At 51.0% G+C, this 57,671-nt stretch carries 38 protein-coding genes and 1 pseudogene (1 of these 39 cut by a window edge); 22 read left to right on the top strand and 17 right to left on the bottom strand.

The features are described 5' to 3' along the window. From A1WG_RS19580 to yfaU, 5 genes are all read left to right on the top strand, one after another. Nucleotides 1-537: the end of a nicotinamide mononucleotide deamidase-related protein YfaY gene (locus tag A1WG_RS19580; RefSeq protein WP_000921652.1), read on the top strand. 666 nt of this gene lie to the left of the window's left edge; 537 of the gene's 1,203 nt are visible here — the last part of the coding sequence; its start codon lies off the left edge, out of view; its stop codon occupies nucleotides 535-537. A gap of 217 nt (nucleotides 538-754) precedes the next feature. Beyond that, entirely contained in the window at nucleotides 755-1,537 is a 783-nt protein-coding gene (locus tag A1WG_RS19585; protein WP_000894175.1) for an IclR family transcriptional regulator, read from the top strand. A gap of 14 nt (nucleotides 1,538-1,551) precedes the next feature. Continuing rightward, nucleotides 1,552-2,757 (top strand): L-rhamnonate dehydratase, encoded by a 1,206-nt coding sequence (gene rhmD / locus A1WG_RS19590; protein ID WP_001516760.1) that lies wholly within the window; start codon nucleotides 1,552-1,554, stop codon nucleotides 2,755-2,757. Nucleotides 2,758-2,813: 56 nt separating this feature from the next. Then, complete coding sequence (locus A1WG_RS19595; RefSeq protein WP_001516759.1) at nucleotides 2,814-4,103, top strand: MFS transporter; 1,290 nt, start codon at nucleotides 2,814-2,816, stop codon at nucleotides 4,101-4,103. A 16-nt stretch (nucleotides 4,104-4,119) separates the two neighbouring features. Next, nucleotides 4,120-4,923 carry a 2-keto-3-deoxy-L-rhamnonate aldolase gene (yfaU, locus tag A1WG_RS19600; protein ID WP_001516758.1) on the top strand — a complete coding sequence of 268 codons (804 nt, stop codon included), beginning with the start codon at nucleotides 4,120-4,122 and terminating at the stop codon, nucleotides 4,921-4,923. A 40-nt stretch (nucleotides 4,924-4,963) separates the two neighbouring features. Here the strand turns inward: yfaU and A1WG_RS19605 are convergent. The 5 genes and pseudogenes from A1WG_RS19605 to glpA form a co-directional block, all read right to left on the bottom strand. Further along, nucleotides 4,964-5,210 (bottom strand): annotated as a pseudogene (locus A1WG_RS19605) (hypothetical protein); the annotation flags it as partial. Next, nucleotides 5,211-6,137, bottom strand: a complete 927-nt coding sequence (locus A1WG_RS19610; RefSeq protein WP_001516756.1) for an ISNCY family transposase — start codon at nucleotides 6,135-6,137, stop codon at nucleotides 5,211-5,213. Between the two features lie 193 nt (nucleotides 6,138-6,330). Further along, the gene (gene glpC / locus A1WG_RS19615; RefSeq protein ID WP_001000345.1) at nucleotides 6,331-7,521 is read right to left on the bottom strand and encodes an anaerobic glycerol-3-phosphate dehydrogenase subunit GlpC; all 1,191 of its coding nucleotides are present in this window, start codon (nucleotides 7,519-7,521) and stop codon (nucleotides 6,331-6,333) included. Beyond that, the gene (glpB, locus tag A1WG_RS19620) at nucleotides 7,518-8,777 is read right to left on the bottom strand and encodes a glycerol-3-phosphate dehydrogenase subunit GlpB (protein ID WP_001209914.1); all 1,260 of its coding nucleotides are present in this window, start codon (nucleotides 8,775-8,777) and stop codon (nucleotides 7,518-7,520) included. Before glpB ends, glpC begins: the two co-directional genes overlap by 4 nt. After that, nucleotides 8,767-10,395 carry an anaerobic glycerol-3-phosphate dehydrogenase subunit A gene (gene glpA / locus A1WG_RS19625; protein WP_000857297.1) on the bottom strand — a complete coding sequence of 543 codons (1,629 nt, stop codon included), beginning with the start codon at nucleotides 10,393-10,395 and terminating at the stop codon, nucleotides 8,767-8,769. Before glpA ends, glpB begins: the two co-directional genes overlap by 11 nt. A gap of 272 nt (nucleotides 10,396-10,667) precedes the next feature. On the opposite strand from glpA, the gene glpT reads away from it, so the two are divergent. The 3 genes from glpT to inaA all read left to right on the top strand — a co-directional run bounded on the left by glpT (nucleotide 10,668) and on the right by inaA (nucleotide 13,999). After that, nucleotides 10,668-12,026 carry a glycerol-3-phosphate transporter gene (glpT, locus tag A1WG_RS19630; RefSeq protein ID WP_000948746.1) on the top strand — a complete coding sequence of 453 codons (1,359 nt, stop codon included), beginning with the start codon at nucleotides 10,668-10,670 and terminating at the stop codon, nucleotides 12,024-12,026. A 4-nt stretch (nucleotides 12,027-12,030) separates the two neighbouring features. Beyond that, on the top strand, nucleotides 12,031-13,107 hold the full coding sequence (glpQ, locus tag A1WG_RS19635; protein ID WP_000779068.1) for a glycerophosphodiester phosphodiesterase: 1,077 nt from the start codon (nucleotides 12,031-12,033) through the stop codon (nucleotides 13,105-13,107). A gap of 241 nt (nucleotides 13,108-13,348) precedes the next feature. Next, nucleotides 13,349-13,999 carry a lipopolysaccharide kinase InaA gene (inaA, locus tag A1WG_RS19640; protein WP_001516755.1) on the top strand — a complete coding sequence of 217 codons (651 nt, stop codon included), beginning with the start codon at nucleotides 13,349-13,351 and terminating at the stop codon, nucleotides 13,997-13,999. A gap of 153 nt (nucleotides 14,000-14,152) precedes the next feature. Here inaA and yfaE read toward each other — a convergent pair whose 3' ends face one another. The 3 genes from yfaE to nrdA form a co-directional block, all read right to left on the bottom strand. Continuing rightward, nucleotides 14,153-14,407: a ferredoxin-like diferric-tyrosyl radical cofactor maintenance protein YfaE gene (yfaE, locus tag A1WG_RS19645; protein ID WP_000135039.1), complete on the bottom strand. Its 255-nt coding sequence runs from the start codon at nucleotides 14,405-14,407 to the stop codon at nucleotides 14,153-14,155. Then, nucleotides 14,407-15,537: a class Ia ribonucleoside-diphosphate reductase subunit beta gene (nrdB, locus tag A1WG_RS19650; protein WP_000332038.1), complete on the bottom strand. Its 1,131-nt coding sequence runs from the start codon at nucleotides 15,535-15,537 to the stop codon at nucleotides 14,407-14,409. The genes yfaE and nrdB overlap by 1 nt, the downstream gene beginning before the upstream one ends. A 64-nt stretch (nucleotides 15,538-15,601) precedes the next feature. After that, nucleotides 15,602-17,887, bottom strand: coding sequence for a class 1a ribonucleoside-diphosphate reductase subunit alpha (gene nrdA / locus A1WG_RS19655; protein WP_001516754.1), 2,286 nt, complete (start codon nucleotides 17,885-17,887; stop codon nucleotides 15,602-15,604). A 689-nt stretch (nucleotides 17,888-18,576) separates the two neighbouring features. On the opposite strand from nrdA, the gene yfaL reads away from it, so the two are divergent. Further along, nucleotides 18,577-22,323 (top strand): AIDA-I family autotransporter adhesin YfaL/EhaC, encoded by a 3,747-nt coding sequence (gene yfaL / locus A1WG_RS19665; protein ID WP_001516753.1) that lies wholly within the window; start codon nucleotides 18,577-18,579, stop codon nucleotides 22,321-22,323. Nucleotides 22,324-22,468: 145 nt separating this feature from the next. On the opposite strand, the gene ubiG is transcribed toward yfaL, so the two are convergent. Beyond that, nucleotides 22,469-23,191 carry a bifunctional 2-polyprenyl-6-hydroxyphenol methylase/3-demethylubiquinol 3-O-methyltransferase UbiG gene (gene ubiG / locus A1WG_RS19670; RefSeq protein ID WP_016242523.1) on the bottom strand — a complete coding sequence of 241 codons (723 nt, stop codon included), beginning with the start codon at nucleotides 23,189-23,191 and terminating at the stop codon, nucleotides 22,469-22,471. A 146-nt stretch (nucleotides 23,192-23,337) separates the two neighbouring features. Between ubiG and gyrA the strand changes: the two genes are divergently transcribed. The 6 genes from gyrA to A1WG_RS19700 all read left to right on the top strand — a co-directional run bounded on the left by gyrA (nucleotide 23,338) and on the right by A1WG_RS19700 (nucleotide 35,385). Then, on the top strand, nucleotides 23,338-25,965 hold the full coding sequence (gyrA, locus tag A1WG_RS19675; RefSeq protein WP_001281278.1) for a DNA topoisomerase (ATP-hydrolyzing) subunit A: 2,628 nt from the start codon (nucleotides 23,338-23,340) through the stop codon (nucleotides 25,963-25,965). A gap of 148 nt (nucleotides 25,966-26,113) precedes the next feature. Beyond that, nucleotides 26,114-27,802 (top strand): DUF2138 domain-containing protein, encoded by a 1,689-nt coding sequence (locus tag A1WG_RS19680; RefSeq protein WP_001516751.1) that lies wholly within the window; start codon nucleotides 26,114-26,116, stop codon nucleotides 27,800-27,802. Beyond that, entirely contained in the window at nucleotides 27,799-28,422 is a 624-nt protein-coding gene (locus A1WG_RS19685; protein ID WP_001516750.1) for a DUF1175 domain-containing protein, read from the top strand. Before A1WG_RS19680 ends, A1WG_RS19685 begins: the two co-directional genes overlap by 4 nt. Continuing rightward, nucleotides 28,356-32,954 carry an alpha-2-macroglobulin family protein gene (locus A1WG_RS19690; protein WP_262353078.1) on the top strand — a complete coding sequence of 1,533 codons (4,599 nt, stop codon included), beginning with the start codon at nucleotides 28,356-28,358 and terminating at the stop codon, nucleotides 32,952-32,954. The genes A1WG_RS19685 and A1WG_RS19690 overlap by 67 nt, the downstream gene beginning before the upstream one ends. After that, a complete protein-coding gene (locus tag A1WG_RS19695; RefSeq protein WP_001516748.1) occupies nucleotides 32,955-34,604 on the top strand; it encodes a YfaQ family protein in 1,650 nt (549 codons plus the stop codon). A gap of 4 nt (nucleotides 34,605-34,608) precedes the next feature. Continuing rightward, the gene (locus A1WG_RS19700) at nucleotides 34,609-35,385 is read left to right on the top strand and encodes a YfaP family protein (RefSeq protein WP_001225842.1); all 777 of its coding nucleotides are present in this window, start codon (nucleotides 34,609-34,611) and stop codon (nucleotides 35,383-35,385) included. Between the two features lie 73 nt (nucleotides 35,386-35,458). On the opposite strand, the gene atoB is transcribed toward A1WG_RS19700, so the two are convergent. From atoB to atoS, 6 genes are all read right to left on the bottom strand, one after another. Continuing rightward, nucleotides 35,459-36,643: an acetyl-CoA acetyltransferase gene (gene atoB, locus A1WG_RS19705; protein WP_001516747.1), complete on the bottom strand. Its 1,185-nt coding sequence runs from the start codon at nucleotides 36,641-36,643 to the stop codon at nucleotides 35,459-35,461. Nucleotides 36,644-36,673: 30 nt separating this feature from the next. Further along, on the bottom strand, nucleotides 36,674-37,996 hold the full coding sequence (locus tag A1WG_RS19710) for a TIGR00366 family protein (RefSeq protein WP_000580268.1): 1,323 nt from the start codon (nucleotides 37,994-37,996) through the stop codon (nucleotides 36,674-36,676). Next, complete coding sequence (gene atoA / locus A1WG_RS19715) at nucleotides 37,993-38,643, bottom strand: acetate CoA-transferase subunit beta (protein WP_000339068.1); 651 nt, start codon at nucleotides 38,641-38,643, stop codon at nucleotides 37,993-37,995. Before atoA ends, A1WG_RS19710 begins: the two co-directional genes overlap by 4 nt. Continuing rightward, nucleotides 38,643-39,305: an acetate CoA-transferase subunit alpha gene (atoD, locus tag A1WG_RS19720; protein WP_001516746.1), complete on the bottom strand. Its 663-nt coding sequence runs from the start codon at nucleotides 39,303-39,305 to the stop codon at nucleotides 38,643-38,645. Before atoD ends, atoA begins: the two co-directional genes overlap by 1 nt. Nucleotides 39,306-39,500: 195 nt before the next feature. Continuing rightward, nucleotides 39,501-40,886: an acetoacetate metabolism transcriptional regulator AtoC gene (gene atoC / locus A1WG_RS19725; RefSeq protein WP_000125306.1), complete on the bottom strand. Its 1,386-nt coding sequence runs from the start codon at nucleotides 40,884-40,886 to the stop codon at nucleotides 39,501-39,503. Beyond that, nucleotides 40,883-42,709, bottom strand: coding sequence for a two-component system sensor histidine kinase AtoS (atoS, locus tag A1WG_RS19730; protein WP_001516745.1), 1,827 nt, complete (start codon nucleotides 42,707-42,709; stop codon nucleotides 40,883-40,885). Before atoS ends, atoC begins: the two co-directional genes overlap by 4 nt. A gap of 166 nt (nucleotides 42,710-42,875) precedes the next feature. Between atoS and rcsC the strand changes: the two genes are divergently transcribed. Then, entirely contained in the window at nucleotides 42,876-45,728 is a 2,853-nt protein-coding gene (gene rcsC, locus A1WG_RS19735) for a two-component system sensor histidine kinase RcsC (protein WP_001516744.1), read from the top strand. A gap of 135 nt (nucleotides 45,729-45,863) precedes the next feature. Here rcsC and rcsB read toward each other — a convergent pair whose 3' ends face one another. Together rcsB and rcsD are read right to left on the bottom strand one after the other, a co-directional pair. After that, nucleotides 45,864-46,514: a response regulator transcription factor RcsB gene (gene rcsB, locus A1WG_RS19740; RefSeq protein WP_001516743.1), complete on the bottom strand. Its 651-nt coding sequence runs from the start codon at nucleotides 46,512-46,514 to the stop codon at nucleotides 45,864-45,866. Nucleotides 46,515-46,530: 16 nt separating this feature from the next. Then, nucleotides 46,531-49,203: a phosphotransferase RcsD gene (gene rcsD / locus A1WG_RS19745; protein WP_001516742.1), complete on the bottom strand. Its 2,673-nt coding sequence runs from the start codon at nucleotides 49,201-49,203 to the stop codon at nucleotides 46,531-46,533. 735 nt (nucleotides 49,204-49,938) lie between these two features. Here rcsD and ompC point away from each other — a divergent pair. From ompC to mqo, 6 genes are all read left to right on the top strand, one after another. Then, the gene (gene ompC / locus A1WG_RS19750; RefSeq protein WP_001516741.1) at nucleotides 49,939-51,042 is read left to right on the top strand and encodes a porin OmpC; all 1,104 of its coding nucleotides are present in this window, start codon (nucleotides 49,939-49,941) and stop codon (nucleotides 51,040-51,042) included. 111 nt (nucleotides 51,043-51,153) lie between these two features. Continuing rightward, a complete protein-coding gene (gene apbE / locus A1WG_RS19755; RefSeq protein WP_000425712.1) occupies nucleotides 51,154-52,209 on the top strand; it encodes an FAD:protein FMN transferase ApbE in 1,056 nt (351 codons plus the stop codon). A 73-nt stretch (nucleotides 52,210-52,282) separates the two neighbouring features. Continuing rightward, a complete protein-coding gene (gene ada / locus A1WG_RS19760) occupies nucleotides 52,283-53,347 on the top strand; it encodes a bifunctional DNA-binding transcriptional regulator/O6-methylguanine-DNA methyltransferase Ada (protein WP_001516740.1) in 1,065 nt (354 codons plus the stop codon). Continuing rightward, nucleotides 53,347-53,997, top strand: coding sequence for a DNA oxidative demethylase AlkB (alkB, locus tag A1WG_RS19765; protein WP_016242521.1), 651 nt, complete (start codon nucleotides 53,347-53,349; stop codon nucleotides 53,995-53,997). Before ada ends, alkB begins: the two co-directional genes overlap by 1 nt. Nucleotides 53,998-54,072: 75 nt before the next feature. Then, on the top strand, nucleotides 54,073-55,716 hold the full coding sequence (gene yojI / locus A1WG_RS19770) for a microcin J25 efflux ABC transporter YojI (protein ID WP_001516738.1): 1,644 nt from the start codon (nucleotides 54,073-54,075) through the stop codon (nucleotides 55,714-55,716). 209 nt (nucleotides 55,717-55,925) lie between these two features. Next, nucleotides 55,926-57,572, top strand: a complete 1,647-nt coding sequence (gene mqo / locus A1WG_RS19775; RefSeq protein ID WP_000758095.1) for a malate dehydrogenase (quinone) — start codon at nucleotides 55,926-55,928, stop codon at nucleotides 57,570-57,572. The last annotated feature ends 99 nt before the right edge of the window (nucleotides 57,573-57,671 follow it).

Genomic DNA, 57,671 nt, shown 5'->3' with positions numbered 1-57,671 from the left:
ACCGGACCGGCAAGCGAGCTACAGGCGATGGAAAAACTATGGCAGGACGTTAAACGCGTCGCCGGACAGAGCATGATTTTTGAAGGCACCGAAGGACTACCTGCGCAGATCAGCCGGGAATTGCAACGTCGCCAGTTCAGTCTGACGTTGAGCGAGCAATTCACCGGTGGTTTATTGGCATTGCAACTTTCTCGTGCTGGTGCGCCATTACTGGCGTGTGAAGTCGTGCCTTCACAGGAAGAAACACTGGCGCAAACCGCACACTGGATAACTGAACGACGAGCCAAACATTTCGCCGGGCTGGCACTGGCCATTTCTGGCCTGGAAGATGGGTATCTCAACTTTGCGTTGGCCACGCCGGATGGCACTTTTGCTCTGCGCGTACATTTCAGCACTACGCGCTACAGTCTGGCTATTCGTCAGGAAGTGTGTGCAATGATGGCACTCAATATGCTGCGTCGCTGGCTGAACGGTCAGGACATTGCCAGCGAGCATGGCTGGATTGAGGTTGTTGAATCTATGACCCTAACTGCCTGAGCAGCCACTCCGTGCCGGTTTACTACACCGGCACACTTCTCTCCCGCAAAGGTTGTCCAACCTGTTGTACTCAATAAGAAAAAATCCGTGCGCTAATTCACAAATTTGTGCGTAATTCCTCCAGTCCTCTGGACGAGGAGTGGGATTTGATGCGCTTCACAATTTTACTCCCCCTGAGCAACGAGACTGATTCCAGTATCTAAGACTGGAGTCCAGTATGTTGGAATCAAGCAAAGTTCCCGCCCTGACACGGGCTATTGATATTCTCAATTTGATTGCTCGCATTGGCCCCTGTAGTGCTGCGACGATCATCGACACATTGGGGATCCCTAAAAGCACAGCCTATTTGCTGCTTAACGAACTCAAGCGTCAGCGTTTTCTGAGTCTTGATCACCAGGAAAATTTTTGTCTGTGGACCAGGCTGGTGGAGCTTTCCGGCCATGCGTTAAGCAAGATGGATCTCCGGGAACTGGCACGCCCACGCCTGACGCAACTGATGGATACCACTGGACTGTTGTGTCACCTTGGGATCATCGATAACGGTAGCGCATATTACATATTGAAAGTGGAGTCTTCAGCCACTATCAGCGTGCGTTCCCATGAAGGAAAAAGCCTTTCGCTTTATCGCTCCGGAATAGGTAAATGCCTGCTTGCCTGGCAACCTGAAGCTGTACAGCAAAGTATTATCGAAGGGCTGGTCTGGGAACAGGCGACACCCACCACGATTACCCGTCCACCACAGCTCCACGAAGAACTGGCACGTATTCGCCGTCAGGGCTGGAGCTATGACAACGGTGAAGATTACACCGATGTCCGTTGTGTTGCTGCCCCGGTGTTTAACGCCAATAACGAGCTTACCGCCGCGATCTCAGTGGTCGGTACTCGTTTACAAATCAATGAAGAATATCGTGATTATCTGGCGGGCAAAGCCATCGCCTGCGCCAGGGATATTTCACGTCTGTTGGGATGGAAAAGTCCCTTTGACTTACTGGCCTCATAAAAATGGAGAACATCATGACCCTACCAAAAATCAAACAGGTTCGCGCCTGGTTTACTGGCGGAGCGACAGCAGAAAAAGGCGCTGGCGGCGGTGATTATCACGACCAGGGAGTGGATCACTGGATTGACGATCATATTGCTACCCCGATGAGTAAATACCGCGATTACGAGCAGTCCCGCCAGTCATTTGGTATTAACGTTCTTGGCACGTTAATTGTTGAAGTCGAAGCAGAAAATGGCCAGACCGGCTTCGCCGTTTCAACAGCCGGTGAAATGGGGTGCTTTATCGTTGAAAAACACCTTAACCGTTTCATAGAGGGCAAATGTGTCAGTGATATCAAATTGATTCACGATCAAATGCTCAACGCCACCCAGTATTACTCCGGTTCAGGGGGCCTGGTGATGAACACGATTTCCTGTGTTGATTTGGCTCTGTGGGATCTGTTCGGCAAAGTGGTCGGGCTTCCGGTTTATAAACTTTTAGGCGGCGCTGTCCGTGATGAAATTCAGTTCTACGCCACGGGCGCGCGCCCGGATCTGGCAAAAGAGATGGGCTTTATCGGCGGCAAGATGCCGACGCACTGGGGGCCACATGATGGTGATGTGGGGATCCGCAAAGACGCCGCTATGGTCGCGGGGATGCGTGAAAAATGCGGTGAAGATTTCTGGTTGATGCTCGACTGCTGGATGAGCCAGGACGTGAACTATGCCACCAAACTGGCTCACGCTTGTGCCCCTTATAACCTGAAATGGATCGAAGAGTGCCTGCCGCCGCAACAGTATGAAGGTTATCGCGAATTAAAACGCAACGCGCCAGCAGGAATGATGGTCACCAGTGGCGAGCACCACGGCACACTGCAATCTTTCCGTACACTTTCAGAAACCGGTATCGACATTATGCAACCAGATGTTGGCTGGTGCGGTGGCTTAACCACGCTGGTGGAGATTGCCGCAATTGCCAAATCACGTGGACAACTGGTGGTGCCGCACGGTTCGTCTGTTTACTCCCACCATGCGGTGATCACCTTCACCAATACCCCATTTAGCGAATTCCTGATGACCAGTCCGGATTGTTCATCGATGCGTCCGCAGTTTGATCCGATTTTGCTTAATGAGCCGGTGCCGGTGAATGGTCGTATTCACAAATCAGTACTTGATAAACCGGGTTTCGGCGTCGAACTCAATCGTGACTGCAATCTGAAACGCCCTTACAGCCACTAATCATTCCGGGCGTTGCCGTGACAACAGTAACGCTCACATGTTCTAAGGAGCTTCTTATGAGCACCGCTTTGCTTGACGCCGTGGTGAAGAAAAACCGCGCGCGTTTGATCCCGTTTATGTTGGCGCTGTACGTGCTGGCGTTTCTCGATCGTTCGAATATTGGTTTTGCCAAACAGACCTACCAGATTGATACCGGGCTAAGTAATGAAGCTTATGCGCTGGGAGCGGGAATTTTCTTTGTGGTGTATGCATTTCTCGGTGTTCCGGCGAATTTGTTGATGCGCAAACTGGGAGCCAGGACCTGGATTGGTACGACGACACTGCTGTGGGGATTTCTTTCGGCGGCAATGGCATGGGCCGATACTGAAGTGAAATTTCTGATAGTTCGCACCCTGCTTGGTGCTGCGGAAGCCGGGTTCTTTCCAGGCATGATTTATCTCACTTCGCAATGGTTTCCGCAGCGTAATCGCGCCAGCATTATGGGGCTGTTTTATATGGGAGCACCGTTGGCGTTAACGCTGGGATCACCGCTCTCCGGCGCGCTTCTGGAGATGCATGGATTTATGGGACATCCCGGCTGGTTCTGGATGTTTGTGATTGAAGGATTACTGGCAGTCGGTGCTGGGGTGTTCACATTCTTTTGGCTTGATGACACACCGGAGCAGGCACGTTTTCTGAGTAAAGAAGAAAAAACGTTGCTCATTAATCAACTTACAAGTGAAGAACAACAGAAAGTCACTTCGCGACTGAGTGATGCGCTGCGTAATGGGCGAGTCTGGCAACTGGCGATTATCTACCTGACTATTCAGGTGGCGGTTTACGGATTAATTTTCTTCCTGCCGACGCAGGTTGCCGCATTGCTGGGAACAAAAGTGGGCTTTACGGCCTCCGTGGTCGCCGCCATTCCGTGGATTGCGGCATTGTTGGGGACCTGGCTTATTCCGCGCTATTCCGATAAAACCGGCGAACGGCGCAATGTCGCGGCGCTGACATTGCTGTCCGCGGGCATTGGTATTGGCCTTTCCGGGCTACTTTCGCCAGTACTGGCAATCGTTGCGCTGTGTGTTGCAGCAATAGGGTTTATTGCGGTTCAGCCGGTGTTCTGGACGATGCCGACACAACTGCTTTCCGGTACGGCGCTGGCTGCGGGGATTGGTTTTGTAAACCTGTTTGGCGCGGTGGGCGGATTTATCGCCCCGATCCTGCGTGTAAAAGCAGAAACGTTGTTTGCCAGCGATGCGGCAGGCTTGCTGATGCTGGCAGCGGTGGCGGTCATCGGTTCGCTGATTATTTTCACTCTGCGTGTAAGTCGCGCTGTTGCGCAGACCAACGTGGCGCATCATTAACAGGTTAAGGAACATGATGAACACATTATTAATCAATCCATTCAAAGAACGCTTACGCAAGGGTGAAGTACAAATTGGTCTGTGGTTAAGTTCGACAACTTCCTATATGGCAGAAATTGCCGCCACCTCCGGTTATGACTGGTTGCTGATTGATGGTGAACATGCGCCAAATACCATTCAGAACCTTTATCACCAACTTCAGGCGGTAGCGCCCTATGGCAGCCAACCCGTGATTCGCCCAGTGGAGGGGAGTAAGTCGCTGATTAAACAAGTCCTGGATATTGGCGCGCAAACTCTACTGATCCCGATGGTCGACACTGGCGAACAGGCGCGTCAGATAGTGTCTGCAACTCGCTATCCACCGTACGGTGAGCGTGGTGTCGGGGCCAGCGTGGCACGGGCAGCACGCTGGGGACGCATTGATAATTACATGGCGCAAGTCAACGACTCACTTTGTCTGTTGGTGCAGGTGGAAAGTAAAACAGCACTGGATAATCTGGATGAAATCCTCGACGTTGAGGGGGTTGATGGTGTGTTTATTGGGCCAGCGGATCTCTCAGCGTCGTTGGGTTACCCGGATAATGCCGGGCACCCGGAAGTGCAGCGTATTATTGAAACCAGCATCCGACGGATCCGCGCTGCGGGTAAAGCAGCAGGTTTTCTGGCTGTGGCTCCTGATATGGCGCAGCAATGCCTTGCGTGGGGAGCGAACTTTGTCGCCGTTGGCGTCGACACCATGCTCTACAGTGATGCCCTGGATAAGCGACTGGCGATATTTAAATCAGGCAAAAATGAGCCACGCATAAAAGGTAGTTATTGATATCAAAGGCCCATGGGGATTGCTTGTGGGCCTGTGTTAATTAGTGGTTATTCGCTGCCAGATCGGCTTCGCTTAGCTGGGTGGCTGCGAGCAGCCAGGTCACGATCAATACCCTGTTCCAGCATGCGCAAGGCAATTTTAATGGCTTGTTCATGCATGCCTTCTACTTTGCCTTCCTGCAAACCTTCTAATTTACCTTCTTGCAAGCCTTCAATCTTACCCTCCTGCCAGCCAATTTGATGCCCTTCCTGCCGTAGCCGTTCAGCAATAGCCATCAATCTCTTCTTTTAATGACAGTTCGGTGGAATATCAGCATCAGTGAGTTGGGTTGTCGCCAGCACAATCTCACGTTCAAAGCCCTGCTCCAGCATGCGCAAGGCAATTTTAATGGCTTGTTCATGCATGCCTTCCTGCAAACCTTCTAATTTACCTTCCTGCCAGCCAATTTGGTGTCCTTCCTGCCGTAGCCGTTCAGCAATAGTCATCAATCTCTCCTTTTGTAGTGGTGAACGTTCGGCAATTTCCTCAATAAAGCGGGTGAAACGGGAGGTATCGCCGCATTGCAGCAGATAATTAAACAGCGTTTGCACCTGGCTGTCATTAGTGAAGCCCCTAACCAAAAGCGTGGTGATCCTGTCGACCAGACCGATTAAATCGCGCTCGCGAATATGCTTTTGAATCAGTTCCAGCAGAGCTATACGCCGATGTTGCATGATCTCATCGTCAGGTACGATGGTGATATCCACCAACGGAAAAGCTTCGGTGTACAACTGCCGGGCAAGCTGCGGGTCGTCAAATTCATCCAGCCAGTTAAGTGAATATGGGTAGGGTGAGGTTTCGCCGTGATAAAACAGCATTGGCACTACCAGAGGGACTCTGTCATAGCCTTTGTCCAGATGGCGCTGCATGACGGCAGTGGCATAACGCATCAGTCGAAAGGCCATGTTTTTTTCTGCAGTACTCTGATGCTCAATCACGCAGTAGATATAACCTTCGCCGTCGGTGGTTTCTACCGACCACAAAACATCCGAGTAGTAAGCGCGTAAACTTTTTTCAATAAAACTGGTGGGTTCCAGGCGTAAGGTTTGCAGGTTGCAAAGCTTACGTAGCGGTTCCGGCAGGTGTATTTCCAGAAAATCCCGTGCGGTTTCGGGCGAGAACATAAAGGCTTTAAATACCGCATCATGCGGGGAGGATGTTGTTGATTCTGTCATGGTTGTCCGTCACCAGATGTTTATGATGACGCGACATTACGAGTATCCCGGGCCTTTGACATCTGACAGTTTCAGTCTTTGCGAGACGTTTTCAGAGGAATTTTCACGGCGATGCAACGCGTACATTTGGCACGGAATCGCGCCCGCAAAAATGCCCGATAAGCAACATGCTTACCGGGCATCAGAAGGGAGTTTAAGCCAGCGCCTGGGCCAACAGAGTAATCGGATGTTCGCAGCGAAGGCTCGTGGACATCTCAATCTGCCATTTGCAGGTTTCGCAGTCGGTGACGACCAGATCCGCGCCGCTCTCTTCTATCTGACGGAACAGTGGCGCTCCGATGGCTTGTGAGGTGGGGTAGTTCTCTTTTTTGAATCCATAAGTACCAGCAATACCGCAGCACTGAGAATCCAACACTGTCAGTTCAAGCCCAGGGATTTTACGTAATAGTTCCAGGGTGTAGAGCGTCCAGCCCATTTTTTCCATATGGCATGGGGTGTGATAAACCACTTTCAGCGGCAGCGGTTTAAGTGGCAAGGTTTTGCCTTCATCTAACTTGCGCCACAGCCAGCGGGTTGCCAGTTCGATATGATCGCGTAAGCCTTTGTTGTCGACATTCAACACTTCCGGATATTCATCGCGCAGGGCAAACGTACAGGTGGAGGAGGTGGCAATCACCGGAATGCCTTTCGCTCCGACAGCTTCGCGGATCGATTCCACGTTGATAATCGCCTGTTTACGCGCCTTATCGGTAAAACCGTTGGCAATCAGCGGCACACCGCAGCATTTCTCTTTGCTGAGCAGTTGCACGCCCGTTCCCATCGCGTTGAGTACTTTAATTAAATCTTTACCCAGTTGTGGATGGTTGTAATTGACGAAGCAGCCGTGGAAGAACGCCACCTGATCTTTATACTGCGCCTGCTGTGCCGCCACGCTGCGATACCAGCGGCGGAAGGTGCCGAAGGAGTATTTCGGCAGTGTGCGACGGTGGTCGATTTTTAACGCGGCATCAAGCAGTTGTCGCACCGGTTTTAGTGAGGTAGCGGTGTTAACGATAGGCGCGAACGGCGTAGAAAAGCTGCCCATCAGGTCGGTATGACTTAAAACGAAATTGCGCAGCGACGGGCGCGAGGTGTCGTATTTTGCTCGTGCGCGCTGGATGATATCGCCAATCTTCACATCGGATGGACAGGCGACTTCGCAACGTTTGCAGTTGATGCAATATTTCAGCGCCTCGTCATACAGTGCGCCATCTTTCAGACGCAGACGTTCGCCATCTGGTCCCGCCTGTTTTGGCCCCGGATAGCCCGGATTCACCCGGCTCACCGGACAGGCGGTGGTGCAGACGGTGCACTTAATGCAGTTTTCGAAGCTGGTATCGTTCATTCCTGGCCTCCTGCGCGTTGGGCAATCTGTTGAGCAGCATGTAATGCACTGACAGCACAAACGCCGCCGCCGCATCCCTGGGCGATGGGATCAAATCCGCCCAGCACCGAACCAATGGCAAACAGGTTTTCTATCGTTTGACCTGCCAGCGACGGGCGTAGCGCCTCGTCAGTGGTCACGCCGAATTGTTGCCACGGTTGCGGAGCGAAAAAGTCACTTCGATACCACTCACCCCGCGTGGCGGTTTGCAGCACATCAAGGCCGAGAATCGGTTCGCGAATACCGTCGCGTTCTGCCACCAGCCCCCCGCTAAAGAAGCTGCCACTGGCAAGCACGGCAAAGCGTGGACGTAGCGGAATATCGGCGTGATTACGGGTCCATATTTCACTGACGACGCCATTTTTGCAGGTCACTTTTTTTACTTCATCGCCCGGCATCCACACACCGCCCTGGCGCACGAACTGATGTTGAAGCTGATTTTGCAGACGAATACCCAGCACGGAAGGCGGCAATGTTGGCAGTAACATTAATGAACAGGGCAGTTGCTCATTCAGCCAGCGCCACAGTTTGTTATCGGTCAGGCCGAAACAGGCGGGCATCAGGATCATTTCACAGGTGTTGGCAACAGGGATAAGCGCATCGATCAACAGTGGCCAGTTTTCTTCGTTATCAAGGAAACGTGCAATATTCACTGCACGAAATTCGGTGGCGTTATTGCGTAAGACATCCAGTTCCGGCAATTCAATTTCAGCAGTTTCGACAGCAAGATTTAATTCACGTAACGAGGCTGCCGCCAGGTGTGCCTGAAAATCCATCAGGCCACTTATTCCCACTACGCATATTTTCTTCGCGGGCAGCGGCCAGACTGGGATTTCTGGTGAGCTTAGCCAGGTTGAGCGTAGCGTGCCGAGAGGAGTAACCCGCTGGTGAGCCAGTTCTACGCTGCCCTGCAATTGCGCACCGCTTTCTGCAATTAACGCCTGCGCCCGGCAAGCGAGGTCGAGCACGCGCTGTGGGCCGAGTTGGCTGTAGGGATGGGAGGGGGCCAGGCGACCCAATGTTTCCAGTCCGTCGTGAATATCTGTCACCGGCTGCCCATCTGGCAGATGGCTTAGTAAATCCAGTGAGCCGGACGAGAAATGCAGCGCGCTCTGACCGCGAGTGACAATCGCACAACGCAGACCGTGTTTTTGTAGTTGCAGGCCGCAGAGTAATCCGGCAAGGCCGCCGCCCATAATGACAGTATCAAATCGCATCTTTCTGCTCCTTCTCCAGACCACACAGTCCCTGATAAACCCAGCGGGTAAATTCGCTTTCGCGCAGCGCATCGCCCCAGGCAATGGGCTGCACACCTTTCCAACGTTCGTTAAGGAAGGTGGACAGTTGCTCGATAGATTGCGTGGACGTGGTGACGTTAAAGCGTTGCAGCAGTCCGGCGGCGCGGCAGGCGCAGAGTTCGCCCTGACAGGTCCCCATCCCCACACGGGTGCGACGGCGTAAGTCCAGCAGGCTGTTGACGTTTAAATTTTCTACCGCGTATTGCACTTCGCCTGCAGTGACAGCTTCGCATTCGCACACCAGGCTCCGGTGCAAGCGGCCTTCACTTAACCAGGCTGGCGTGCGATCACCGTGACGATAAACCGCAGAACCGCGAAGTGGTGCAGGGAGGGAAATGATTTTTTGCAGTGTCACTTCAGCCGGTTCTTGTGAACCCGGTAGTGCCAGGTCGGCGGTTGTGCAGGGTCGCGAGTTGCCCAGTTTGCGGCAGACGGCATCTGTGGCCCATTCCGCCATCAGACGGTAGGTCATCAGTTTGCCGCCGGTAATGGTGATAAATCCGTCCAGGCCATCGCGTTCGGCGTGATCGAGCAGCACGATGCCGCGACTGACATTACGCCCGCTCGGATCGTCATCGCTGGCAACCAGTGGGCGCACACCAGAGTAGGCACGCAGAATGCGCGTTTTCGCCATCACCGGAGCCAGTTTTTCCCCTTCACGCAGCAGGATATCGACCTCTTCTGCCGTCACCCGATTATCGTCAATTTCGTCATAATCAATGCGTAAAGAGGTGGTGCCAATCAGTGAAATGGTATCGCCGGGCACCAGAATATCAGCGTCAGAAGGTTTACGGCAGCGATTGATCACGTGCTGATTAATGCGGTGATCCATGATCAGCAGCGATCCTTTGGCCGGGAACATGCGAATACGCAGATCGGCATACTCGGCAATATGTTGCCCCCAGATCCCGGCAGCATTCACCACCACTGGTGCATGGAGCGCCTGGGTTTCGCCTGTAAGATGATTGCGCACGCGAACGCCACACACCGTCGCGCCTTCACGAAGCAGGCCAGTGACTTCATGGGCGGTGAGGATAACCGCACCGTGTTCTTTTGCATCGAGCATGTTCGCAGCGGTCAGGCGGAATGGGTCCACGGTGCCATCCGGGACTTTTACCGCGCCAATCAATGCCGGGTTAACGGAAGGTTCGATAATGCGTGCTTGCTGCGGATCAATGGCTTCCGCGCTGATCCCCGCCTCCTGACAAGCGCGAATAAACGTAGCCTGGAAAGAGAGGTCATCTTCCGGCAGGGTGATAAACAGGCCGTTGGTCGGTTCGACACAGTGACGCGCGATGCGTTTTAAAATCTGGTTCTCACTAATGCATTCGCGGGCGGATTCCGCATCTGTTACTGCATAACGTGCGCCGCTGTGCAGCAGACCGTGGTTACGCCCGGTCGCGCCTGTTGCGATATCGTGTCGCTCAACCAAAATCACGCGCAGCCCGCGCAGGGCACAGTCGCGGGCAATCCCGGCTCCCGTTGCGCCGCCGCCAATGATAATCACGTCACTTGTTTGCGAGTCGCGAGTTTTCATTGTTATCCCTCTGAAGTTCGTTTTTTACCATTTAGCCATAGTAAAAACATGAATTGTTTGATTTCGCGCATATTCGCTCATAATTCGAAAGTGAAACGTGATTTCATGCGTCTTTCGGAACATTTTGACAATCTTATTTAATAATGTGTGCGGTAATTCACATTCATAAAATGAATGATTAATTAACATCGCGGCCACTCAAGAAACGGCAGGTTCTTCTATTGAATCAGTCTGTTAATCATAAATAAGACCACGGGCCACGGAGGCTATAAATGTTGAGTATTTTTAAACCAGCGCCACACAAAGCGCGCCTACCTGCTGCGGAGATCGATCCGACTTATCGTCGATTGCGCTGGCAAATTTTCCTGGGGATATTCTTTGGTTATGCCGCTTACTATCTGGTTCGTAAGAACTTTGCTCTCGCTATGCCCTATCTGGTGGAGCAGGGATTCTCTCGTGGGGATTTAGGTTTTGCCCTTTCCGGTATCTCCATTGCTTACGGATTTTCGAAATTCATCATGGGGTCAGTTTCGGATCGCTCGAATCCGCGCGTTTTCCTGCCAGCAGGTTTGATTCTTGCGGCGGCAGTGATGCTGTTTATGGGCTTTGTGCCGTGGGCGACTTCCAGCATTGCGGTGATGTTTGTTCTTCTGTTCCTCTGCGGTTGGTTCCAGGGAATGGGATGGCCGCCGTGTGGTCGTACTATGGTGCACTGGTGGTCGCAGAAAGAGCGTGGCAGCATTGTGTCAGTATGGAACTGTGCGCATAACGTCGGTGGTGGTATTCCGCCGCTGCTGTTCCTGCTGGGTATGGCCTGGTTTAATGACTGGCACGCGGCGCTCTATATGCCTGCTTTCTGTGCCATTCTGGTGGCGCTTTTCGCTTTTGCCATGATGCGCGATACCCCACAATCCTGTGGTTTGCCGCCGATCGAAGAGTACAAAAATGATTATCCGGACGACTATAACGAAAAAGCGGAACAGGAACTGACTGCGAAGCAGATTTTCATGCAGTACGTACTGCCGAACAAGCTGCTGTGGTACATCGCTATTGCCAACGTATTCGTTTATCTGCTGCGCTACGGCATCCTCGACTGGTCGCCAACCTACCTGAAAGAGGTGAAGCATTTCGCGCTGGATAAATCTTCCTGGGCCTACTTCCTTTATGAGTACGCGGGCATTCCGGGCACTCTGCTGTGTGGCTGGATGTCGGATAAAGTCTTCCGCGGTAACCGTGGGGCAACTGGCGTCTTCTTTATGACTCTGGTGACCATCGCTACTATTGTTTACTGGATGAACCCGGCAGGTAATCCGACTGTTGATATGGTTTGCATGATTGTCATTGGCTTCCTGATCTATGGTCCCGTCATGCTGATAGGTCTGCACGCGCTGGAACTGGCACCGAAAAAAGCAGCAGGTACGGCGGCGGGCTTTACCGGGCTGTTTGGTTATCTTGGCGGTTCTGTGGCGGCAAGCGCAATTGTCGGTTACACCGTTGACTACTTCGGCTGGGATGGCGGCTTCATGGTGATGATTGGCGGCAGCATTCTGGCAGTTATCTTGTTAATTGTCGTGATGATTGGCGAAAAACGTCGCCATCAGGAATTACAGCAAAAACGCAACGGAGGCTAATGGCATGAAACTGACACTTAAAAACCTTAGCATGGCGATCATGATGAGTGGAATGATCATGGGAAGCAGTGCAATGGCGGCAGACAACAGCGAGAAAATTGTAATAGCCCATCGCGGCGCAAGTGGTTATTTGCCGGAGCATACGCTACCCGCAAAAGCGATGGCGTATGCGCAAGGGGCTGATTATCTGGAGCAGGATTTAGTGATGACCAAAGACGACCATCTGGTCGTCCTGCATGACCACTATCTTGACCGCGTTACTGATGTGGCCGAGCGTTTTCCGGAGCGGGCGCGTAAAGATGGCCGTTACTACGCGATAGATTTTACGCTGGATGAAATTAAGTCTTTAAAATTCACTGAAGGCTTTGATATTGAAAATGGCAAAAAAGTGCAGACTTTCCCCGGACGCTTCCCGATGGGGAAATCTGACTTTCGTGTGCACACTTTCGAAGAAGAGATTGAATTTGTTCAGGGGTTAAACCACTCGACGGGGAAAAATATCGGCATCTATCCAGAAATTAAAGCGCCGTGGTTTCATCATCAGGAAGGGAAAGATATTGCGGCTAAAACCTTGGAAGTGCTGAAAAAATACGGTTACACCGGTAAAGATGACAAAGTTTATTTGCAATGCTTTGATGCTGATGAGCTGAAACGTATTAAAAATGAGCTGGAACCGAAAATGGGCATGGATCTTAATCTGGTTCAACTGATTGCCTATACTGACTGGAATGAAACCCAGCAGAAACAACCAGATGGAACCTGGGTTAATTACAGTTACGACTGGATGTTTAAGCCGGGTGCCATGAAGCAGGTAGCGGAGTATGCTGACGGCATTGGCCCGGATTACCATATGGTGATTGATGAGACATCGCAGCCGGGCAATATTAAACTTACCGGAATGGTGAAAGACGCGCAGCAGAATAAGTTGGTTGTGCATCCTTATACCGTGCGGTCGGATAAGCTGCCAGAATATACGACCGATGTGAATCAACTGTATGACGCTCTGTATAACAAAGCGGGTGTTAATGGGCTGTTTACGGACTTCCCGGATAAAGCAGTAAAATTCCTCAATAAAGAGTAACTTCAGTCTCGGATGGCACTTACGTGCCATCCGCTATTTCCCTTCATTCAAAATCCCATTCACGTCAGAGTGAAATTAATTCTTCAATAAAGTCAGTTAGTTATCTTTGCTTGCTGTTCTTTAGCGTGAGATGACGAGTTCCCGACAAATGAAATCCCTTAAGAAACACTTTTTATTAAGTTTTTCTTAAGGTGAACACCTATAGTCATTGTCGTTAACAATAAAAACAAGGCGACAGGGTATGGCAGTTTCAGCAAAACTCGACGAATTCAATCATTGGTGGGCTACAGAAGGTGACTGGGTTGAGAAACCGAATTACCGCCGCAACGGCATGAGCGGGGTGCAATGCGTCGAGCACAACGGCAAAAAGCTGTATGTAAAGCGCATGACTCGGCACCTGTTTCATTCTATCCGCTATCCGTTTGGTCGCCCGACGATTGTGCGCGAGGTTGCGGTGATAAAAGATCTGGAACGCGCTGGCGTGATTGTGCCGAAAATCGTTTTTGGAGAAGCGGTGAAAATTGATGGCGAATGGCGTGCGTTACTGGTGACTGAAGATATGGCGGGTTTTGTCAGTATTGCTGACTGGTATGCACAGCATGCAGTAATGCCCTATCCCAACGATGTACGGCAAGCAATGTTGGAAGCAGTGGCGCTGGCATTTAAAAAGATGCATAGCGTTAATCGTCAACACGGCTGCTGCTACGTTCGCCATATCTATGTGAAAACAGAAGGTAAGCCAGAAGCCGGTTTTCTTGATTTGGAGAAAAGTCGCCGTCGTCTGCGTCGCCATAAAGCGATTAATCATGACTTCCGGCAACTGGAGAAATATCTGGAGCCGATCCCTAAAGCGGACTGGGAACAGGTGAAAGCGTATTACTACGCCATGTAATCGTTGTAGGCCAGATAAGACGCATCAGCGTCGCATCTGGCAACTATTCGCGCATGCCATGTTGGATGCGGCGTAAACGCCTTATCCAACCTACAAAAAGCCGTTGTAAGACAGATAAGACGCGTCAGCGTCGCATCTGGCACTAGTACTCGATCACAACTCGATTTCAATATCGCCTTTTGCCCGGCAACAACAGGGCAAAATTTCCCCTGGCTGAATAAAGGCTAACGGTTCGGCAATCCAGTCCACCTGGCCTGCAACAAGACGCGTGCGACAGGAGCCGCAGTAGCCTTCGCGACACTGATACTCAACCGCCACATTGTGGGATTCCAGCGCTGCCAGAAGGGAAGGGTGTTCATCCTGGCACAGCAGTTGTGTGCCAGTGATGCGCAGGGTAACGCGAGCCATCAGAGTTGGAAGTTACTCAAATCGTCGGTGTCCACTTCCGAATCAATCTGTCCGACCAGATAAGAACTGACTTCCACTTCCTGCGGAGCAACCTGCACATTATCAGACACCAGCCAGGTGTTGATCCACGGGATCGGGTTGGAGCGTGTCTGGAACGGCAGATCCAAACCGACAGCCTGCATACGGATATTGGTGATGTATTCAACGTACTGGCAGAGAATGTCTTTGTTCAGACCAATCATTGAACCGTCACGGAACAGATAATCCGCCCAGTCTTTCTCCTGTTGCGCCGCCTGGACAAACAGGTCATAGCACTCTTGTTTGCACTCTTCGGCAATTTCCGCCATTTCCGGATCGTCCGCACCGCTGCGCAGCAGATTCAGCATATGCTGAGTGCCGGTCAGGTGTAGTGCTTCGTCACGGGCAATCAGGCGAATAATCTTGGCATTACCTTCCATCAGCTCACGTTCAGCGAAAGCGAAGGAACAAGCGAAGCTGACGTAGAAGCGAATTGCTTCCAGCGCATTAACGCTCATCAGGCACAGATAGAGTTTTTTCTTCAACTCGCGCAGGCTGACAGTTACGGTTTTACCGTTAACGGTGTGGGTGCCTTCGCCCAGCAGGTGCCAGTAACTGGTCATTTCGATCAGTTCGTCGTAGTAAGCCGAAATCCCTTCTGCGCGTTTCTGGATCTGCTCGTTGGTGACAATATCGTCAAACACAACAGACGGATCGTTAACAATATTACGAATAATGTGCGTGTAGGAACGGGAGTGAATAGTTTCCGAAAACGCCCAGGTTTCTACCCAGGTTTCCAGTTCTGGAATCGAAATCAGCGGCAGAAGTGCCACGTTCGGACTACGACCCTGAATGGAATCCAAAAGCGTCTGGTACTTCAGGTTGCTGATAAAGATGTGCTTTTCGTGCTCTGGCAGCGCCTGATAATCGATACGGTCGCGGGAGACATCAACTTCTTCCGGACGCCAGAAGAAAGAGAGCTGCTTTTCGATCAACTTTTCGAAGATTTCATATTTTTGTTGATCGTAGCGAGCCACGTTGACCGGCTGACCAAAGAACATCGGTTCTTTGAGCTGATCATTCTTCGTCTGTGAAAATGTGGTATATGCCATGAATATGTCCTGTTGGGAGTTTAATGCCGGATAAGGCGTTCACACCGCATCCGGCATCACAATATCAGATCTTACATGCACCGCTTTCGCAGCCATCGTCCTGGATTGACGGCACCAGATCGTCCTGCGCGTCTTCTGCGCCATCACGGGTGTTCTGATAATACAGCGTTTTGACCCCGAATTTGTAGGCGGTGAGCAGGTCTTTCAGCAACTGCTGCATCGGCACTTTTCCTGACGGGAAGCGCGATGGATCGTAGTTGGTGTTAGCAGAGATCGACTGGTCGATGAATTTCTGCATGATACCCACCAGTTGCAAATAACCATCATTACCCGGCATTTCCCACAGCAGCTCATAGGCGTCGTGCAGGTGTTCATAGTCTGGCACCACCTGGCGCAGAATCCCGTCTTTCGACGCTTTAATGCTGACGTAACCACGTGGCGGCTCAATACCGTTGGTGGCGTTAGAAATCTGCGAAGAGGTTTCTGACGGCATCAGCGCTGAAAGCGTGGAGTTACGCAGGCCGTGGGTTTTGATCGACTCACGCAATGCTTCCCAGTCGTAATGCAGCGGCTCATTGGCGATAGCATCCAGATCTTTCTTGTAGGTATCGATCGGCAGGATCCCTTTTGCGTAGGTGGTTTCGTTAAACCACGGGCACGCGCCTTGCTCTTTTGCCAGTTCGTTAGACGCTTTCAGCAGATAATACTGGATCGCTTCAAAGGTTTGGTGCGTCAGGTTGTTGGCGCTGCCGTCGGAGTAACGTTTACCGTGCTTCGCCAGATAGTAAGCGAAGTTGATCACGCCAATACCCAGCGTACGACGACCCATTGCCCCGCGTTTTGCCGCCGGGATTGGGTAATCCTGATAATCCAGTAGCGCATCAAGCGCACGTACTGCCAGAATCGCCAGTTCTTCAAGTTCATCCAGGCTGTTAATTGCGCCCAGGTTGAAAGCAGACAGCGTACACAGCGCGATTTCACCGTTTTCGTCGTTGACGTCATTCAGCGGTTTGGTCGGCAGGGCGATTTCCAGGCACAGGTTAGACTGGCGCACTGGCGCAATAGCCGGATCAAATGGGCTGTGGGTGTTGCAGTGGTCAACGTTCTGAATATAGATACGACCGGTAGACGCGCGTTCCTGCATCATTAGCGAGAATAGCTCAACCGCTTTCACGCGCTGTTTACGGATGCTGTCGTCTTTCTCATACTTGGTGTACAGGCGCTCAAATTCTTCCTGATCGGCAAAGAACGCGTCGTATAACCCCGGAACATCGGATGGACTGAACAGGGTGATATCTTCACCTTTCAGCAGACGGGTATACATCAGCTTGTTGATTTGTACACCGTAGTCCATATGGCGCACGCGGTTGCCTTCAACCCCACGGTTGTTTTTCAGCACCAGCAGGCTTTCAACTTCCAGATGCCATATTGGGTAGAACAACGTAGCTGCACCACCGCGTACACCGCCCTGGGAGCAGGACTTCACTGCGGTCTGGAAATGTTTATAGAACGGGATACAACCCGTGTGAAACGCTTCGCCGCCGCGAATCGGGCTACCCAGTGCACGAATGCGACCGGCGTTGATGCCAATACCTGCACGCTGGGAAACGTATTTCACGATTGCGCTGGAGGTGGCATTGATGGAATCCAGGCTGTCGCCGCACTCGATCAGTACGCAGGAGCTGAACTGGCGAGTCGGGGTACGCACGCCGGACATGATTGGCGTCGGCAACGAAATCTTAAACGTGGAAACCGCATCGTAAAAACGCTTCACGTATTGCAGACGCGTTTCACGCGGGTAATTCGAGAACAGGCACGCAGCAACCAGAATATAGAGGAACTGGGCGCTCTCGTAGATTTCTCCGGTCACGCGGTTTTGTACCAGATATTTGCCTTCAAGCTGTTTAACAGCAGCGTAAGAGAAGGTCATATCACGGTCGTGATCGATAAACGTGTCCATCTGCTTGAACTCTTCTTCCGTGTAGTCTTCCAGCAGATGATTATCGTATTTGCCCATTTCAACCATTTTTACCACGTGATCGTACAGCGCTGGCGGCTCAAACTGGCCGTAGGCTTTTTTACGCAGGTGGAAGATCGCCAGACGCGCGGCGAGATACTGATAATCCGGTGCTTCACGGGAGATCAGGTCAGCGGCAGCCTTGATAATGGTTTCGTGGATGTCGGAGGTCTTGATGCCGTCATAAAACTGAATGTGGGAGCGCAGCTCGACCTGGGAAATCGAAACGTTATGCAGCCCTTCTGCCGCCCAGTCCAGAACGCGATGGATTTTATCGAGATTGATGCGCTCTGTGCTACCGTCGCGCTTTGTCACCAGCAGATTCTGATTCATGTATGTCGTACCTGTTTTTGGAATACTTTCCGCAATAGCATCGCTTTGACTACCTGTAGTAAGGAAAGTCGCAATGAACACTATATATAGGGGGTATGTTTGGGATTCACTGCAAGATAGTGTGAAAATGGCCCTCTTGCAAGTGCATAACTTTGTGGATAAGTCGCAACGGGAAAAGTGGCTTCCACGCACCTTAGGTCAGACAAGGTGTCCGGGAAAGTCAATGGGAAGAGAAAAAATTGTTAAAAATAACCGTTCGGTGATTTCTTGAACGTTCAATTTGAGATAATTATTGATCCAGGTTATTTATTGCGCTTATGTCAGGAGTGGCGAAAATTGATACCAGCACAAATTCATATCACGTTGTGACTTAATGTTATGTTTATGATGTGAGCGAATGTAAATGGTTGTGGTTCACGGAAGCGGTATTTTTTAATCAGCAGATGTGAAATAAAAATTTGCTATGTTGATTATTCCAGGTAAACAAGAAACGAATTAATCAGTTTGATGTGTTTTAATTATTGTTATTTCATAATTTAGTGAATATCAAAAAGAATAATTAATCTATTTCAGAAGATAATGTTTTTAGTATATAGGTTTTAAATTCTTCTTGCTTACAATTAGTCATTATCTACAATCGTAATATGTCTTTTAATGATGGCGTGTTATTTCTCACAGGCTGTCAGATTATGAATAAAAAATGGATTGTTTTTATCAGGAAAGAATATCTCTTAATTTTTCTGGCTGTCGTTGCATGTGCGTTTACACGAGCGAATGCAGCGTCGCAGATTATGCCTTCATGTCAGGGTGTTAACGTTATAGCCAGTTGCCGGGCCAGTCGCCAGAGCCTTTCAGGTAGTACACAGGTCTGGAATGTTGCTGACGGGCAATGGCTTATTTTTTCTTCTATGAAAAATGATACCAGTGGAGGTGCGGTATTTTTACAACAAGGTGCCAATTTCACATTGTCAGCACAAGACGGAACAGGGATGACGCTGTTTGAAAATAATACCGTGAGTGGTGAGTATAATAATGGCGGGGCTATCTTTGCGAAAGAAAATTCAACGCTGAATATTACTCAGGTTATTTTTGACAGCAATGTGGCAGGGGGGTATGGGGGGGCGATCTATTCCGCGGGGACAAATGACGCTGGTGATATTGATCTTAGCGTCACCAATGCTGTATTTACAGATAATATTGCTAACGATGGCAAAGGTGGCGCAATATATTCAATTAATAATAATGTCTACTTAAATAACACGGTTTTTAATAATAATCAGGCATATACATCAACGAGTTACAGTGATGGCGATGGTGGAGCTATCGATATTACCGATAATAATAACGATAAAACACATCCATCAGGCTTTACAGTCATTAATAATACTTCATTTATAAATAACACTGCCGAAGGTTATGGTGGTGCAATTTATACCAGCAACGCAATTTCTCCTTATCTTATTGATATCGCTGTTGATGACAGTTATAGCCAGAACGAGGGCGTATTATTAGATGTGAATAACAGTGCATCTGCTTACGGTGAAGAGGCTTCGGCAGCGGCAGGAGGCTTTCTGTATATGGGGTCAAGTGAGATTCGTTTTGATATTGCGGCTGGTAAAACTTTGATCATTGGCAGTACGAAAAATGATGGGGCTATCGATTCCATTGCGGGGACGGGCTTTATTACCAAAGCCGGAGCGGGCGAACTGGTGCTTAACGCTGATAACAATGATTTTACCGGTGAGATGAGAATTAAAAACGGTGAAGTCATGTTGGGGCGGAATAATTCGCTGATGAATGTTGGTGACAATCAGTGCCAAAACAATCCGCAAAATTGCTATGGTCTGAGCGTTGGCAGTATCGGACAGACAGATAATCAGGCTGAGCTTAACGTTGGAACGACTCAGCAAACATTTGTACATTCGTTAACGGGTTTTCAGAATGGCACTTTAAATATTGACGCCGGTGGTAATGTTACTGTCAACCAGGGCGGTTTTGCCGGGACTGTTCAGGGGGATGGGCAACTGACTATTGCTGAAAACGGTAGTTATGTCCTGACGGGAGCGCAGTCGATGGCACTGACCGGCGATATTGTGGTGGAAGACGGGGCGATTCTCTCCTTAACCGGTAATGCTGATGACCTGGCGGCGATGCAGAACGATCCACAGTCAATCGTGCTAAACAATGGTGTGCTGGATCTTTCCGATTTTACTACCTGGCAGAGTGGTACGGCAGAAAACGATGGTCTGGAAATTAGCGGCAGTGGCGGCACGGTGATTGGCAGTCAGGACGTTGCCGATCTCTATGGCGGCGACGATCTGCATATTGGCGATGACGGGAAAAAAGGTGTCTATGTGGTGGTGGATGCAGGTGATAGACAGGTAAGCCTGGCGAATGACAATCCATATCTGGGCACTACGCAAATCGCTTCGGGAACGCTAATCGTTAGCGATAATTCACAGCTTGGCGATACGGATTACAACCGTCAGGTCATTTTTACCGATAACCAGCAAAATAGCGTAATGGAGATAACTGCAGATGTTGACACATGCTCAGCGACGGCGGGGCATGGGCGTAATATCGAAATGCGCGCTGATGGTGAAGTCGCAGTTGATGCGGGGGTCTACACGCAATGGGGGGCGTTGATGGCCGACAGTAGTGGGCAGGATCAGGATGCTGGCAGCACACTAATGAAAACAGGCGCAGGTACCCTGGAACTGACCGCCAGTGGTACGGCGCAGTCGGCGGTGCGAGTGGAGGAAGGCACGCTGAAAGGTGATGTTGCGGATATCTTTCCTTATGTTTCGTCGTTGTGGGTCGGTGATGGGGCTACGTTCGAGACTGGTGCGGATCAGGATATTCAGTCTATTGATGCGACTTCCAGCGGCACTATCGATATCAGCGATGGCACCGTCTTACGTTTAACCGGACAGGAGACTTCCGCCGCGTTGGATGCCTCACTGTTTATCGGTGGCGGTACTCTGGTCAATGTCTCCGATGGTACGGTGTTGACCGGTGAGCTTAATACCAATCTTGAAACTGACAGCCTGACTTACCTTTCAGACGTGACGGTCAATGGTGATCTGACCAATACTTCCGGTGAGGTGAGTCTGCAAAATGGTGCTGCTGGCGACACACTGACGGTGAATGGCGATTACAATGGCGGCGGTACGTTGCTGCTCGATAGTGAATTAGACGGCAATGATTCTGTAAGCGATCTGCTGGTACTTAACGGCAATACCTCCGGTAACACCACGGTAGTGATTAACCCGATTACTGGCATTGGCGAGCCGACATCCACAGGTATTAAAGTGGTTGATTTCAATGCCGATCCCACACAATTTCAGAACAATGCGCAGTTTAGTCTGGCGGGCAGCGGCTACGTCAATATGGGCGCTTACGACTATATGTTGGTGGAAGATAACAGCGACTGGTATTTGCGTTCGCAAAAAGAGACTCCGACGCCGCTACCTGAGCCGGAACCGACTCCCGATCCCACGCCTGATCCTGCACCAACCCCGACGCCTGTTTACCAGCCTGTGTTGAATGCGAAAACCGGGGGATATCTTAATAACCTGCGAGCGGTAAACCAGGCATTTGTGATGGAGAGACGCGACCATGCCGGTGGCAACAGTCAATCGCTACATTTACGCATTTTGGGTGGGCACGAGCATTACACTGCCGTGGGGCAAATGGCCCTGCACGAAGACACTTCTACGATACAGCTTAGTGGCAACCTGTTAAGTGAAAACTGGGGGGATGATGGCGAATGGACACTGGCGGGCGTTGGAAGCTACAGCAATAACCAGGGATATAGTCGCTCGAATATCACCTCAACCCGTGCCGATAACCAGAACCGCGGTTATGCCGTTGGTCTGACATCAAGCTGGTTTCAGCATGGCAGTCAAAAGCAGGGGGCATGGCTTGATAGCTGGCTGCAATATGCCTGGTTTAATAACGATGTCAGCGAGCAAGGCGATGGCGTGGACCATTATCGTTCATCAGGGATCGTTGCGTCGCTGGAGGCGGGGTATCAGTGGTTACCGATGCGCGGCGTATTAATTGAACCGCAAGCGCAGGTTGTCTATCAGGGCGTGAAGCAAAATGATTTCACCGCCGCTAACCGTGCTCGGGTGTCCCAATCGCAGGGTGATGATATTCAGATGCGGTTGGGATTACACAGCGAATGGCATACCGTCGTTCATGTCACGCCAACGTTGGATCTGAATTATTATCACGATCCTCATTCGGCAGAAATTGAAGAAGATGGCAGCAATATTAGCGATGATGTGGCGAAGCAGCGTGGTGAAATAAAAGTGGGGATAACAGGCAATATTAGCCAGCGAGTTTCCCTGCGCGGCAGCGTGGCGTGGCAGAAGGGAAGTGATGATTTTGCCCAGACGGCAGGATTTTTGTCGATAACGGTGAAATGGTAATTACTGCCCGCCCGGCATCGTTGCCGGATGCGGAGTAAATGCTTTATCCGGCCTACTGGAGCCTTTGTAGGCCTGATAAGACGCGGCAAGCGTCGCATCAGGCATTGGCATCGTTGCCGGATTCGGTGCGATCCGGCTTACAATCTCACTTATTCTGCGTATGCAGCATATAGTTCACATCAACGCCGGGGCCGAGCTTAAAGGAGTTAGTGATCGGGTTGTAATGTAGCCCGGTCATATGACGTTCTTTTAAACTGGTCTGATCCACCCAACCCAGCAGTTCTGCCGGTTTAATAAACTTCTTCACGTCGTGCGTGCCTTTTGGCACCATGCGCAAAATATATTCCGCGCCGACTACCGCCATCAGCCACGACTTGCCGTTGCGGTTAAGCGTTGAGAAAAAGACATCGCCGCCCGGTTTTACTAATTGCGCACAGGCTCTGACCACTGACTGCGGATCGGGAACGTGCTCCAGCATCTCCATGCAGGTTACCACATCATACTGTCCGGCATGCTTTGCCGCGTGCTCTTCAACGGTTTCCTGCACGTACTCCACCTGAATGCCGCTTTCCAGTGCGTGAAGTTTTGCTACCTGCAATGGCTCAAAGCCCATATCCAGACCGGTCACCGTCGCGCCTTCTCGCGCCATACTCTCAGCCAGAATGCCGCCGCCACAACCGACATCAAGCACCTTTTTGCCAAATAAACCGCCGGAACGCTCGGCAATATAGCCCAGACGCAGCGGGTTAATGCGGTGCAGTGGTTTGAACTCGCCTTCCAGATCCCACCAGCGGGAGGCGACGGCTTCAAATTTAGCGATCTCTTCGTGGTCTACGTTATGGTTTACCGGCGATTTTTCGGCATTCATTGGCACTTCTACTCCGTAATTGGCAAGACAAGCGAGTATATCAGGCATTGCAGGTGAATAAAGCGTATAGGTTTACCTCAATCTGCGCGGCTGTGTTATAATTTGCGACCTTTGAATCCGGGATACAGTAGAGGGATAGCGGTTAGATGAGCGACCTTGCGAGAGAAATTACACCGGTCAACATTGAGGAAGAGCTGAAAAGCTCCTATCTGGATTATGCGATGTCGGTCATTGTTGGCCGTGCGCTGCCAGATGTCCGAGATGGCCTGAAGCCGGTACACCGTCGCGTACTTTACGCCATGAACGTACTAGGCAATGACTGGAACAAAGCCTATAAAAAATCTGCCCGTGTCGTTGGTGACGTAATCGGTAAATACCATCCCCATGGTGACTCGGCGGTCTATGACACGATCGTCCGTATGGCGCAGCCATTCTCGCTGCGTTACATGCTGGTAGACGGTCAGGGCAACTTCGGTTCTATCGACGGCGACTCCGCGGCGGCAATGCGTTATACGGAAATCCGTCTGGCGAAAATTGCCCATGAACTGATGGCCGATCTCGAAAAAGAGACGGTCGATTTCGTTGATAACTATGACGGCACGGAAAAAATTCCGGACGTCATGCCGACCAAAATTCCTAACCTGCTGGTGAACGGTTCTTCCGGTATCGCCGTAGGTATGGCAACCAACATCCCGCCGCACAACCTGACGGAAGTGATCAACGGTTGTCTGGCGTATATCGAAGATGAAGACATCAGCATTGAAGGGCTGATGGAACACATCCCGGGACCAGACTTCCCGACGGCAGCAATCATCAACGGTCGTCGTGGCATTGAAGAAGCTTACCGTACCGGTCGCGGCAAGGTGTATATCCGCGCGCGTGCCGAAGTGGAAGTTGACGCCAAAACCGGGCGTGAAACCATTATCGTCCACGAGATTCCGTATCAGGTGAACAAAGCTCGCCTGATCGAGAAGATTGCGGAGCTGGTAAAAGAAAAACGCGTGGAAGGCATCAGCGCGCTGCGTGACGAGTCTGACAAAGACGGTATGCGCATTGTGATTGAAGTTAAACGCGATGCGGTCGGTGAAGTGGTGCTCAACAACCTCTACTCCCAGACCCAGTTGCAGGTTTCTTTCGGTATTAACATGGTGGCATTGCATCATGGTCAGCCGAAGATCATGAACCTGAAAGACATTATCGCAGCGTTTGTCCGTCACCGCCGCGAAGTGGTGACGCGTCGTACCATCTTCGAACTGCGTAAAGCGCGCGACCGTGCTCATATCCTTGAAGCATTAGCCGTGGCGCTGGCGAACATCGATCCGATCATCGAGCTGATCCGTCATGCGCCGACCCCGGCAGAAGCGAAAACTGCGCTGGTTGCCAATCCGTGGCAGTTGGGCAACGTTGCCGCGATGCTGGAACGTGCGGGCGACGATGCTGCGCGTCCGGAATGGCTGGAGCCACAGTTCGGCGTGCGTGACGGTCTGTACTACCTGACCGAACAGCAAGCTCAGGCGATTCTGGATCTGCGTCTGCAGAAACTGACCGGCCTTGAGCACGAAAAACTGCTCGACGAATACAAAGAGCTGCTGGATCAGATTGCTGAACTGCTGCGTATTCTTGGCAGTGCCGATCGCCTTATGGAAGTGATCCGTGAAGAACTGGAACTGGTTCGTGAACAGTTTGGTGACAAACGTCGTACTGAAATCACGGCTAACAGCGCTGATATCAACCTGGAAGATCTGATCACCCAGGAAGATGTGGTCGTAACGCTTTCTCACCAGGGCTACGTGAAGTATCAGCCGCTTTCGGAATACGAAGCGCAGCGTCGTGGCGGGAAAGGTAAATCTGCCGCACGTATAAAAGAAGAAGACTTTATCGACCGGTTGCTGGTGGCGAACACCCACGATCATATTCTGTGCTTCTCCAGTCGTGGTCGCGTTTATTCGATGAAGGTTTATCAGTTGCCTGAAGCCTCTCGTGGTGCACGTGGTCGTCCGATCGTTAACCTGTTGCCGCTGGAACAGGACGAACGTATCACCGCCATTCTGCCGGTGACCGAGTTTGAAGAAGGCGTGAAAGTCTTCATGGCGACAGCTAACGGCACTGTGAAGAAAACCGTCCTCACCGAATTCAACCGCTTGCGTACCGCTGGTAAAGTGGCAATCAAACTGGTTGAAGGCGATGAACTGATTGGCGTTGACCTGACCAGCGGCGAAGACGAAGTGATGTTGTTCTCCGCTGAAGGTAAAGTGGTGCGCTTTAAAGAATCTTCTGTTCGCGCGATGGGCTGCAACACCACTGGTGTTCGCGGTATCCGTTTAGGCGAAGGTGATAAAGTCGTATCTCTGATCGTTCCACGTGGTGATGGTGCAATCCTTACCGCAACGCAAAACGGTTACGGTAAGCGTACTGCGGTGGCGGAATACCCAACCAAGTCGCGTGCGACGAAAGGGGTTATCTCCATCAAAGTCACTGAACGTAACGGGTTAGTGGTTGGTGCGGTGCAGGTAGATGACTGCGACCAGATCATGATGATCACTGATGCCGGTACGCTGGTGCGTACACGTGTTTCGGAAATCAGTGTGGTTGGTCGTAACACTCAGGGCGTTATCCTCATCCGTACAGCGGAAGATGAAAACGTGGTGGGGCTGCAACGTGTCGCAGAGCCAGTTGACGACGAAGAGCTGGATACTATCGACGGCAGTGCTGCGGAAGGGGACGATGAAATCGCTCCGGAAGTGGACGTTGACGACGAACCAGAAGAAGAATAATTTCATCCCTTCATGCCAAAAGGGAGCTGTTTCCCTTTTTTGAATTGAAAAGTCCAGACTGCAAAGTCTGGGCTTTTGTCGTATTAGGGCGCGATAAAGTTTTACATCGCCCATAAAAAATGGCTGGTTTTACACAAGGAATGTGGCAATGAGTGGTGAAAAAAAGGCGAAAGGCTGGCGGTTTTATGGCCTTGTAGGTTTTGGGGCAATAGCACTGCTTTCCGCAGGCGTCTGGGCATTGCAATACACTGGCAGTGGAGCAGAAAAAACCTTGTCACCACTGGTGGTGCACAACAATCTGCAAATCGATCTCAATGAGCCGGACCTCTTTCTCGACAGCGACTCTCTAAGCCAGCTCCCCAAAGATCTCCTCACAATTCCTTTTCTCCATGATGTTTTAAGCGAAGATTTTGTTTTTTATTATCAGAACCATGCCGACCGTCTGGGCATTGAAGGCAGCATTCGCCGCATTGTCTATGAACACGATCTCACGCTGAAAGATAAGTTATTTTCCTCGTTGTTAGACCAGCCTGCGCAGGCGGCGCTGTGGCACGATAAACAGGGACATCTTTCACATTATATGGTGCTGATTCAGCGCAGTGGCTTAAGTAAATTACTGGAACCGTTACTGTTTGCTGCCACCAGCGACAGCCAGTTAAGCAAGACGGAAATCAGCAGCATCAAGATAAATAATGAAACTATTCCTGTTTATCAGTTGCGCTATAACAGCAATAACACACTGATGTTCACGACTTATCAGGACAAAATGCTGGTTTTCTCCAGTACGGATATGCTGTTTAAAGACGACCAGCAGGATAGCGAAGCGACGGCGATCGCGAGTGATTTGTTGAGCGGCAAAAAACGCTGGGAAACCCGCTTTGGCCTGGAAGAGCGTACTGCCGGAAAAACACCAGTACGTCAGCGTATCGTGGTTAGCGCAAATTTGCTGGGCTTTGGCTACCAGCGACTTATCCCATCTTTTGCCGGTGTGCGCTTCGAAATGAACAACGACGGCTGGCACAGCTTTCTGGCATTAAATGATGGATCCGCCAGTGTAGATGCCAGTTTCGATTTCACTCCGGTATGGAACAGTATGCCTGCTGGTGCCAGCTTCTGCGTAGCTGTGCCGTATTCGCACGGTATTGCCGAAGAGATGCTTTCGCACATCAGCCAGGAAAACGACAAGTTGAACGGGGCGTTAGATGGTGCAGCCGGACTGTGTTGGTATGAAGACTCAAAACTGCAAACACCGTTATTTGTTGGTCAGTTTGATGGCACAGCCGAACAGGCGCAACTACCAGGGAAACTGTTTAGCCAAAATATCGGCGCGCACGAAAGCAAAGCGCCGGAAGGTGTACTGCCGGTGACGGAAACACAACAAGGAGAGGCCAGAATATGGCGTCGGGAAGTCAGTTCTCGTTACGGCCAGTACCCAGCCGCACAGGCAGCACAACCTGAACAACTTATGTCAGCGTCCTTTTTCCGTGTGTCGCTGGCGATGCAAAATAAAACGTTGCTTTTCTCCCTGGATGACACGCTGGTGAATAACGCATTGCAAACACTGAATAAAACGCGACCGGCAATGGTGGATGTAATTCCGGTCGATGGTGTGATTCCGGTTTATGTGAATCCGCAAGGTGTGGCGAAATTGTTGCGCAACGAAACGCTGACCAGTCTGCCGAAGAACCTCGAACCGGTTTTTTATAATGCCGCGCAAACTTTATTAATGCCGAAGCTGGACGCTTTATCTCAACAACCTCGCTATGTCATAAAGCTGGCTCAGATGGAACCCGGTGCCGCCTGGCAGTGGATACCTATTACCTGGCAGCCACTATGAGACACGGGTTGCTGGCGCTGATCTGTTGGCTGTGTTGTTTTGTTGCCCATAGCGAAAGGCTGAATGTCGAACAATCGGGGCTATTTCGCGCCTGGTTTGTGCGCATTGCACAAGAACAACTACGCCAGGGGCCAAGTCCGCGTTGGTATCAGCAGGATTGTGCGGGACTGGTGCGCTTTGCGGCGAACGAGGCACTGAAAGTTCACGACAGCAAATGGCTAAAAAGTAACGGTATAGCAAGTCAGTATTTGCCGCCAGAGATGACGCTAACACCTGAACAGCGGCAACTGGCACAAAACTGGAATCAGGGGAACGACAAAACCGGCCCCTATGTGACAGCGATTAATTTGATTCAGTACAACAGCCATTTTATTGGCCTGGACATAAACCAGGCGCAGCCTGGCGATATGATTTTTTTCGATCAGGGCGATGCCCAGCACTTAATGGTCTGGATGGGGCGTTACGTCATCTACCACACCGGAAGCGCTACGAAAACTGACAACGGAATGCGCGCAGTCAGTCTGCAACAACTTATGACATGGAAGGACACCCGATGGATACCCAACGATTCCAATCCCAATTTTATTGGCATTTATCGTTTAAATTTTCTGGCGCGATAGCGGCCTGTCTGTGCTTGTCTCTCGCAGGGACGGGGCTTGTTAACGCTGATGACTCACTCCCTTCCAGCAATTATACGCCACCTGCCGGGGAAACATTCTTTTTGCTCGCTGACAGCAGTTTTAGCAGCAATGAAGAGGCTAAAGTGCGGCTGGAAGCTCCGGGGCGTGATTATCGGCGTTATCAGATGGAAGAATACGGCGGCGTGGATGTTCGCCTGTATCGTATTCCTGACCCAATAGCGTTCCTGCGTCAGCAGAAAAACCTGCATCGCATTGTGGTACAGCCGCAATATCTGGGCGACGGTCTGAACAATACGCTGACCTGGCTGTGGGATAACTGGTACGGCAAATCTCGCCGCGTGATGCAGCGTTCTTTCTCTTCTCAGTCGCGGCAGAATGTAACTCAGGCATTACCGGAATTGCAGCTTGGCAATGCCATCATCAAACCTTCCCGTTATGTACAAAACAACCCGTTTTCACCGCTGAAGAAATACCCGCTGGTGGAGCAGTTTCGTTACCCACTATGGCAGGCAAAACCAGTCGAGCCACAACAAGGCGTAAAACTGGACGGTGCATCCAGTAATTTCATCTCGCCGCAGCCGGGCAATGTCTATATTCCTCTCGGAAAACAAGAGCCTGGACTGTACCTCGTCGAGGCGATGGTAGGCAGTTATCGGGCGACAACAGTGGTATTTGTTTCCGATACCGTGGCGCTCAGCAAAGTGTCGGGTAACGAACTTCTGGTGTGGACCGCTGGCAAAAAGCAGGGTGAAGCGAAGCCTGGCTCCGAGATCCTGTGGACTGACGGTTTTGGCGTGATGACTCGCGGCGTTACTGATGACAGCGGTGCCTTGCAGTTACAACATATATCGCCTGAACGTTCATACATTCTTGGTAAAGATGCTGAAGGCGGCGTTTTTGTATCCGAGAATTTCTTCTACGAAAGCGAAACCTATAACACCCGTTTGTATATCTTTACCGACCGCCCGCTATACCGCGCAGGCGACCGTGTTGATGTCAAAGTGATGGGGCGCGAGTTTCACGGCCCGCTGCATTCATCCCCTATCGTAAGTGCTCCGGCGAAACTCTCGGTGCTGGATGCCAACGGTAGTCTGTTGCAAACCGTCAATGTCGCGCTTGATGCGCGTAATGGCGGGCAGGGGAGTTTCCGCCTGCCAGAAAATGCCGTTGCCGGAGGTTATGAGTTACGCCTGGCTTACCGCAACCAGGTCTATAGCAGCAGTTTTCGCGTGGCAAACTACATCAAACCGCATTTTGAGATTGGCTTAGCCCTCGACAAAAAAGATTTCAAAACTGACGAAGCGGTCAGCGGTAAACTACAACTGCTCTACCCGGATGGTGAGCCAGTAAAAAATGCTCGGGTGCAGTTAAGTTTGCGCGCCCAACAATTGTCGATGGTTGGCAACGATTTGCGTTATGCCGGGCGTTTCCCGGTGTCGCTTGAAGGCAGCGAAACGGTTTCAGACGATAGCGGTCATGTGGCGTTAAATCTTCCCGCTGCCGATAAACCGAGCCGTTATTTATTAACTGTCTCCGCCAGCGACGGCGCGGCGTATCGTGTTACCACCACCAAAGAGATCCTCATTGAACGCGGTCTTGCACATTACACACTAAGCACCGCCGCACAATACAGCAAAAGTGGCGAGCCGGTGGTGTTCCGTTATGCCGCGCTGGAGGCTTCAAAACAGGTTCCCGTTAAGTACGAGTGGTTGCGTCTGGAAGACCGCACAAGCTACAGCGGTGACCTGGCGTCTGGCGGTAAATCCTTCACCGTTAATTTCGATAAACCCGGCAACTACAATCTGACTTTGCGTGATAAAGACGGCCTGATTCTCGCCGGGTTAAGCCATGCGGTCAGCGGTAAGGGCAGCATGGCGCATACCGGTACGGTAGATATTGTGGCGGATAAAACGCTCTACCAGCCCGGCGAAACCGCGAAGATGCTAATCACTTTCCCGGAACCGATTGATGAAGCGTTGCTGACGCTGGAGCGTGATCGCGTTGAACAGCGGTCGCTGTTATCGCAACCAGCAAGCTGGCTAACACTGCAACGTTTAAACGATACCCAGTATGAAGCCCGCGTTCCGGTGAGTAATACCTTTGCGCCTAACATCACCTTTTCGGTGCTGTATACCCGTAACGGGCAGTACAGTTTTCAGAATGCCGGGATCAAAGTCGCCGTTCCCCAGTTAGATATTCGGGTGAAAACGGGCAAAACCCATTACCAGCCAGGCGAACTGGTAAATGTGGAATTAACCTCATTGCTGAAGGGCAAACCTGTTTCTGCACAACTAACGGTTGGCGTGGTCGATGAAATGATCTACGCGCTGCAACCGGAGATTGCGCCAAATATCGGCAAATTTTTCTATCCGCTGGGGCGTAACAATGTGCGTACCAGTTCCAGCCTGTCATTTATCAGCTACGACCAGGCACTCTCCAGCGAGCCGGTTGCGCCAGGAGCAACAAACCGCAGCGAGCGGCGAGTGAAAATGCTGGAACGCCCACGGCGCGAAGAGGTTGATACCGCGGCATGGATGCCATCGCTAACAACGGACAAACAAGGCAAAGCATATTTCACGTTCCTGATGCCGGATTCGTTAACCCGTTGGCGCATTACCGCACGTGGGATGAACGGCGACGGGCTGGTCGGGCAGGGGCGTGCTTATTTGCGCTCGGAAAAAAATCTCTACATGAAGTGGAGTATGCCAACGGTGTATCGCCTGGGCGATAAACCGGCGGCAGGGCTGTTTATTTTCAGTCAGCAGGATAACGAACCGGTAGAGCTGGTAAGTAAATTTGCGGGTGTTGAAATGCGCCAGACGCTGACGTTGCATAAAGGGGCTAACTATATTTCGCTGACGCAGGACATTCAGCAATCTGGTTTGCTAAGCGCAGAATTGCAACAAAATGGGCAAGTGCAGGACAGCATTAGCACAAAACTGTCTTTTGTTGATAACACCTGGTCCGTTGAACAGCAGAAAAACGTCATGCTCGGCGGTGGCGATAACACGCTGATGTTGCCAGAGCTGGCGAGTAACATCCGACTACAAAGCAGCGAAACGCCGCAGGAGATTTTCCGTAATAACCTCGACGCGTTAGTCGATGAACCCTGGGGGGGCGTAATCAACACCGGTAGCCGTCTGCTCCCCCTAAGCCTTGCCTGGCGTGCGCTTGCCGATCATCAGAGTGCTGCCGCCAACGACATTCGTCAGATGATTCAGGATAACCGTTTGCGGCTGATGCAACTGGCGGGGCCAGGCGCACGCTTTACCTGGTGGGGTGAAGATGGCAATGGCGATGCCTTCCTGACAGCATGGGCATGGTATGCCGACTGGCAGGCCAGTCAGGCGCTTGGCGTAACGCAACAACCTGAATACTGGCAGCATATGCTCGACAGCTACGCAGAGCAGGCGGATAACATGCCGTTACTGCATCGGGCGCTGGTGCTGGCGTGGGCGCAGGAGATGAATCTGCCGTGCAAAACGTTGCTGAAAGGGCTGGATGAAGCGGTTTCCCGGAAAGAAATCAAAGCGCTCTCAGAGGAAGACACTCGTGATATCAATGATAGCCTGATCCTCAATGCGCCAGAGTCTCCGCTGGCGGATGCGGTGGCAAACGTTTTAACCATGACGTTACTGAAAAAAGCACAGTTGAAGTCCACTGTCATGCCACAGGTCCAGCAGTATGCGTGGGATAAAGCGGCAAACAGCAACCAACCGCTGGCGCACACGGTTGTGTTGCTTAATAGCGGTGGCGACTCCACCCAGGCTGCGGCCATTTTAAGTGGTTTAACCGCCCAGCAATCCAGTATCGAACGTGCACTGGCCATGAACTGGCTGGCGAAATATATGGCAGCGATGCCTCCCGTAGTGTTACCCGCACCTGCGGGCGCATGGGCTAAACAAAAGGCGACTGGCGGGGGCGAATACTGGCGTTGGGTTGGTCAGGGGGTGCCAGACATTCTCTCTTTTGGTGACGAATTATCGTCGCAAAACGTGCAGATCCGTTGGCGTGAACCGGCAAAAACTGCTCAACAAAGTAACATTCCGGTGACCGTTGAACGCCAGTTGTATCGGCTGATCCCGGGGGATGAAGAGATGAGCTTTACTCTGCAGCCGGTTACCAGTAGTGAGATTGACAGCGATGCGCTGTATCTCGATGAAATCACTCTCACCAGTGAGCAGGATGCGCCGCTGCGCTACGGTCAGGTGGAAGTACCGCTACCGCCGGGAGCTGATGTTGAACGGACAACGTGGGGCATCTCAGTCAACAAGCCCAACACCGCGAAACAGCAGGGGCAGTTGCTGGAAAAAGCGCGTAATGAAATGAGCGAGTTGGCTTATATGGTGCCGGTGAAAGAATTTGCAGGAACGGTCACTTTCCACCATCTGCTGCGCTTCTCGCAAAAAGGGCAATTCGTTCTACCGCCCGTTCGTTATGTGCGTTCCTATGCGCCTGCGCAGCAAAGCGTTGCGGCAGGTAGCGAATGGCGCGGGATGCAGGTGAAATAAGTGAACTGGCGCAGAATCGTCTGGCTATTGACGCTGGTTACGCTGTCAACGTTTGCGGAGGAGACGCCGTTACAACTGGCACTGCGGGGGGCGCAGCATGATCAACTGTATCAGTTGACGCCATCGGGCGTGACAAACGTCTCTACGCTACCTGACACGCTCACTACGCCGTTAGGGAGCTTATGGAAGCTGTATGTTTATGCCTGGCTTGAGGATACTCATCAGCCGGAGCAGCCCTACCAGTGTCGCGGTAACTCTCCGGAAGAAGTCTATTGCTGTCAGGCGGGGGAGAGCATTACGCGCGAAACGGCGTTGGTGCGTTCCTGTGGTCTCTACTTTTCGCCGCAGCGGTTGCACATCGGTGCGGATGCGTGGGGGCAATACTGGCAACAGCGCCAGGCACCAACCTGGTTAGCATCGCTTTCTACGCTGAAACCCGAAACGTCGGTAACCGTTAAATCGTTGCTTGATTCACTGGCGACGTTACCTGCGCAAAACAAAGCCCAGGAAATATTACTGGACGTGGTGCTGGACGATTCGAAAATTGGCGTAGCGTCCATGCTCGGTAGTCGGGTACGAGTGAAAACCTGGAGCTGGTTTGCCGATGATAAACAGGAAATCCGTCAGGGCGGTTTTGCTGGTTGGTTAACTGATGGTACGCCGCTATGGGTTACAGGCAGCGGCACCAGCAAAACGGTATTGACCCGTTACGCGACGATTCTTAATCAGGTTTTGCCTGTACCGACGCAAGTTGCCAGTGGGCAATGTGTACTGGTGGATCTGTTTGCTCGTTATCCGGTGAAAAAAATCACTGCGGAAAAGAGTACGACGGCAGTAAAACCCGGCGTGCTCAATGGGCGCTATCGAGTGACGTTTGCCAATGGTAACCATATTACGTTGGTCAGCCACGGTGAGACGACCTTACTTACGGAAAATGGCAAACTGAAATTGCAGTCGCATCTCGATCGTGAAGAGTACGTTGCCAGAGTGCTGGATCGCGAGGCGAAAAGTACGCCCCCTGAGGCAGCGAAAGCCATGACCGTGGCGATTCGCACATTTTTACAGCAAAATGCCGATCGGGAAGGCGATTGCCTGACAATCCCGGACAGCAGCGCCACTCAGCGCGTTTCTGCTTCGCCAGCCACCACGGGCGCGCGGACGATGACCGCCTGGACGCAGGATCTCATCTATGCGGGCGATCCGGTTCATTATCATGGCAGTCGCGCTGCTGAAGGAACGCTGTCCTGGCGGCAAGCCACCGTCCAGGCGGGACAGGGAGAGCGTTACGACCAGATACTCGCCTTTGCTTATCCCGACAACAGCCTTAGCCGCTGGGGAGCACCACGCTCTACTTGCCAGTTATTACCGAAAGCGAAAGCCTGGCTGGCGGAAAAAATGCCACAGTGGCGGCGCGCGTTACAAGACGAGACGGGGTACAACGAGCCAGACGTATTCGCGGTGTGCCGTTTAGTCTCGGGGTTCCCCTATACCGATCGGCAGCAAAAAAGGCTATTTATTCGTAATTTTTTTACACTTCAGGATCGACTGGATTTAACTCATGAGTACCTGCATCTTGCCTTTGATGGATACCCCACCGGGCTGGATGAGAACTATATCGAAGCGCTGACCCGACAATTATTAATGGACTAATGCTATGCGAAAGATATTTCTTCCGTTGTTACTGGTGGCACTTTCGCCTGTTGCCCACAGCGAAGGAGTGCAGGAAGTCGAAATTGATGCACCGCTTTCTGGCTGGCATCCGGCAGAGGGTGAAGATGCCAGTTTTTCACAATCGATCAATTACCCCGCGTCGTCCGTCAATATGGCTGATGATCAAAATATCTCTGCGCAGATCCGCGGCAAAATAAAAAATTATGCTGCGGCGGGCAAAACCCAGCAGGGGCGATTGGTGGTCAACGGTGCCAGTATGCCGCAGAGAATTGAATCTGATGGTTCATTTGCGCGCCCTTATATTTTTACCGAAGGCAGCAACAGTGTGCAGGTCATCAGCCCCGATGGGCAAAGCCGACAAAAAATGCAGTTTTACTCTACACCGGGGGCTGGTGCAATTCGCGCGCGTTTACGGTTAGTTCTTTCATGGGATACGGATAATACCGATCTCGATCTCCATGTCGTCACGCCGGATGGTGAACACGCCTGGTACGGTAATACAGCGCTGAAAAATAGTGGCGCACTGGATATGGATGTCACGACAGGTTACGGACCAGAGATTTTCGCTATGCCTGCGCCGATTCACGGGCGCTATCAGGTGTATATCAACTACTATGGCGGACGCAGCGAAACGGAATTGACGACTGCTCAACTGACGCTCATCACTGATGAAGGCTCGGTCAATGAAAAACAGGAAACTTTTGTTGTCCCGATGCGTAATGCTGGTGAACTGACGCTGGTGAAAAGTTTTGACTGGTAATTAATGAGGTTACCTTCACTGTCGTTGTTTAAGAAAACGCCCGATGACTTTCGCTATCGGGCGTTTTTGTTTATTAATTCAACCGTTCAATCACCATCGCAATTCCCTGACCACCACCAATACATAGCGTTGCCAGCCCCAGCGTTTTATCGCGTGCCTGCATTGCATGTAACAGAGTGACCAGAATACGTGCACCGCTGGCACCGATAGGATGCCCGAGCGCGATAGCCCCGCCGTTAACATTCACTTTCTCAGGATCAAAGCCCAGGGTTTTCCCTACGGCAAGGAACTGCGCAGCAAACGCTTCATTGGCTTCGATAAGATCAATATCTGCCAGTTGCAGCCCTGCCAGTTGTAACGCTTTTTGTGTGGCAGGTACTGGCCCCATTCCCATCAACGCGGGAGCCACGCCGCCGCTGGCATAGCTTTTAATGCGAGCCAGTGGTTTAAGGCCTGCCGCCAGCGCCGCCGATTCTTCCATAATCACCAGTGCGGCAGCACCGTCGTTAATGCCTGAAGCATTCCCGGCAGTGACCGTTCCGGCTTTGTCGAAGGCCGGGCGCAATGCAGCCAGAGCTTCTGCAGTAGAATCTGCTTTCGGGAATTCATCGCGATCGAAGGCGATGGTTTTCTTCCGTGTGACGACATTTACCGGGACAATTTCGGCTGTAAAAGCACCAGATTCAATTGCCGCTGCCGCTTTACGCTGTGAATTTAGTGCCAGTTCATCCTGCATTTCACGGGTAATTCCGTACTCTTTGGCCACGTTTTCGGCGGTAATCCCCATATGATAACCGTGGGTGGCGCACATCAGACCATCGCGCAGGATTACGTCATAAACCTGTCCGTCTCCCAGACGATAACCTGAGCGTGCTTTTGCATCGAGTAAGTAGGGCGCTAAACTCATGTTCTCCATTCCACCCGCGACGATGCTCTGCGCCTGACCGGCCTGAATCGCCTGGGCGGCAAGCGCCACGCTTTTCAGACCCGAGCCACACACTTTGTTGATCGTAAATCCGCACACCGTTTCTGCCAGCCCGCTTTTAAGCAATGCCTGACGCGCCGGGTTTTGCCCTAAACCCGCCTGCAGGACGTTACCCATAATCACTTCATCTACGTGTTGTGAGTCAATTTTTGCGCGTTCAATGGCGGCCTGGATCACCGTTGCCCCTAGATCGATAGCGCTGGTGGAGGCGAGTGAACCGTTAAAACTACCGATGGCAGTACGTACCGCACTGACGATGACACAATTTTTCATTTTATATTCCTTCTGTCTGTAGAGTTGCCGTCAGAACAGCGTTAAACCAATGACGAAAATGACGCCGGAGAAGAGCAGGGCAGTGATGCAATAGCCCATGATGTCGCGGACACCGAGTCCGGCGATTGCCAGTGCTGGCAGCGCCCAGAACGGTTGAGCCATGTTCATCCATTGCTCGCCGTAGGCGATCGCCATTACGGATTTACCCAGATCTGCGCCCAGTGCCTGGGCTGCGGGTATTACAAATGGCCCCTGAATAACCCAGTGACCACCGCCAGAAGGTACGGCGAAGTTGATCAGCGCAGAGCTAAAGAAGGTCATTACCGGGAAGGTGTCCTTATTTGCGACATTGATAAAAAATTCGGTAATGAGTCCGCCGAGGCCTGAGTGTTCCATCATTAACTGGATCCCGGCGTAGAAGGGGAATTGCACCAGAATACCGGCGGTACTGCGTGCTGCCGCACTGATAGCACGCATATAAGCCATTGGTGTTTTATGCAGTAGCAGGCCCGCAATCATAAACATCAGATTGACGGTATTTATGGTGATGTTGAAGCCATGTTCGATGAAGTACATCGCCAGGTAAGCGATACCGAGTGCACCAATGATCAACGTCAGGATGCGACTTTCCTCCAGTCGCTCGGATGGTGGGGCATCTTTCGGTAGCTGCTTCTGAAAATCAGCCTCTTCCTGGAGTAGTTTCGGATCGATACTCACCACGTCTGACGGTTTTGGCATCATCATGCGGGTGATAAACGGCATCACCACAATCAATGCCACAGTGATGAAAATGTTAAAACCACTGAACAGAGTATCGCCCACCGGGATAAGCCCGGCGATATGCTCAACCGGGTTGCCCGGTGTGGCAGCCAACAGAGGCATTGAGCCAGAGAAGCCGCCGCCCCAGGTGAGAAAACCAATGTAGGCGCAGGCAATGAGCAACGGATAATCAGAACCGGGTACTCGCCGGGCGACTTCACGGGCGAACATTGCGCCAACAACCAGACCAAATCCCCAGTTGATGACACAAGCGACTGAGCCAAAGAAAGTGACCAGCATGACGCCCTGTACGGGCGTCTTTGCAGCGGAGGCGGCAGTACGCAGCAAGCTTTTCACCGGAGCGGAGCTGGCAAGGGCATGACCGGTAACGATGATAAGCGCCATCTGCATACCGAACGCCAGCAAGTTCCAGAAACCGTCACCCCACATTTTCACCATGTTGATCGGCGTTTGTGGTGTTAACCAAAGCGCGATCACGAATGTTAGCAACGTCAGCAACATGGCAAAGATCAGGGGATCGGGAAGCCACCGGCTGACAAAACGCGTCATAAAACGCGAGATGCGACCAATCATAAATCACCCCGTTGCGTATTCAGATCGGTGGCTACTTCAAAATGAGCTTCGGTTTTGGCACGCACGGTGGCTAAATCACATCCGTCGGCAATTTCGGTGAGCCACATTTTGCCGTCAACGAAACGAAAGACTGCCAGTTCTGTTACCAGCATATGCACCGCGTGTTGCGCAGTGAGCGGCATGGTGCAGCGGCGCAAGATTTTTGGTGAACCATCTTTGGCGCAATGTTCCATGGCAATGATCACTTTGCGCGACCCGGTCACCAGATCCATCGCTCCACCCATACCGGGCACCATTTTCCCAGGCACTACCCAGTTCGCGAGGTTGGCTTCTTCGTCTACCTGTAAACCACCGAGCACGCAGGCATCAATATGGCCGCCGCGGATCAGTGCAAATGACATGGCGCTGTCAAACATGGCTGCTCCAGGCAAAACACCGCATGGCTGTCCGCCAGCGTTCACCAGATCAGGGTGTGCCGTTGTCACCGGGCCTAGCCCCAAAAAACCGTTTTCCGATTGCAGAGTGATATGAATGCCTTCTGGCAAATAGTTGGCGACCATCGTCGGTAGACCAATGCCCAGATTCACGATGTCACCATCACGAAGCTCTTGCGCCACACGGCGCGCAATACGTTGTTTCGCATCCATTATTTGCTCTCCTGTGAAACGATGATGTGGTCGATAACGGCACCAGGGGTGACAATATGGTCAGGTTGCAACTCTCCGGTTTCGACCAGTTCATCTGGCTCTACCAGCGTGATATCAGCCGCAAGGGCAATCAGGGGGTTAAAGTTGCGGGCGCTAAGTTGATAGGTCAGGTTGCCAAGTGTGTCGCAACGATGAGCGCGAATTAGCGCCAGGTCGGCGCGCAGTGGACGCTCAAGTAACCAGGTTTTGCCGTCGAGTGTCAGCGTCTGTTTGCCTTCCTCTACGACGGTTCCGACACCGGTTGGAGTGAGAAAGCCACCAAGTCCGGCACCACCACAGCGAATTTGCTCGATTAGCGTACCTTGTGGCACCAGAACGACGTCCATTTCACCAGATATCATGCGCCGACCTGTTTCCGGGTTGGTGCCGATATGTGAAGCAATCACTTTGCGGACACGACCATTGACGATGAGCGGGCCGATGCCGGTATCAACAAACGCGGTATCATTGGCTATCAATGTCAGGTCGCGAACGCCTGATTCCAGTAATGCTTCAACCAGGCGGGATGGAGTGCCAATCCCCATAAATCCGCCCACCATGATGGTCATGCTGTCACGAAAGAAGCCGGAGGCGTCTTGTAATGTCATCAATTTTGTTTTCATTATTTATCCCTCTTGCATACACCGTTGTGGGTACAGTCAGGGAATAGCAAGGGGAGTGCCAGAATGAGAATATTTGCTGTTGTTTTTTAACTGGTTGAATAATAAAGGGTAAATTAGAAGGGGATGACGAAGGTGAATGTTCGGCTATGCAGAAATTTGCGCACTGTGCAAATTCTTGCATAGCAAGTTTTGGTGTTATACATCCGCCGGATCGATACCGTATTCCTGAAGTTTATACATCAATGCACGGCGACTGATGCCCAGCATTAAAGCCGTGCGGGTTCGGTTGCCGTCCTGTTGTTCCAGAACTTCCATAATGATGCGTTTTTCGACGCGTTTAATTTCCTCTTTTAAATTACGCTCACCGGCAGGGGCTGTTTTGGCCTCACCAGCGCTACAGACAGGCTGACGAATCTGCGGCGGAAGATCCTCAGAAAAAATGATCGGGCCTGAATTCATTACGACGGCGCGTTCAATGACGTTGGAAAGCTCACGAATATTTCCCGGCCATGACCAGGCTGTAAGCAGTGACATTGCCATCGGATCGATATCGATAATATCGCGCTGATTCTCACTACTGAATTTTTGCAAAAAGTGATTAGCTAACAGGGAAATATCTTCCCGACGATCGCGCAGAGGTGGCAGTATTAAATGAATAACGTTAAGGCGATAAAAGAGATCTTCACGGAAAGTGCCTTCTTTAACCATTGCCTGCAAGTCGCGGTTGGTGGCAGCAATGATGCGGATATCAACTTTTATGGTTTGATGGCCGCCTATCCGTTCAAATTCCCGTTCCTGAAGAATGCGTAGTAATTTGGCTTGCAGTACCAGCGGCATTTCGCCAATTTCGTCGAGGAGCAGAGTACCTTCGTTGGCGCGTTCAAATAATCCCTGACGCAAGGATTGTGCACCAGTAAATGCGCCTTTTTCATGACCAAACAGTTCACTTTCGAGCAACGATTCCGGTAGCGCCGCGCAGTTGACTTTAATAAATGGCCCCTTTGCCCGCCGCGAATTGTAGTGAATCGCTCTGGCAATCAATTCTTTTCCGGTGCCACTTTCACCGCTAATCAAGACGCTGGCCTGAGAAAGGGCAATTTTGGCGGTGTCTTTGCAGATGTCCATCATCGCCGGGCTGTTGGTGAGAATGTGCCCCCATTGCCAACTAGTGCTCAGTGCCTGGTGCAGATGGCGGATCTCTTTTTTCATTGACTGGAGTTGTAAAGCTCGCTGAACGATTAAATTCAACTCATCGAGATCAAACGGTTTGATAACATAGTCGAAGGCACCGCAACGTAGTGCTTCGACGGCGGTTTCCACTTCAGCATAGGCCGTCATCAGAATAACGGGGGTTCGGGTTTCACGGCTGCGCATCTCCTTTAGTGCCTTGATGCCGTCCATCTCTGGCATGCGGATATCCATCAGCACCACGTCAGGGTGAATATCGGCAAACAGTTGTAATGCTGTGCGTCCGTTGTTCGCACAATGTGTTTCGTATCCTTGTAGTGCAAAAGCGGTGCTCAACATACGGCGAACATTATCTTCATCATCAACAATAAGGATGCGATTAATAGCGGTCATACGGTCTGATTTCCCTGCGGGTTGATCGGTAAAATAAGGGTGAAGGTTGCGCCGCAGCCCGGCAAACTGGCCACGCGAATATCCCCCTGATGGGCGTTAATGATGCGCTGACTTAACGCCAGACCAAGCCCTGTTCCTGAGGCTTTGGTGGTGAAAAAGGGATCGAAGATCTTTTTTTGCAGCGAGAGATCAATGCCACAGCCGTTGTCTTCTATCGAAATGGCCTGTTGTGAGTCACTGTACTGCCAGGTTCGAATGCGAATTTTCCCTCGTGCACTGATAGCCTGGACGGCATTGATCAGGATATTCAGTAGTACCTGTTTGAGCAGTTCACGATCGGCGCTAATCGGGCTTAATTCATCATCCAGTTCGCTTATGAAGTCGACCCGCGCTTGTACTCCGGCGGTTTGTACCAGTACCAGAGTTTCTTCAATCAATGCATTAAGGCTGACTTGTTGCCATTGACTGTGGCGTGGGCGTGAAAAATCGAGCAATTGCTGAATGACTTTGTTAATTGAGTCGATTTCTTTGAGCACAACGGACAGATATTCCTGATGTATTAGGTCACTGGTTTGTTGGCGTAGGATCTGCACATAACCACGGATAGCCGTCAGCGGATTACGTACTTCATGCGCCACGCCTGCCATCAGTTCACCTAGGGTGGCGAGGCGTTCAGCTTGCGCCATGCGGCGTTGGGTTTCTTTTCGGGCAGTTAAATCAGAGAAAATCACCAAAGCACCTATCATTTCACCATGCGTGTTATGAATACGACTGGTAGTGACACTGAGTTCAATGGTGCGGTCACGGCCTGGAAAACTGATTTCCAGTGCCACGTGTTCGGTGCCATGTTCCAGCGTATCCAGTACAGGACTGTAGAACTGAGTATTGTCGAACAACATGGCGTAAGGCTGCCCTACCAGTTCATGACGTTGATAGCCAGTGATGATTTCTGCTGCGGGGTTCATGGTGGTTACATCACCCTGGCGGTCAATGGCAATGACGCCATCGGCAGCGTTTTCAATAATCAGATCGTTAAGTGTCCGCGTTTCACGCAGTGCCTGGGCGAGGTTGTTAACACTCTGGCTGATTTGCCCCATTTCACCGGGCAATTGTGGTAATCGGGTAGGAATATTTTGCGCCAGAGTCGAGAGGCCATCGGTGATGATATCTATATTGGCGCTCAGGCGACGGGAGAAGAGCACAATCAACAGCAGGCTAATCAGCAAACCGGCGGTGAGCACAATGATAATCCTCACATCCATTTTCCAGGCCTGGCGTTGAATATCTTCGGTTAATTCATTGGCCCAGATATAGCCGAGGACTTCACCATTACGTTCAATGGGAATCATTGAATTCAGAATATCGCCGCGAACTTGCCTGCCTGAATAAACTAAAGGTGTATTTGTACGCATTACTTCGCGGCCAGGGTGATCCGCGGCGATAGTAACGCCCACATTATTCTGATATAGCGCTGAAGGCGCGTAGGTGATTATCGCATCCAGCGTCTTGTTGTAATAACCAGCACCTATCCCAGGGAAGGCGTGAGTGATATTTTCGGTAATGGGAGCAAGTTCTGCGTTCAATGCGCGGATACGCTCTTCACGCGGTAAGTTGTTGTAGAGATCGTAGCGATCGCCTAGCGCCTGATTAAGCAGATTGACCACGGCAGAAAGTTTTTTCTCTTTTTCAGATAAGACTGCTGAACGTCCTTCCGTTTCTACGATATAACCAATAGTAAGCGTTGGGACAATGACCATCAGGATTGCCATCAGGATCATTTGATTGCGTAAGCGGCGTGGATAAATCCACTTCATATAATTCATGCTGAAATCCACCAATCTTGTCCGGTATATGACGATTATCGGGGGTTAAGGTGATGATTTCTCGGCGGTGTATCATATTACCGGGATGACAGAACATTGCGGTGGCACGTTTTTACCGCTACCTTAACCACACTCCATCGGTCACCTGAGGCGGAGCTTCGCCCCTTTGAAATACCTTGCTTCTTTTCGTACAACCCTGAAAGTTTCGCGCTATATGTTCAGAGCATTGGCGTTATTGCTCTGGCTGTTGATTGCTTTCTCATCAGTGTTTTACATCGTCAATGCTCTGCATCAGCGAGAATCTGAGATTCGTCAGGAATTTAACCTGAGCTCCGATCAGGCTCAGCGGTTTATCCAACGCACTTCTGATGTGATGAAAGAGCTGAAGTACATTGCCGAAAATCGCTTGTCTGCAGAAAACGGCGTACTTTCCCCGCGTGGGCGGGAAACGCAAACGGATGTGCCCGAGTTCGAACCGCTGTTTGCCGATTCTGACTGTTCCGCGATGAGTAACACCTGGCGGGGATCTCTGGAGTCGCTGGCATGGTTTATGCGCTACTGGCGCGATAATTTCTCTGCAGCTTACGATCTCAACCGCGTATTTTTGATCGGCAGCGATAACCTCTGCATGGCAAACTTTGGTTTGCGTGATATGCCTGTTGAACGCGATACCGCCTTGAAAGCTCTGCATGAGCGCATCAATAAGTATCGTAATGCGCCGCAGGATGACAGTGGCAGCAACCTCTATTGGATCAGCGAAGGCCCGCGCCCTGGCATCGGGTATTTCTACGCGCTGACGCCGGTTTATCTGGCGAACCGTTTGCAGGCCTTGTTGGGCGTTGAACAAACCATTCGGATGGAGAACTTCTTTTTACCGGGTACATTACCGATGGGAGTCACCATCCTTGATGAGAATGGTCATACCCTGATTTCGTTGACCGGACCGGAAAGTAAAATCAAAGCTGAACCGCGTTGGATGCAGGAACGCTCCTGGTTCGGTTATACACCAGGTTTCCATGAGCTGGTGCTGAAGAAAAATCTGCCGCCGTCATCGTTAAGCATTGTTTACTCGGTGCCCGTTGATCAGGTGCTGGAACGCATACGTATGCTGATCCTCAACGCGATTTTGCTCAATGTGATCACCGGGGCGGCGTTGTTTACCCTCGCGCGGATGTATGAGCGGCGTATTTTCATTCCGGCGGAAAGCGACGCCCAGCGTCTGGAGGAGCATGAGCAGTTTAATCGCAAGATTGTCGCCTCCGCGCCGGTCGGGATCTGCATTTTGCGTACCGCTGATGGCGTCAATATTTTGAGTAACGAACTGGCGCATACCTATCTCAATATGCTTACGCATGAGGATCGCCAGCGGCTGACGCAAATTATTTGCGGTCAACAGGTCAATTTTGTCGATGTCCTGACCAGCAACAATACCAATCTGCAAATCAGTTTCGTCCATTCGCGCTATCGTAATGAAAACGTGGCGATTTGCGTACTTGTCGATGTTTCTTCACGTGTGAAGATGGAAGAGTCGCTGCAAGAGATGGCGCAGGCAGCAGAACAGGCGAGCCAATCGAAATCGATGTTCCTTGCTACCGTCAGCCACGAGCTGCGTACACCACTGTACGGCATTATCGGTAACCTGGATCTATTGCAAACTAAAGAGTTACCGAAAGGCGTTGACCGTCTGGTGACGGCAATGAACAACTCTTCCAGTCTGCTGTTGAAAATTATCAGCGACATTCTCGATTTTTCGAAGATTGAATCGGAACAGTTGAAGATAGAACCGCGTGAGTTTTCACCGCGTGAAGTGATGAACCATATCACCGCCAACTATTTGCCGCTGGTGGTGCGTAAACAGCTTGGTTTGTACTGCTTTATTGAACCGGATGTGCCGGTAACCTTAAACGGTGATCCGATGCGTTTACAGCAGGTCATCTCCAACCTGTTGAGTAACGCCATAAAATTTACCGATACAGGCTGCATTGTTCTGCATGTCCGTGCCGATGGTGATTATCTTTCTATTCGCGTTCGCGATACCGGCGTGGGTATCCCGGCGAAAGAAGTGGTGCGGCTGTTTGATCCCTTCTTCCAGGTGGGGACAGGCGTTCAGCGTAACTTCCAGGGAACCGGTCTGGGGCTGGCGATTTGTGAAAAATTGATCAGCATGATGGACGGTGACATCTCGGTGGAGTCTGAACCTGGTATGGGAAGCCAGTTTACCGTGCGTATTCCACTGTACGGTGCACAATATCCACATAAAAAAGGCGTTGAAGGGTTAACGAGTAAACGCTGTTGGTTGGCGGTACGCAATGCGTCGCTATGCCAATTTATCGAAACCAGTTTGCAGCGCAGTGGTGTAGTCGTTACAACATATGAAGGTCAGGAACCGTCACCTGAGGATGTGTTGATTACTGATGAGCCGCTGAGTGAAAAATGGCAGGGCAGAGCGGTGGTGACTTTCTGCCGCCGACATATTGGCATTCCGCTGGAAAGAGCGCCCGGTGAATGGGAGCATAGCGTTGCTTCGTCGCATGAACTGCCTGTGCTACTGGCGCGTATCTATCGGGTTGAGATGGAAAATGATGATCCTGGCAACGTTCTGCCGCTGGCTGACAAAGAGTCTACCAGCAACGACGACATGATGATTCTGGTGGTTGATGATCATCCTATTAACCGTCGCTTATTGGCCGATCAGCTCGGATCGTTGGGTTATCAGTGTAAGACCGCAAATGATGGTATCGATGCGCTTAATGTTCTTAGCAAGAATCACATTGATATCGTGCTTAGTGACGTTAACATGCCGAATATGGATGGTTACCGGTTAACGCAGCGTATTCGCCAATTGGGGCTAACATTGCCGGTAATCGGGGTGACAGCCAATGCGTTGGCCGAAGAGAAGCAGCGATGCCTGGAGTCCGGGATGGATAGTTGTCTGTCGAAGCCGGTGACGCTGGATGTCATAAAACAGACGCTGACGATGTATGCCGAAAGAGTCAGGAAAGCGCGGAAATCATCGTAGGGTGCGGTCGGTGTAAATGTCTGATGCGACGCTGGCACGTCGTATCAGGCCTGCGTTTGTGCAATCTATTGAAATATTGGGATTTGTAGGCCGGATAAGGTGTTTACACCGCATCCGACCTGTTGGCTGGCTAAATTACTCTTTATCCGCCGGACTTAAGGTAACAGAAGAAAGATAGTTCAGCAGGGCGATATCGTTCTCGACGCCCAGCTTCATCATCGCGGATTTCTTCTGGCTGCTAATGGTCTTGATGCTGCGGTTGAGCTTTTTGGCAATCTCGGTAACCAGGAAACCTTCTGCAAACAGGCGCAGTACTTCACTCTCTTTAGGCGAGAGACGCTTGTCGCCGTAACCACTGGCACTGATTTTCTCCAGCAAACGAGAAACGCTTTCTGGGGTAAATTTCTTGCCTTTTTGCAACGCGGCGAGGGCTTTCGGCAGATCCGTAGGCGCGCCTTGCTTCAGTACGATCCCTTCGATATCCAGGTCCAGTACCGCACTAAGAATTGCCGGGTTGTTGTTCATGGTCAGAACAATGATCGACAGGCTTGGGAAATGGCGCTTGATGTATTTGATCAAGGTGATCCCGTCACCGTATTTATCTCCAGGCATGGAGAGATCGGTAATCAACACGTGCGCGTCCAGTTTCGGCAGATTGTTGATCAGTGCTGTGGAATCTTCAAATTCGCCGACAACATTCACCCACTCAATTTGTTCAAGTGATTTTCGAATACCGAACAGTACTATCGGATGGTCATCGGCAATAATTACGTTCATATTGTTCATGTAATAGGCTACCTTGCTACAGCAAGCTCTTGACATAGCTGTCAATGTCGCTGATGTATTTTTCTGTTCCTGGAACATCCTTCTCACGAATAAGATGTTCCAGCGTTTCACATAACTGCTTGCCGGGTACCAGATTTAGCATGGCAAATACGCCTTTAAGACGATGAGCCGTTTGGGCTAATGCAGCAAAGTCACTGGTTGCTGCTTCAGTATATAGCCTCTTAACATCATCCGGTACTGTGTCTACAAAGAGCGCATAATAGCCGCTGGCATGGAGTTGCGCATTTTCATCTCCACCCATAGGCGATTCTGTCACCTCTTCCTGCGCCAGTTGCACTTCAATTAATTGTAAGACTGCTTCCTGCATAGCATTGCTCATATTGAAATTGACGCACAATTGACCAGGCCCAATTTCCCGTACGCCAGACTCATCATCGCTTAAAAGCAAGCCAGAGGCAGTAAGATTAGACGGATTATCCGTTAAAAAGATATCATAATCCTGACTAATTAATCTTTCATCGGGTGTGATACAGGTTGCACCCCAATTTTCTAACTGGCGAGTGACAATATTCCGAATTTCTGTAGAAGTTACATCCACCATCACGGTGACATCATCCAGTAAACGTTCCTCTTCCTCTTCAACGTCCGGGTCTGCCGGGAGCATTTTGATATGCACGGAGTAGCGTGTACCAAGGCCGTCCCGTGTTTTGATGTTTAAATGACCGCCCAGTTTGCGCGCCAGTTGATCACTCAACCAGAATGCCAGCGGGTCTGCCTTACCATAGCGATCGCTCTGGGTCTGGTTGATGAACGGGAAATGTAAATTATCCATTTCATGAATACTTACACCATCTCCGGTGTCCAGAATACGGAAAGTCAGACGTTCTTCGGAGGATTCATCCTGATCAACCTCGAGGGTAATTTTCCCCAGTTGCGTTGAGGTGACGGCATATTGCATCAGCAGCAGCAAAATATGGCGTAAGGCATCACGATCGCCACGGCGCATGTCATGTGCTTTCAGATGATTGTTAATCAGTAGTTGCAGACCTTTGCGTTTGATCGCAGGCAATACAGAAGGCACCACTTCATCAATTAAATCCTGCACGGAGAAAAGCGCAGTCTCGCTCTTCCAGCTATCGTCCGCCAGCATGTTCGCTAACTGAATTTCATCAACCAGTCGTACTAATACGTCCGCCTGATTCGCCAGTTGTTTGCTTTCCGGCGAGTTAAGTTTTGCTGCGCTTTCTGCAAGCCCCCGGGCTGGCTCCTTCAGTGCGTTACCAATGTTTTGCATAAAAGCCATCCGGCCCTGCTGATTTTTCTCATACAGACGCTGTGCCTGCTTGAGTTTCTTGTTTACCAGCACTTCGCGATCCTGATCGCGAATAATGAAGATTTGTGTACGCGGCGCTACCTGGCTGCGGAACATGCGAATCTCATACAGTTCGTTATTAACAGTCGCCTGAATGATTCCCTGATGTTGCTCTGCCATAGTGGTGATATTTTGCAGATTCAAATGCGGTAGCAGATGGTCGGCAATCTTATTGCTTATTACTGTGCGATTCGATTCCTGATCGTGAACCAGCAGGCCGAGCGGTAGGAGTGACACAATCTCTTCATTTATTGCCCGCAAAATACGCAGTTCGTTATTCACTGCAGTACTGGGGGCTCTTTCAGTGGTGCGGCCGGAGAAATGGCGAAAGGTGGTATAACCAAAAAGCGCCAGCGCCAGCAAACCGATGTTCAGTAGCAGTGGCAGCAGAATGTTTTGCAATGTATCCAGCAGTAAAGTGCCGTAAGGAACCTGCCAGACCAATCGCATATCGGTGGAGTTGAGCGCCGAAGAGATTTCAATTTTAGAACTGTTGAAGTTAATGCTGACGCTGTCTGCGGCTTCTTTCTCATTATTATTGTTACCCGTTGCGCCCGCTTCTGGCTCAAGACGGAAGCTATCCAGCGGCATCCCCGGCGGGATCAGGTCATTAATAGGCAGATCAAATGCAACCACCGTCGCCAGATGTCCTGGCTGGTTAAAGGTGGTACGCAAGGTAAAGTAATGGCCGTTCTGCCAGGCAAGACGACGCAGATTAGAAAAACTTTCGCGTTCATCCAGTGCGTTGGCCTGTTGCAGCATCTCCGCGCGACGTGAGTCGACAATGTCACTGACGGTCGACTCTTTGAAACCAGAAGTGAGATCTTTTAATGGCAGAGTAGAGATCAACACCAGGCTGTTATCCTGGCCGTTCAGATAATACATCGACCACGGTACATTTTCTGCGCCCCATAATGTGTCCAGATAAGTAGACATTCGTTGGGTCATCTCAAGCGTTGAATTGTCGTGAGAACCAAAGATCAGGGCTTCTGTTTTGCGGCGTGGTTTTTCCAGATAATAGACATCCTGTTTCAGACGCGTCTCTTGCAAACCTTCACTGGTGGAAGACGAAGTCGTCGCAGCGATGTTGTCGTAGATCTGCCAGGTCACGTAACGCCAGGTATCGACACGCTTTTGTATAGCATGGGTAATGTCGACAATCTGGTAGCTTTTATCTTTTAGCCAGGTGTTGACGGCGCTTTGTACCATCACTCCCATCGTCACAAGTAACACAATGATCAACAGTAAAAAGAAGCGGGTAATGCTCCCCGGTAGGAGTGAAAAGCGGGTCGTGGCCGTTGTCTCTTTCTGACGCATTCGTGTTTATGACCTGTTAAAACTTCTCGAAGTGATAGGGCAGTATAAAGGGTATAGAGCGAAATTCCAGACTATTACCAGATAGATGGTTCTCTCTTCCCCAATGATATTTATCCTTTTGCACGATGGGAAAGAGATGTACATGCGGCATTTTTTTGTACAAATAATCTGCAAAAAGAACAAAGTTAATTACAAATAAGGAAAGATGGCGGGGAATTATAATATTGTTAATTTTATGTGAAATTATTAACAGTTGTTATAATTTTGCATGGGTAGCACAAGAAAATAAAAGTTGTGTAAAGAAGGGTAAAAAAAACCGGATGCGATGCATCCGGTTGAAATAGGGGTAAACAGACATTCAGAAATGAATGACGGTAATAAATAAAGTTAATGATGATAGCGAGACATATTTTAGTTGCGAGTGAAGATTTTGTTTTGGCATTCAGTGCTATCAACGACTTAAGAATAAGTTATTGATTTTAACCTTGAATTATTATTGCTTGATGTTAGGTGCTTATTTCGCCAATCATCAAGAATCTTAAAAAGTTCCATCACATTTACATTTTGAAACATCTATAGCGATAAATGAAACATCTTAAAAGTTTTAGTATCATATTCGTGTTGGATTATTCTGCATTTTTGGGGAGAATGGACTTGCCGACTGATTAATGAGGGTTAATCAGTATGCAGTGGCATAAAAAAGCAAATAAAGGCATATAACAGAGGGTTAATAACATGAAAGTTAAAGTACTGTCCCTCCTGGTCCCAGCTCTGCTGGTAGCAGGCGCAGCAAACGCTGCTGAAGTTTACAACAAAGACGGCAACAAATTAGATCTGTACGGTAAAGTAGACGGCCTGCACTATTTCTCTGACGACAAGTCTGTAGATGGCGACCAGACCTACATGCGTCTCGGCTTCAAAGGTGAAACTCAGGTTACTGACCAACTGACCGGTTATGGCCAGTGGGAATATCAGATCCAGGGCAACGCTCCGGAAAGCGAAAACAACTCCTGGACCCGTGTGGCATTCGCTGGTCTGAAATTCCAGGATATCGGTTCTTTCGACTACGGTCGTAACTACGGCGTTGTTTACGACGTAACTTCCTGGACCGACGTTCTGCCAGAATTCGGTGGCGACACCTACGGTTCTGACAACTTCATGCAGCAGCGTGGTAACGGCTTCGCGACCTACCGTAACACCGACTTCTTCGGTCTGGTTGACGGCCTGAACTTTGCTGTTCAGTATCAGGGTAAAAACGGTAGCGTAAGCGGCGAAGGCATGACCAACAACGGTCGTGGCGCTCTGCGTCAGAACGGCGACGGCGTTGGCGGTTCTATCACTTATGATTACGAAGGCTTCGGTATCGGTGCTGCAGTTTCCAGCTCCAAACGTACTGATGATCAGAACAGCGCTGCTTACATCGGTAACGGCGACCGTGCTGAAACCTACACTGGTGGTCTGAAATACGACGCGAACAACATCTACCTGGCTGCTCAGTACACCCAGACCTATAACGCAACTCGCGTAGGTTCCCTGGGTTGGGCGAACAAAGCACAGAACTTCGAAGCTGTTGCTCAGTACCAGTTCGACTTCGGTCTGCGTCCGTCTGTAGCATACCTGCAGTCTAAAGGTAAAAACCTGGGTGTCATTGCTGGTCATAACTATGACGACGAAGATATCCTGAAATATGTTGATGTTGGTGCTACCTACTACTTCAACAAAAACATGTCCACCTATGTTGACTACAAAATCAACCTGCTGGACGACAACCGTTTCACCCGCGCTGCTGGCATCAACACTGATGACATCGTAGCTCTGGGTCTGGTTTACCAGTTCTAATCTCGATTTATATCGAACAAAGGGCCTGCGGGCCCTTTTTTCATTGTTTTCAGCGTACAAACTCAGTCTTTTGGTGTACTCTTGCGACCGTTCGCATGAGGATAATCACGTATGGAAATGAACTTTACCCGTGTGGCATTGCTGGCTGCCGCGCTCTTGTTTGTTGGTTGCGATCAAAAACCACAACCCGCCAAACCCAACGCTCCTGAAGTTACCGTTCTTGAAGGCAAAACGATGGGAACCTTCTGGCGTGCCAGCATTCCGGGCATTGACGCCAAACGTAGTGTTGAACTCAAAGAGAAGATCCAGACTCAGTTGGATGCCGACGATCAGCTACTTTCGACTTATAAAAAAGATTCCGCGCTGATGCGTTTTAACGACTCGCAAAGTTTATCGCCGTGGCCGGTAAGTGAAGCGATGGCTGATATCGTCACCACTTCGCTACGCATTGGCGCAAAGACTGACGGTGCGATGGATATTACCGTCGGGCCGCTGGTGAATTTGTGGGGCTTTGGCCCGGAGCAACAGCCGGTACAAATCCCGACCCAGGAACAGATCGACGCGATGAAAGCCAAAACCGGCTTACAGCACCTGACGGTAATTAATCAGTTGCATCAGCAATATCTGCAAAAAGATGTGCCGGACTTATATGTCGATCTCTCCACCGTGGGTGAAGGTTATGCGGCAGATCATCTGGCGCGCCTCATGGAGCAGGAAGGTATTTCCCGCTATCTGGTGTCGGTTGGCGGCGCCCTGAACAGCCGGGGCATGAATGGTGAAGGGCAGCCGTGGCGGGTGGCGATCCAAAAACCGACCGATAAAGAGAATGCGGTTCAGGCCGTGGTCGATATCAATGGCCACGGGATTAGCACCTCCGGTAGCTATCGCAACTATTACGAGCTGGACGGCAAACGCCTGTCCCATGTTATCGATCCGCAAACCGGGCGTCCCATCGAACATAATCTGGTGTCCGTGACGGTAATTGCCCCGACGGCGCTGGAAGCCGATGCCTGGGACACCGGGTTAATGGTTCTCGGGCCGGATAAAGCCAAAGAAATCGTTCGCCGGGAAGGGCTGGCGGTCTATATGATCACCAAAGAGGGCGATAGTTTTAAAACCTGGATGTCGCCGCAGTTTAAAAGCTTCCTTATCAGCGAAAAAAATTAAAGCGCAAGATTGTTGGTTTTTGCGTGATGGTGACCGGGCAGACTAGAGGCTATCCTTAACCAGGGAGCTGCTTATGAAAAACGCCACATGCTTAACTGACGATCAACGCTGGCAATCTGTCCTGGCCCGCGACCCGCACGCCGACGGCAAATTCGTTTTCGCCGTGCGTACCACGGGCATCTTTTGCCGCCCGTCTTGCCGCGCCAGACATGCCCTGCGGGAAAACGTCTCCTTTTATGCGGATGCCAGCGAGGCGCTTGCCGCAGGTTTTCGCTCCTGCAAACGTTGCCAGCCGGACAAAGCCAATGCCCGGCAAGACCGGTTGGATAAAATCACCCATGCTTGTCGGCTGCTGGAACAAGAAACGCCCGTGACGCTGGAGGCTTTAGCCGACCAGGTGGCGATGAGTCCATTCCACTTACACCGTTTATTTAAAGCTACGACCGGAATGACACCAAAAGCCTGGCAACAGGCCTGGCGCGCTCGTCGCTTGCGCGAATCGTTAACGAAAGGGGAGAGCGTCACCCAGGCGATTCTCCACGCCGGATTTCCCGACGGCAGCAGTTACTATCGTAAAGCCGACGAAACGCTGGGCATGACGGCTAAACAGTTTCGTCATGGTGGCGAAAACCTGGCTGTTCGTTATGCGCTGGCCGATTGTTCGCTGGGGCGTTGCCTGGTGGCGGAAAGCGAGCGGGGGATTTGCGCGATTTTACTGGGCGATGACGATGCGACATTAATTGGCGAGCTACAGCAGATGTTTCCTGCCGCCGACAACGCCCCTGCTGATCCGACATTTCAGCAACATGTGCGCGAGGTCATCGCCAGCCTTAATAACCGTAATACGCCGCTGACGTTACCGTTGGATATTCGCGGCACCGCTTTCCAACAACAAGTCTGGCAAGCATTGCGTTCCATTCCTTGTGGTGAAACAGTGAGTTACCAGCGACTGGCAAATTCCATCGGCAAACCAACAGCGGTGCGTGCAGTGGCAAGTGCTTGCGCCGCCAATAAGTTAGCGATCGTTATACCTTGTCATCGGGTGGTACGTGGCGATGGCGCACTTTCCGGTTACCGCTGGGGTGTTTCGCGTAAAGCGCAATTGCTACGTCGCGAAGCTGAAAATGAGGAGAGGTAATGCTGGATCTGTTCACTGATGCTGAACCCTGGCAAGAACCGCTGGCTTCCGGCGCGGTGAGCCTGCGCCGTTTTGCTTTTGATATCGCAGAAGATCTGATGCAGGAAATTAACGGTGTCGCCAACCAGTCGCCGTTTCGCCAGATGGTTACACCGGGTGGGTATACCATGTCGGTGGCAATGACCAACTGTGGACGTCTTGGCTGGACGACTAACCAGCAAGGCTATCTCTATTCGCCTATTGATCCACAAACAAATAAGCCGTGGCCCGCCATGCCGCAAGGCTTTCGTGATTTGTGCCAACGGGCAGCAACGGCGGCGGGGTATCCCGATTTCCAGCCTGACGCTTGCCTTATCAACCGCTACGTCCCTGGCGCGAAACTGTCATTGCATCAGGATAAAGACGAGCCGGATCTGCGCGCGCCAATTGTTTCTGTTTCTCTGGGACTGCCTGCAATTTTCCAGTTTGGCGGCTTGAAACGTAATGATCCGCTAAAACGTCTGTTGCTGGAACATGGCGATGTGGTGGTGTGGGGCGGTGAGTCACGGCTGTTTTATCACGGTATTCAACCGCTAAAAGCGGGATTTCATCCACTGACCGCCGACTGTCGCTACAACCTGACCTTTCGCCAGGCAGGTAAAGAAGAATAAAAATAAGAATTATTATTGCTGTGTGTGCGGAGATGTTTAAACTGCGGGCTGTAATTCATTGTCCGGGTTTTCTGCATGGAACTTCTTGTACTTGTCTGGCGGCAGTATCGCTGGCCATTTATCAGTGTGATGGCGCTCAGCCTCGCCAGTGCGGCGTTAGGCATTGGCTTAATTGCTTTTATCAATCAGCGTCTTATCGAAACGGCAGATACCAGTTTGCTGGTGTTGCCGGAGTTTCTGGGTTTATTGCTGCTGTTGATGGCGGTAACACTGGGATCGCAACTGGCGCTCACCACGCTGGGCCATCATTTCGTTTACCGACTGCGTAGCGAATTTATCAAGCGGATTCTGGATACCCACGTCGAGCGCATTGAACAACTGGGCAGTGCCTCATTGCTGGCGGGGTTAACCAGCGATGTGCGCAATATCACCATCGCTTTTGTGCGCTTACCTGAACTGGTGCAGGGTATCATTCTCACTGTGGGTTCGGCGGCGTATCTGTGGATGCTGTCGGGTAAAATGTTGCTGGTAACGGCGATCTGGATGGCAATCACCATCTGGGGTGGTTTTTTGTTGGTGGCGCGGGTGTACAAACATATGGCGACCCTGCGAGAAACCGAAGACAAGCTGTACACGGATTTTCAAACTGTACTGGAAGGGCGCAAAGAGCTGACCCTGAACCGCGAGCGCGCCGAGTACGTTTTTAACAATCTCTACATCCCCGATGCGCAAGAATATCGCCATCATATTATTCGTGCTGATACATTCCATCTTAGTGCCGTGAACTGGTCGAACATTATGATGCTGGGCGCAATAGGCCTGGTGTTCTGGATGGCAAACAGTCTCGGTTGGGCTGATACCAACGTTGCGGCGACTTATTCGCTGACGCTGTTGTTCCTGCGTACACCGCTGCTTTCGGCGGTTGGTGCGTTGCCGACGCTGCTGACGGCACAGGTGGCGTTCAACAAGCTGAACAAATTCGCGCTCGCGCCTTTTAAAGCGGAGTTTCCGCGCCCGCAGGCGTTTCCCAACTGGCAAACCCTGGAGCTGCGTAACGTGACGTTTAGTTATCAGGATAATGCTTTTTCCGTTGGCCCGATTAACCTCACTATTAAACGTGGCGAACTGCTGTTCCTGATTGGTGGCAACGGTAGCGGTAAATCGACGCTGGCGATGTTGCTGACGGGGTTGTATCAGCCGCAAAGCGGTGAAATTTTGCTGGATGGCAACCCCATCAGCGCTGAAAAACCAGAAGATTATCGCAAGCTGTTTTCCGCCGTGTTTACCGATGTCTGGTTGTTTGATCAACTGCTGGGGCCGGAGGGTAAAACCGCAAATCCACAACTGGTTGAGAAGTGGTTAGATCAGTTGAAAATGGGTCATAAGCTTGAGTTAAGTAACGGGCGTATTCTTAACCTGAAGTTATCGAAAGGGCAGAAGAAACGCGTGGCGTTGTTGCTGGCACTGGCAGAAGAACGCGACATAATCCTGTTGGATGAATGGGCAGCGGATCAGGATCCACACTTCCGCCGTGAGTTTTATCAGGTATTACTGCCGCTGATGCAGGAGATGGGCAAAACGATTTTCGCCATCAGTCATGATGACCACTATTTTATTCACGCCGACCGCCTGCTGGAAATGCGCAGTGGGCTGCTTAGCGAACTAACCGGCGAAGAGCGTGATGCCGCTTCGCGTGATGCCGTTGCCCGGACGGCATGATATTTTGACGCTTACCTGACGGACTTCTGCTGCCAGGTAAGCGTTCCCTTCGTTTCTAATAACCCTATAATTAATCAACGAAATCATAATGTTTATAAAATTAGAAGATAATTTATAAACATTATTTAAATGTTGTTACTTAAGTGTTAACGTTGATGCCGCGCAAATCTCACCTGCAATAAAGCGACTAAAAGTAAGGCATTAACAAGATGAAAAAAGTGACTGCCATGCTCTTCTCGATGGCCGTGGGGCTTAATGCCGTTTCAATGACGGCAAAAGCGAAAGCGTCCGAGGAGCAGGAAACTGATGTACTGTTGATTGGCGGCGGCATTATGAGCGCCACGTTGGGGACCTATTTACGGGAACTGGAGCCTGAATGGTCGATGACCATGGTAGAGCGCCTGGAGGGTGTCGCGCAGGAGAGTTCGAACGGCTGGAACAACGCCGGAACCGGGCATTCTGCGCTGATGGAACTCAATTACACCCCGCAAAACGCCGATGGCAGCATCAGTATTGAAAAAGCAGTCGCCATTAACGAAGCATTCCAGATTTCCCGCCAGTTCTGGGCGCACCAGGTCGAGCGCGGCGTGCTGCGTACCCCGCGTTCATTTATCAATACCGTTCCGCATATGAGCTTTGTCTGGGGCGAAGATAACGTCAATTTCCTGCGTGCCCGTTACGCGGCATTGCAACAAAGTTCGCTGTTTCGCGGTATGCGTTACTCTGAAGATCACGCGCAAATCAAGGAGTGGGCACCGTTAGTGATGGAAGGGCGTGATCCACAACAGAAAGTGGCGGCTACGCGTACAGAAATTGGCACCGATGTGAACTACGGTGAGATCACCCGTCAGTTGATCGCCTCATTACAGAAGAAATCTAACTTCTCGCTGCAACTCAGCAGCGAAGTCCGCGCTATCAAACGTAATGACGATAACACTTGGACCGTCACCGTTGCCGATCTGAAAAACGGCACCGCACAGAACATCCGTGCGAAATTTGTTTTTATCGGCGCGGGTGGCGCGGCACTGAAACTGTTGCAGGAGTCCGGTATTCCGGAAGCGAAAGAATACGCCGGTTTCCCGGTGGGTGGTCAGTTCCTCGTTTCGGAAAACCCGGATGTGGTTAATCACCATCTGGCGAAGGTCTATGGTAAAGCATCCGTTGGCGCGCCGCCGATGTCAGTTCCGCATATCGATACCCGTGTACTGGACGGTAAACGCGTGGTGCTGTTCGGGCCATTTGCTACCTTCTCAACCAAATTCCTCAAAAACGGTTCGCTGTGGGATCTGATGAGTTCCACCACCACCTCTAACGTGATGCCGATGATGCACGTCGGGCTGGATAATTTCGATCTGGTGAAATATCTGGTGAGTCAGGTGATGTTGAGTGAAGAGGATCGTTTTGAAGCGTTGAAAGAGTACTACCCACAAGCGAAAAAAGAGGACTGGCGTTTGTGGCAAGCGGGACAGCGCGTGCAGATTATCAAACGTGATGCCGATAAAGGCGGCGTGCTGCGTCTGGGTACAGAAGTGGTCAGCGACCAGCAAGGAACCATTGCTGCGCTGCTCGGCGCATCGCCGGGGGCATCTACCGCTGCGCCGATTATGTTGAGTCTGTTGGAAAAAGTGTTTGGTGATCGTGTTTCCAGCCCACAATGGCAGGCCACGCTGAAAGCAATTGTTCCGTCTTATGGCAGCAAGCTGAACGGTGATGCGGCGGCAACAGAACGTGAATTGCAGTACACCAGCGAAGTTCTGAGCCTGAAATATGATAAGCCGCAGGCGGCAGATAGCACGCCGAAAGCGCAGTTGAAACCGCAACCAGTACAAAAAGAAGTGGCGGATATTGCGTTGTAATGGTGCGTCGCATCAGGCAACTGGCTCGGGCGTTAGATGCCGGATGCGGCATAACCGTCTTATCCGACCTGCGGGGTGCAGCACTTCGCAGCGGCGTAG

Origin of the sequence: Escherichia sp. KTE96 (assembly GCF_000408525.1) — a bacterium.
GTDB lineage: Bacteria > Pseudomonadota > Gammaproteobacteria > Enterobacterales > Enterobacteriaceae > Escherichia > Escherichia marmotae.
Note: the sequence above shows the minus strand (reverse complement) of the source record. Positions and strands in the feature narration are given on the sequence as shown.

Coding starts and splice junctions, on each gene's coding strand:
- mqo (WP_000758095.1), top strand. CDS start 55,926: ATGAAAAAAGTGACTGCCATGCTCTTCTCGATGGCCGTGGGGCTTAAT.
- atoC (WP_000125306.1), bottom strand. CDS start 40,886: ATGACCGCTATTAATCGCATCCTTATTGTTGATGATGAAGATAATGTT.
- alkB (WP_016242521.1), top strand. CDS start 53,347: ATGCTGGATCTGTTCACTGATGCTGAACCCTGGCAAGAACCGCTGGCT.
- apbE (WP_000425712.1), top strand. CDS start 51,154: ATGGAAATGAACTTTACCCGTGTGGCATTGCTGGCTGCCGCGCTCTTG.
- nrdA (WP_001516754.1), bottom strand. CDS start 17,887: ATGAATCAGAATCTGCTGGTGACAAAGCGCGACGGTAGCACAGAGCGC.
- glpC (WP_001000345.1), bottom strand. CDS start 7,521: ATGAACGATACCAGCTTCGAAAACTGCATTAAGTGCACCGTCTGCACC.
- A1WG_RS19685 (WP_001516750.1), top strand. CDS start 27,799: ATGAGACACGGGTTGCTGGCGCTGATCTGTTGGCTGTGTTGTTTTGTT.
- atoS (WP_001516745.1), bottom strand. CDS start 42,709: ATGAATTATATGAAGTGGATTTATCCACGCCGCTTACGCAATCAAATG.
- A1WG_RS19680 (WP_001516751.1), top strand. CDS start 26,114: ATGAGTGGTGAAAAAAAGGCGAAAGGCTGGCGGTTTTATGGCCTTGTA.
- inaA (WP_001516755.1), top strand. CDS start 13,349: ATGGCAGTTTCAGCAAAACTCGACGAATTCAATCATTGGTGGGCTACA.
- glpB (WP_001209914.1), bottom strand. CDS start 8,777: ATGCGATTTGATACTGTCATTATGGGCGGCGGCCTTGCCGGATTACTC.
- ubiG (WP_016242523.1), bottom strand. CDS start 23,191: ATGAATGCCGAAAAATCGCCGGTAAACCATAACGTAGACCACGAAGAG.
- gyrA (WP_001281278.1), top strand. CDS start 23,338: ATGAGCGACCTTGCGAGAGAAATTACACCGGTCAACATTGAGGAAGAG.
- nrdB (WP_000332038.1), bottom strand. CDS start 15,537: ATGGCATATACCACATTTTCACAGACGAAGAATGATCAGCTCAAAGAA.
- yfaE (WP_000135039.1), bottom strand. CDS start 14,407: ATGGCTCGCGTTACCCTGCGCATCACTGGCACACAACTGCTGTGCCAG.
- yfaU (WP_001516758.1), top strand. CDS start 4,120: ATGAACACATTATTAATCAATCCATTCAAAGAACGCTTACGCAAGGGT.
- atoD (WP_001516746.1), bottom strand. CDS start 39,305: ATGAAAACAAAATTGATGACATTACAAGACGCCTCCGGCTTCTTTCGT.
- atoA (WP_000339068.1), bottom strand. CDS start 38,643: ATGGATGCGAAACAACGTATTGCGCGCCGTGTGGCGCAAGAGCTTCGT.
- A1WG_RS19595 (WP_001516759.1), top strand. CDS start 2,814: ATGAGCACCGCTTTGCTTGACGCCGTGGTGAAGAAAAACCGCGCGCGT.
- rcsB (WP_001516743.1), bottom strand. CDS start 46,514: ATGAACAATATGAACGTAATTATTGCCGATGACCATCCGATAGTACTG.
- rcsD (WP_001516742.1), bottom strand. CDS start 49,203: ATGCGTCAGAAAGAGACAACGGCCACGACCCGCTTTTCACTCCTACCG.
- ada (WP_001516740.1), top strand. CDS start 52,283: ATGAAAAACGCCACATGCTTAACTGACGATCAACGCTGGCAATCTGTC.
- glpQ (WP_000779068.1), top strand. CDS start 12,031: ATGAAACTGACACTTAAAAACCTTAGCATGGCGATCATGATGAGTGGA.
- yfaL (WP_001516753.1), top strand. CDS start 18,577: ATGAATAAAAAATGGATTGTTTTTATCAGGAAAGAATATCTCTTAATT.
- A1WG_RS19700 (WP_001225842.1), top strand. CDS start 34,609: ATGCGAAAGATATTTCTTCCGTTGTTACTGGTGGCACTTTCGCCTGTT.
- glpT (WP_000948746.1), top strand. CDS start 10,668: ATGTTGAGTATTTTTAAACCAGCGCCACACAAAGCGCGCCTACCTGCT.
- ompC (WP_001516741.1), top strand. CDS start 49,939: ATGAAAGTTAAAGTACTGTCCCTCCTGGTCCCAGCTCTGCTGGTAGCA.
- yojI (WP_001516738.1), top strand. CDS start 54,073: ATGGAACTTCTTGTACTTGTCTGGCGGCAGTATCGCTGGCCATTTATC.
- rhmD (WP_001516760.1), top strand. CDS start 1,552: ATGACCCTACCAAAAATCAAACAGGTTCGCGCCTGGTTTACTGGCGGA.
- A1WG_RS19690 (WP_262353078.1), top strand. CDS start 28,356: ATGGATACCCAACGATTCCAATCCCAATTTTATTGGCATTTATCGTTT.
- A1WG_RS19585 (WP_000894175.1), top strand. CDS start 755: ATGTTGGAATCAAGCAAAGTTCCCGCCCTGACACGGGCTATTGATATT.
- A1WG_RS19710 (WP_000580268.1), bottom strand. CDS start 37,996: ATGATTGGTCGCATCTCGCGTTTTATGACGCGTTTTGTCAGCCGGTGG.
- A1WG_RS19610 (WP_001516756.1), bottom strand. CDS start 6,137: ATGACAGAATCAACAACATCCTCCCCGCATGATGCGGTATTTAAAGCC.
- glpA (WP_000857297.1), bottom strand. CDS start 10,395: ATGAAAACTCGCGACTCGCAAACAAGTGACGTGATTATCATTGGCGGC.
- atoB (WP_001516747.1), bottom strand. CDS start 36,643: ATGAAAAATTGTGTCATCGTCAGTGCGGTACGTACTGCCATCGGTAGT.